At 62.8% G+C, this 50058-nt stretch carries 44 protein-coding genes and 1 tRNA gene; 21 read left to right on the top strand and 24 right to left on the bottom strand.

Annotated features, from left to right (window positions below; translation table 11 throughout):
* The first annotated feature begins 231 nt into the window (after nucleotides 1-231).
* The 12 genes from JW929_12985 to JW929_12930 all read left to right on the top strand — a co-directional run bounded on the left by JW929_12985 (nucleotide 232) and on the right by JW929_12930 (nucleotide 17049).
* Nucleotides 232-6546 carry a hypothetical protein gene (locus JW929_12985; GenBank protein ID MBN1440315.1) on the top strand — a complete coding sequence of 2105 codons (6315 nt, stop codon included), beginning with the start codon at nucleotides 232-234 and terminating at the stop codon, nucleotides 6544-6546.
* A gap of 239 nt (nucleotides 6547-6785) precedes the next feature.
* The gene (locus JW929_12980; GenBank protein MBN1440314.1) at nucleotides 6786-7535 is read left to right on the top strand and encodes a hypothetical protein; all 750 of its coding nucleotides are present in this window, start codon (nucleotides 6786-6788) and stop codon (nucleotides 7533-7535) included.
* Between the two features lie 3 nt (nucleotides 7536-7538).
* Nucleotides 7539-7820, top strand: coding sequence for a hypothetical protein (locus JW929_12975; protein ID MBN1440313.1), 282 nt, complete (start codon nucleotides 7539-7541; stop codon nucleotides 7818-7820).
* A gap of 911 nt (nucleotides 7821-8731) precedes the next feature.
* Nucleotides 8732-9052: a glycosyltransferase gene (locus JW929_12970; protein MBN1440312.1), complete on the top strand. Its 321-nt coding sequence runs from the start codon at nucleotides 8732-8734 to the stop codon at nucleotides 9050-9052.
* Nucleotides 9053-9145: 93 nt separating this feature from the next.
* The gene (locus JW929_12965) at nucleotides 9146-11698 is read left to right on the top strand and encodes a hypothetical protein (GenBank protein MBN1440311.1); all 2553 of its coding nucleotides are present in this window, start codon (nucleotides 9146-9148) and stop codon (nucleotides 11696-11698) included.
* Nucleotides 11699-11858: 160 nt separating this feature from the next.
* On the top strand, nucleotides 11859-12278 hold the full coding sequence (locus JW929_12960) for an FHA domain-containing protein (GenBank protein ID MBN1440310.1): 420 nt from the start codon (nucleotides 11859-11861) through the stop codon (nucleotides 12276-12278).
* A gap of 39 nt (nucleotides 12279-12317) precedes the next feature.
* Nucleotides 12318-12473, top strand: coding sequence for a winged helix-turn-helix domain-containing protein (locus JW929_12955; protein MBN1440309.1), 156 nt, complete (start codon nucleotides 12318-12320; stop codon nucleotides 12471-12473).
* A 243-nt stretch (nucleotides 12474-12716) separates the two neighbouring features.
* Nucleotides 12717-13358 (top strand): hypothetical protein, encoded by a 642-nt coding sequence (locus tag JW929_12950; GenBank protein MBN1440308.1) that lies wholly within the window; start codon nucleotides 12717-12719, stop codon nucleotides 13356-13358.
* 34 nt (nucleotides 13359-13392) lie between these two features.
* Nucleotides 13393-14313, top strand: a complete 921-nt coding sequence (locus tag JW929_12945) for a serine/threonine protein kinase (GenBank protein ID MBN1440307.1) — start codon at nucleotides 13393-13395, stop codon at nucleotides 14311-14313.
* 282 nt (nucleotides 14314-14595) lie between these two features.
* Nucleotides 14596-14877: a hypothetical protein gene (locus JW929_12940; GenBank protein ID MBN1440306.1), complete on the top strand. Its 282-nt coding sequence runs from the start codon at nucleotides 14596-14598 to the stop codon at nucleotides 14875-14877.
* A 23-nt stretch (nucleotides 14878-14900) separates the two neighbouring features.
* Nucleotides 14901-15695, top strand: coding sequence for a hypothetical protein (locus JW929_12935; protein ID MBN1440305.1), 795 nt, complete (start codon nucleotides 14901-14903; stop codon nucleotides 15693-15695).
* A gap of 880 nt (nucleotides 15696-16575) precedes the next feature.
* Nucleotides 16576-17049, top strand: coding sequence for a hypothetical protein (locus JW929_12930; protein MBN1440304.1), 474 nt, complete (start codon nucleotides 16576-16578; stop codon nucleotides 17047-17049).
* 251 nt (nucleotides 17050-17300) lie between these two features.
* Here the strand turns inward: JW929_12930 and JW929_12925 are convergent, their stop codons facing one another.
* Both JW929_12925 and JW929_12920 read right to left on the bottom strand, forming a co-directional pair.
* A complete protein-coding gene (locus tag JW929_12925; GenBank protein MBN1440303.1) occupies nucleotides 17301-18236 on the bottom strand; it encodes a hypothetical protein in 936 nt (311 codons plus the stop codon).
* 15 nt (nucleotides 18237-18251) lie between these two features.
* Nucleotides 18252-18677: a hypothetical protein gene (locus tag JW929_12920; protein ID MBN1440302.1), complete on the bottom strand. Its 426-nt coding sequence runs from the start codon at nucleotides 18675-18677 to the stop codon at nucleotides 18252-18254.
* A gap of 266 nt (nucleotides 18678-18943) precedes the next feature.
* Between JW929_12920 and JW929_12915 the strand changes: the two genes are divergently transcribed.
* A complete protein-coding gene (locus JW929_12915) occupies nucleotides 18944-19552 on the top strand; it encodes a TetR/AcrR family transcriptional regulator (protein ID MBN1440301.1) in 609 nt (202 codons plus the stop codon).
* 30 nt (nucleotides 19553-19582) lie between these two features.
* Here JW929_12915 and JW929_12910 read toward each other — a convergent pair whose 3' ends face one another.
* Both JW929_12910 and JW929_12905 read right to left on the bottom strand, forming a co-directional pair.
* Nucleotides 19583-20857, bottom strand: coding sequence for a DUF4147 domain-containing protein (locus tag JW929_12910; protein ID MBN1440300.1), 1275 nt, complete (start codon nucleotides 20855-20857; stop codon nucleotides 19583-19585).
* 17 nt (nucleotides 20858-20874) lie between these two features.
* On the bottom strand, nucleotides 20875-22107 hold the full coding sequence (locus JW929_12905; GenBank protein MBN1440299.1) for a hypothetical protein: 1233 nt from the start codon (nucleotides 22105-22107) through the stop codon (nucleotides 20875-20877).
* Between the two features lie 137 nt (nucleotides 22108-22244).
* Between JW929_12905 and JW929_12900 the strand changes: the two genes are divergently transcribed.
* Nucleotides 22245-22730, top strand: a complete 486-nt coding sequence (locus JW929_12900) for a hypothetical protein (protein ID MBN1440298.1) — start codon at nucleotides 22245-22247, stop codon at nucleotides 22728-22730.
* Nucleotides 22731-22746: 16 nt separating this feature from the next.
* On the opposite strand, the gene JW929_12895 is transcribed toward JW929_12900, so the two are convergent.
* The 6 genes from JW929_12895 to JW929_12870 are packed head-to-tail and all read right to left on the bottom strand — an operon-like array spanning nucleotide 22747 to nucleotide 28212.
* Nucleotides 22747-23676 (bottom strand): hypothetical protein, encoded by a 930-nt coding sequence (locus JW929_12895; GenBank protein MBN1440297.1) that lies wholly within the window; start codon nucleotides 23674-23676, stop codon nucleotides 22747-22749.
* Between the two features lie 51 nt (nucleotides 23677-23727).
* Nucleotides 23728-24660: a hypothetical protein gene (locus tag JW929_12890; protein MBN1440296.1), complete on the bottom strand. Its 933-nt coding sequence runs from the start codon at nucleotides 24658-24660 to the stop codon at nucleotides 23728-23730.
* Nucleotides 24657-25103 (bottom strand): DUF126 domain-containing protein, encoded by a 447-nt coding sequence (locus JW929_12885; GenBank protein ID MBN1440295.1) that lies wholly within the window; start codon nucleotides 25101-25103, stop codon nucleotides 24657-24659. Before JW929_12885 ends, JW929_12890 begins: the two co-directional genes overlap by 4 nt.
* Nucleotides 25100-26299 carry an aconitase X catalytic domain-containing protein gene (locus JW929_12880; GenBank protein ID MBN1440294.1) on the bottom strand — a complete coding sequence of 400 codons (1200 nt, stop codon included), beginning with the start codon at nucleotides 26297-26299 and terminating at the stop codon, nucleotides 25100-25102. Before JW929_12880 ends, JW929_12885 begins: the two co-directional genes overlap by 4 nt.
* Nucleotides 26300-26310: 11 nt before the next feature.
* Entirely contained in the window at nucleotides 26311-27621 is a 1311-nt protein-coding gene (locus tag JW929_12875; GenBank protein MBN1440293.1) for a UbiD family decarboxylase, read from the bottom strand.
* 3 nt (nucleotides 27622-27624) lie between these two features.
* The gene (locus JW929_12870) at nucleotides 27625-28212 is read right to left on the bottom strand and encodes a UbiX family flavin prenyltransferase (protein MBN1440292.1); all 588 of its coding nucleotides are present in this window, start codon (nucleotides 28210-28212) and stop codon (nucleotides 27625-27627) included.
* Nucleotides 28213-28781: 569 nt separating this feature from the next.
* On the opposite strand from JW929_12870, the gene JW929_12865 reads away from it, so the two are divergent.
* Together JW929_12865 and JW929_12860 are read left to right on the top strand one after the other, a co-directional pair.
* Nucleotides 28782-29150, top strand: coding sequence for a DUF3795 domain-containing protein (locus JW929_12865; GenBank protein ID MBN1440291.1), 369 nt, complete (start codon nucleotides 28782-28784; stop codon nucleotides 29148-29150).
* Nucleotides 29151-29265: 115 nt separating this feature from the next.
* Nucleotides 29266-29919 (top strand): GNAT family N-acetyltransferase, encoded by a 654-nt coding sequence (locus tag JW929_12860; protein MBN1440290.1) that lies wholly within the window; start codon nucleotides 29266-29268, stop codon nucleotides 29917-29919.
* Here JW929_12860 and JW929_12855 read toward each other — a convergent pair.
* The 9 genes from JW929_12855 to JW929_12815 all read right to left on the bottom strand — a co-directional run bounded on the left by JW929_12855 (nucleotide 29832) and on the right by JW929_12815 (nucleotide 39050).
* Entirely contained in the window at nucleotides 29832-30611 is a 780-nt protein-coding gene (locus tag JW929_12855; GenBank protein MBN1440289.1) for a DUF72 domain-containing protein, read from the bottom strand. The two genes, JW929_12860 and JW929_12855, sit on opposite strands and share 88 nt — an antisense overlap.
* A 147-nt stretch (nucleotides 30612-30758) precedes the next feature.
* On the bottom strand, nucleotides 30759-31757 hold the full coding sequence (locus JW929_12850; GenBank protein ID MBN1440288.1) for a zinc-dependent alcohol dehydrogenase family protein: 999 nt from the start codon (nucleotides 31755-31757) through the stop codon (nucleotides 30759-30761).
* A 56-nt stretch (nucleotides 31758-31813) separates the two neighbouring features.
* Nucleotides 31814-32608, bottom strand: a complete 795-nt coding sequence (locus JW929_12845; protein ID MBN1440287.1) for an enoyl-ACP reductase — start codon at nucleotides 32606-32608, stop codon at nucleotides 31814-31816.
* Between the two features lie 53 nt (nucleotides 32609-32661).
* Nucleotides 32662-34380, bottom strand: coding sequence for an acyl-CoA dehydrogenase family protein (locus JW929_12840; GenBank protein MBN1440286.1), 1719 nt, complete (start codon nucleotides 34378-34380; stop codon nucleotides 32662-32664).
* A gap of 14 nt (nucleotides 34381-34394) precedes the next feature.
* Nucleotides 34395-35417, bottom strand: coding sequence for an electron transfer flavoprotein subunit alpha/FixB family protein (locus JW929_12835; GenBank protein MBN1440285.1), 1023 nt, complete (start codon nucleotides 35415-35417; stop codon nucleotides 34395-34397).
* Between the two features lie 7 nt (nucleotides 35418-35424).
* Nucleotides 35425-36330, bottom strand: coding sequence for an electron transfer flavoprotein subunit beta/FixA family protein (locus tag JW929_12830; protein ID MBN1440284.1), 906 nt, complete (start codon nucleotides 36328-36330; stop codon nucleotides 35425-35427).
* On the bottom strand, nucleotides 36327-36998 hold the full coding sequence (locus tag JW929_12825) for a DNA-3-methyladenine glycosylase (protein MBN1440283.1): 672 nt from the start codon (nucleotides 36996-36998) through the stop codon (nucleotides 36327-36329). Before JW929_12825 ends, JW929_12830 begins: the two co-directional genes overlap by 4 nt.
* A gap of 139 nt (nucleotides 36999-37137) precedes the next feature.
* Nucleotides 37138-38073: an NAD-dependent epimerase/dehydratase family protein gene (locus JW929_12820; protein ID MBN1440282.1), complete on the bottom strand. Its 936-nt coding sequence runs from the start codon at nucleotides 38071-38073 to the stop codon at nucleotides 37138-37140.
* A gap of 356 nt (nucleotides 38074-38429) precedes the next feature.
* Entirely contained in the window at nucleotides 38430-39050 is a 621-nt protein-coding gene (locus tag JW929_12815) for a hypothetical protein (protein MBN1440281.1), read from the bottom strand.
* A 236-nt stretch (nucleotides 39051-39286) separates the two neighbouring features.
* Here JW929_12815 and JW929_12810 point away from each other — a divergent pair, with 236 nt between their 5' ends.
* On the top strand, nucleotides 39287-39775 hold the full coding sequence (locus tag JW929_12810; GenBank protein ID MBN1440280.1) for a CinA family protein: 489 nt from the start codon (nucleotides 39287-39289) through the stop codon (nucleotides 39773-39775).
* A 115-nt stretch (nucleotides 39776-39890) separates the two neighbouring features.
* Nucleotides 39891-41216 carry a GTPase gene (locus tag JW929_12805; GenBank protein ID MBN1440279.1) on the top strand — a complete coding sequence of 442 codons (1326 nt, stop codon included), beginning with the start codon at nucleotides 39891-39893 and terminating at the stop codon, nucleotides 41214-41216.
* 47 nt (nucleotides 41217-41263) lie between these two features.
* Here JW929_12805 and JW929_12800 read toward each other — a convergent pair whose 3' ends face one another.
* Both JW929_12800 and JW929_12795 read right to left on the bottom strand, forming a co-directional pair.
* Nucleotides 41264-41530, bottom strand: a complete 267-nt coding sequence (locus tag JW929_12800) for a hypothetical protein (GenBank protein MBN1440278.1) — start codon at nucleotides 41528-41530, stop codon at nucleotides 41264-41266.
* Nucleotides 41531-42018: 488 nt separating this feature from the next.
* Nucleotides 42019-42627, bottom strand: a complete 609-nt coding sequence (locus JW929_12795) for a hypothetical protein (GenBank protein ID MBN1440277.1) — start codon at nucleotides 42625-42627, stop codon at nucleotides 42019-42021.
* Between the two features lie 196 nt (nucleotides 42628-42823).
* On the opposite strand from JW929_12795, the gene JW929_12790 reads away from it, so the two are divergent.
* Nucleotides 42824-43153 (top strand): hypothetical protein, encoded by a 330-nt coding sequence (locus JW929_12790; protein MBN1440276.1) that lies wholly within the window; start codon nucleotides 42824-42826, stop codon nucleotides 43151-43153.
* Between the two features lie 118 nt (nucleotides 43154-43271).
* Here JW929_12790 and gcvT read toward each other — a convergent pair whose 3' ends face one another.
* Together gcvT and JW929_12780 are read right to left on the bottom strand one after the other, a co-directional pair.
* The gene (gene gcvT, locus JW929_12785; GenBank protein ID MBN1440275.1) at nucleotides 43272-46379 is read right to left on the bottom strand and encodes a glycine cleavage system aminomethyltransferase GcvT; all 3108 of its coding nucleotides are present in this window, start codon (nucleotides 46377-46379) and stop codon (nucleotides 43272-43274) included.
* Between the two features lie 131 nt (nucleotides 46380-46510).
* Nucleotides 46511-46587: transfer RNA gene (locus tag JW929_12780), tRNA-Val, on the bottom strand.
* Between the two features lie 174 nt (nucleotides 46588-46761).
* Here JW929_12780 and JW929_12775 point away from each other — a divergent pair.
* Complete coding sequence (locus JW929_12775) at nucleotides 46762-47586, top strand: MBL fold metallo-hydrolase (protein ID MBN1440274.1); 825 nt, start codon at nucleotides 46762-46764, stop codon at nucleotides 47584-47586.
* 363 nt (nucleotides 47587-47949) lie between these two features.
* Nucleotides 47950-49296, top strand: a complete 1347-nt coding sequence (locus JW929_12770; GenBank protein ID MBN1440273.1) for a hypothetical protein — start codon at nucleotides 47950-47952, stop codon at nucleotides 49294-49296.
* 87 nt (nucleotides 49297-49383) lie between these two features.
* Here JW929_12770 and JW929_12765 read toward each other — a convergent pair.
* A partial coding sequence (locus JW929_12765) for a trypsin-like peptidase domain-containing protein (GenBank protein ID MBN1440272.1) occupies nucleotides 49384-50058 on the bottom strand: 675 nt, incomplete at its 5' end.

The raw sequence follows: 50058 nt of genomic DNA, 5'->3' as shown, positions 1-50058 counted from the left end.
TTTTCCATCCTCACCCCTATCCCCTGGCCCCTTCCCCCTCTCCTGGCATAAGTCAGGAGAGGGGGAAGGGGTTGTGGGGTTGGGGGTTAGGAAAGGGCAGAGACGGGGGGCTGAGGAGATACAAAAACTGAATAATATTTAATCCAATCGGAATTTCGATAGACAAACCAGTTCAAGGCATAGTAAGCCGCCTCCTGGAAATACATGGATTTTAAAATAAAGGAATGTTATATGGACACAGCCCTGCTCAGAAACCGCCGAAACCGTTCCCGGTGGATCGCTGCCGCGGCCGCCGCGTTTGTTCCTTTGTTTGTGATCCTTTTCTTCCAACACGGTGTGACCCAAGCGCAGGAGGGCGAACAAACCGAGACGGCCACTTCGACCTATCCCGCCACCTTCACGCCGACGCTGACCGAAACGGCGACGGGGATGTATACGCCGGCGCTCGTCCAGCCTCCGTCCGCAACCGTCTCTCCGACCCACTCGCCGACCGGTACCTTGACCGAGATGCTTTCCCTAGTCCCTTCGAATACTCCGACGAGAACGCGGACCTCAACAAGAACGCCGGATTCCCTGATCATTGTCACCAATACCAACGACAGCGGACCCGGATCGTTGCGCCAGGCGATCGCCGACGTGGCCTCCGGCGGCAAGGTCGAATTCGATCCCGATCTCGCGGGGCAGACCATCACGCTTCACTCCACATTGGAGATCACCCGCAGCCTGCGGATTGACGGCTTCGACCTCAATCCGCATATCGCCCTTTCCGGCGGCGGGGGGGGGCGCATCTTCCGCATCAGCGGGGCGATTCTCGTTTCCATGAACTCGCTCATTCTGCGGGACGGGTATGTCAGCGGTTCGACCAATGATTATTCCGGCGGTGCGATGTACGTGGGCGATGGCGCTGAAGTCCAAATCGTCAACATTGCTTTCAGTCAAAATTCGGCCTATCAGGGAGGGGCAATCTACGCCGGGCCGGGAACAACTAGCTTCATTAGCCAATGCGCCTTTACCCAAAATTCCTCGGCGGCCCGCGGCGGAGCGATACGCGCAGAGAATACCAGCCGCTTCGAAGTGTATGGGAGCGGTTTTTTCCAAAATGCGGCTGCGACCTACGGCGGGGCGGTTTCCATCGACGGCGGGACAAACCGCATCCAACAGGATTCCTTCGACGGCAATCACGGCGAATTGGGGGGAGGAGCCTTGGACATCCGGGATTTCCACAGCCTGGGGTACGGCATCCGGCTGAACTGGTTCCGCATGAACACCAGCCACGGGAACGGCGGGGCGGTCCTGTTCGAGGATGTCAACCCACGGACGATAATCCTTGAAACCAATACGTTCTACTCAAACCAATCGGATGCTTTGGGCGGGGCCGTGTATTCCGCCGCACAAATTAACGCATACAACAATACGTTTTCGCGAAACCGGGCGGACGGGTCGGGGGTGGGCGGCGGTGGAAGCATGTACCTTACCGGCGAATCGGTTTCCGTCTTGTGGAACAACATTTTTACGGGCGCGGCCAACGGCGGGGAGTGCGCTGCGGAAGCCGGAGCCGCCGCTTCCGGCGGCAGCAACCTTGTGGCGGACGGATCTCCCGCCTGCGCGCCTTCGCTGACGGGCGATCCGATGATCGGGCCTCTGGCCGACAACGGCGGAAACACCCTGACGATGGAGCTGCTGTCGGGGTCGCCGGCGATCGATGCCGGAGACGACGCCCATTGCGGCTCCTCCGACCAACGCGGCGTGGTCCGCCCGCTTGGGGCGCATTGCGACCTCGGCGCATTCGAGTCCGGCGGGATGGTCGTGCCCACCCGCACCCCCACCACCACGCTCACACGGACCAATACAGCCACCATCACCCCGGCGACCCCAACGCTCACCTCCACCGATACGCCTACGCCCACGCGTACCGATACATACACTCTCACCCCGAAGACACCAACGCTCACTCCCACCGCCACGCCCACGACCAAGCAAACCGAAACATCCACTTTCACCCCGGAGACTCCTACGCTCACCCCCACCGACACGCCCACGTCCACACGGACTCCGCGGACCATGACGAATACTCCGACGGTCACCGTGAGCAGAACCAGGACCGACACGCGGACAAGGACGGACACGCCGAACGTCACATACACCGATACGCTGACGCCGACGGTAACCGGTGGCATAACGCCGATACCCCCCGAGGTTGGTTCCTGCCCGCCGATTCCTTATCCCGGGCTTCCGCCGTTGCCCGGCGGAAGAGGGTTATATCCGGGCTCGATGGCCGTGACGTATTTCAACGATGCCGGGCGGATGGATTATCTGCTGGATAATCCAATCAACTGGGACACCTTGACCGCTCCCGCCATATCCACCTGGTTCGTATCGTCCGTAGATTTCTCCTGGGACGGGCAATCGCCCGCGCCGGGCGTGAACGGCGTCTTCTGGAGCGCCTGCTTCCAGGGATATCTTCAGGTTCCGGCGGACGGAACCTACATGTTTTACCTGGACAACCTGGACGACGGCGGCATGCTATACGTCGGGGACTTGGAAACCCCGATCATTTCCTCCTGGCTTGTTCAGGGCCCGCATTTCTATCAGGCGGATGTTACCCTCAGCGAGGGGATCCTGCCGATCCGGTTGCTGTACGCCCAAGGGCCGGGGACGCAATCTTCGGCGACCCTGGCTTGGAGTTCGGCGTATTTCGAAAAAGAGGTCATTCGGGGCGCGACGGCCAAGTACGCAACGCAGACGTGGACGACAACGAAATCGCCGACGATCACCGGAACTCCCACCGATACCCCGACGATCACCGAGACTCCCCTCGGAGGACTCCCGGATTTAATCATCTCCTCCGCCCATATCAGCTCCAAGGACGGGCTGCATGGAAGTTGCCGCACGGGCGGCTACCAAGCGCAACTGGCCGTCACGATTCGAAACGTCGGCAACGCCGAGGCGAGGTCTTTTGTCGTCGACGTAAACGGAACGCAGCAGACGGTCGGAGGCTTGGCGGCGGGCGCAAGCGAGACCCTGTGGTTTTCAAAGTTCGGCAATCTGACGATCACGGCCGACTTCTACAACTCGGTGGCGGAGAGCAACGAGGGCAATAATTCCTACAGCCATTTCTTCCCGACGGTTACTCCGCCGCCTGTCTGCACCAACACCCCCACGCCCATCACGTCGACCCTGACCAGTACCAGCACCTGGACGGAGATCCCGACCGTGACCGACACGGTGCAACGTTCGCTTACGCCCACTCCCACCTCCTATCGCGAAGCCCATGTGAAGGTCGTGAACGCCAGCGGGCAGCCGCTGGAGGGCATCCCGGTGATCTACGAATATGTCAACAACGGAATGACGGGCGGCCAGCGGTACACCGACAGCTCCGGGGAGGTAATGTTCGTCTTCCAGTTCTATCCCACCGTCCGATTCATGGCCGAAAGGGAAGGGAAAGAATTCTGGAGCGGCGAATGTTTTGTCCCATCCCGGTGTTTCATCACCATCCGGACCGACGACCCGGTGGATGTGACGGTTCTGGATTCGGCCGGGGAGCCCCAGGCGGGAGTACTGGTAAAAGCCTACGATGGATTGACCTACAGCGGAATCGACGGCATCACCGACTCGCAGGGAGTGGCGACGCTCTGGCTGCCGGCGGGCAACTACCGTTTCCGCGTGGTCAAGGACGGATCGATCTTCTGGAGCGGCGTGCAGAATCATTGCGCGGTCTCAGGGTGCACCGACGCGACCGTCCGCTTTAATGATCCGGTGACGATTACGGTGCGGAATCTCAGCGGGCAGCCGCAGGCGGGCGTGCCGGTGATGGCCTTTGATGGGACGGCGTTCACGGGGTATTCCGGATACACCGATGCGCAAGGGCAGGTGAGCTTCATCATGCCGGACGGGAATTACCGGTTCCGGGCTTATCAGAACAACCGCTTCTTTTGGAGCGGCGCCTCGAATCATTGCACCGTCCCCGGCTGCGACAACATAAACATCAATGTCGACAACGTCGTGGTGGTGACGGTGCGCGATTCCGAGGGCAATCCCGAGGCGGGGTTGAACGTGCTGGTGTACGACGGGACGAGTTACGCCGGGTACGCGGCCTACACCAACGCCGCCGGAGAGGCGACCCTGGCGCTGCCGGAAGGGGACTACCGGTTCCGGGTGGCGAAGAACGGGACGGCCTACTGGAGCGGGCCGACGAACCATTGCACGGTTCCGGGATGCGGAAGCGCCGAGATCGCGATCAACCTGCCGGTGATGGTAATGGTGCGGAACCTGAGCGGGCAGGTGGAGGCCGGATTGATCGTCCAGGCCTACAACGGCGGGACGTGGGCTGGATACACAGCAACGACCGATGCGGCGGGGCAGGCGAGCTTCCCGCTTCCGGAGGGGAGCTACCGGTTCCGGGTGTACAAGAACAGCCGCTCGTTCTGGAGCGGGGAAACGAACCATTGCGACGTGCCCGGATGCACGAGCGCACTGGTGACGGTGGACGACACGGTGATGGTGACGGTGAAGGATTCGGAGGGCAATCCGGAGAGCGGGATCAAGGTGCAGGCCTATACGGGAAGCACGTATGCGGGCTATTACCTGTACACCGATGGAGAGGGGCGGGCGGCGATGACGCTGCCGGCGGGGGATTACCGGTTCCGGGTGGTGAAAGGGGGAACGGCGTTCTGGAGCGGGGCGGGGAACCACTGCACGGTGCCGGGATGCGGAAGCGCGGAGATCACGATCAACCTGTCGGTGACCGTCCGGGTGGTGAATTTGGACGGAGTGCCGGAGGCGGGGATCCAAGTAATCGCCTACGATGGCTCGACCTATGCGGGGTACTACGGGACGACGGACGCGGCGGGGGAAGTGACGTTCACGATGAAGGATGGGGAGTACCGGTTCAGGGTGACGAAGAACAACCGGTTCTTCTGGAGCGGGGAGGAGAACCACTGCGCGGTTCCCGGATGTTCGCAAGTGACGGTGGTGGTGGACAACACGGTGGTGGTCAGCGTGCACAACACATCCGGGGATCCGGAAGCGGGGTTGAACGTGCTGGCGTACAACGGCTCAGCCTACGCGGGATTCGCGGCGTACACGAATGGGCAGGGTGAGGCGACGCTTGTGCTGCCGGCGGGGGACTACCGGTTCCGGGTGGCGAAGGGCGGGACGGCGTTTTGGAGCGGGACGGGGAATCACTGCACGGTGCCGGGCTGCACCGACGCCGTGATCACCACAACGATCCCGGTGGTGGTCACGGTTCTGGATACCGACAGCAATCCCGAAACCGGGCTGACGGTGCAGGCCTTCAACGGATCCGCATATGCGGGGTATTCGGCGGTGACGAACGTGCAGGGGCAAGTCAGCTTCACCCTGCCGGAAGGCAGCTACCGTTTCCGGACGATCAAGGGCGGCCAGATTTTTTGGAGCGGCTCCGCCAACCACTGCATGGTGCCGAGCTGCGAAATTACGAACATTACCACAGGAGAAGGTGCGTTGGCCGTCTCCACGGGAATGTATTGGTCCACCTGCGCGGTTACCACACTCGGCAATCTTAAATGCTGGGGTCAGAATTACTCAGGTCAATTAGGGGATGGAACCACTGAGGATCGATTCTATCCAACGTTGGTCGTTGGGTTGGATTCAGCCGTTCAGGCTGTCTCCACTGCCTTTGGCCACACCTGCGCGATTACCGCCGGTGGGGGAGTGAAATGCTGGGGAGAAAACGGTAACGGTGCTTTAGGAGACGGCACAACGACGGGTCGGTTGACGCCCGTAGATGTTATCGGATTATCGAGCGGGGTTGTGTCGGTGGCGAGCGGATATGGTTTTACCTGTGCCCTGACGGGCGATGGCGGTGTGAAGTGCTGGGGGTTGAATAATTTAGGCCAATTGGGAGACGGAACCTGCAGCTACCAAAGCGACGTTCCGGTGGACGTGGTGGGATTATCCGAGGGGGTGGTGTCGATCTCGGAGGGGGAGGATCATGTCTGTGCGGTGCTTGCCGGCGGAGGGATTAAGTGCTGGGGAGGGAATGACAGTGGCCAGCTTGGGGACGGAACCACCGCTCAGCGATGCGCTCCCGTCGATGTAATCGGATTGGGCGGTCCGGGAACTATGGTTTCTTCCGGATATTATTTTACCTGCGCGATTTCTGCGGGCGGCGGAGTAAAATGCTGGGGAGCAAATTACGCCGGCGAACTTGGAAATGGCACCAACGAAATTTCTCTGATACCGACGGACGTGGTCGGCTTATCCAGCGGTGTCATCGCCGTCGCCGCGGGCGAAAACAACGCCTGTGCAATTTCTGCGGGCGGGGGGTTGAAATGCTGGGGTTCTAATTTCCGTCGGCAACTAGCGCTAGAGGAATTCGAAATGAGCAACGTGCCTGTCGATCGGCTTGAATTTCCCAGCAATGTCGTGAGTGTCTCGGTCGGCTCAGTGGCCATCTGTGTTATATCGACGGACAAACGGTTGGCATGTTGGGGTCAAAATTGGTATGGGGAAATCGGAGACGGAACCGATGATCTGGTCTTGTGGCCATTCAACGTCCCCTTATGAGCCATCATGTGGAAGCCGGAATTGGCCCATTAAAAAAAATGTGATCGGGACCGGATAGTTGGACCGGTCGATTTCCGCCCAGGCAAAGCTCGCAGCCCTGCAAAAATCCGGTTAGTTCTTTTCCCGCGTAAAAATTTACCGATGCTTTACGCGGGAACTTCTTTTTTTCGCATCGGCGTTTCTTCCCCCTTGACACTAGAACAAATGTTCTGCATACTGTGGGCATGGAGAATGAACGCGTGCTCGATGTCTCGCAACCGGCGCCGGCCGGCTTGGCCGCGCTCTACGGGCCGGATTCCGTCCCGCTGGCGCTCGCGCTGACCGCCCAGATCGCCCTGCGGCGGCCGGTATGGGTGATCGACGGCGGCAACCGCTTCGACGCGCTGTGGCTGGCGGAGTACGCCGCCCGGCTCGGACAGCCTCCCGAGCCGGTCCTGGACCGGATCCACATTTCGCGCGCCTTCACCTGCCACCAGATGGCCGAGCGGATTCTTTCGCTGCCTGCGGAGGCCGCGCCGCTGGTGATCCTACACCTGCTGGATACGTTCTACGACGAAAATGTGCCGATCACCGAAGCGCGCCGGCTGCTCAATGCGCTATGGCCCGTGCTGCGCCGCCGCAGCCGGGAAGTTCCGGTGGCGGTCACCCTGCGCCCGCCGCGTTCCGAACGCGTCGCGGACCGCGAAGGCTTCTATTCCGGAATCCTGCGCCGGGCCGACCGGCGCGTTGGGCCGGAGTTGGAGAATCCCGCGCCGCCGCCCCCGCCGGCGCTTCCCGGATTCGAATCCTACGGGCGGCGCTCCCGCCAAGCAGGGACAGGCGCCGGGGAGGATCGGGACTTCCGCCATCCGCTGCCGCCGATGACGGACCTCTCCTCCACACCCCCAACCCCTCTCCCCATCCCCTTAAGGGGAGGGGGAGAGGGGTGTCCTCGTCCCGGCGTTTGTCAGGGAGAAGGGCGGGGAGAGGAGGCGAGGTCAGGAGGTTGAATCATGGGACGGACCCTGGTTTCCATCACCCAACAGTTGGCGCAGGCCGAACAGCGCCTGGCGCGCTACCGCCGCGCGCTCAGCCGCGCCGACCAAAAGATCTTCGACGAGCTGTTCGCCCTGGCGCGCCGCCGGCTGGCGGCCTCTTCGATGGCCGCCGACCCGCTGCCGATGCAAGTCATCCTGCTCGGGATGCTGATCGGCGTGGCTGGCGCGTACGCCCGGCTGGCCGAGCGGGTGGACGCGCTGGAGCGCGGGAAGGACGCTGGGCCGGGCGAAGCGTAGGTTAAAATGTACCTACCGCCTCCTGTTTCTGGGGCCGTCGATTAAACGGGAAGACGGCGTTTGTAGAGGATGCCCTGCAGTCGTCTGTCCGTCATTCCCGCGTGGGTTAAGCGGGAATCCAGGAGCTCAACGACTGTATGCCCGCTGGAAACACTCCCGTTGCGCGAGCCTGCCCCGGCGTGGGTCGGGCCGGGGGAGACGGTGCGGGCATGAAGATTCAAATGCGGCATGTGGCTCTTGGTCGACAGCTCCAGGAAGAGGAGGGAGGACAGGAAGGTTGCCGGTGACGATTCCCAGTGTCCCGATTTTCGGACTCGAGTGGCACATCCGCCAAAGCCCGGCGCAGCAATTGCTGGTGGCCGACCCGTTGCGGCCTTATGTCCGCTTTGAGCCGATCGCGTGGGGCGGCGAAGCGCTGCCGGCGCTGACGGCCGCCCAGCGGCGGTCGCCTGTGCGCGTGTTCTTCCAGCTGCCGCCGCCCCCGGAGCTGGCGGCCGATCCGGCATTACGCGTCGTGTGGATCCCGATGTGGGACGAGGCCCGCGGCTACGAGGAGGATTGGTGGCGGCGCCTGCCGAAATCCTTGCGGGTGGTCGCCTTCTCGCGGGAGGTCGGCCGCCGCGCAAAGGCGGCCGGTCTGGAAACGCTCGCGGTGCGCTATTTCCCGCCGGACGATCTCCCGCCGGCGGATTGGAGCGGCGGGCGGGTTCTCTTTTACTGGAACCGGAGCGGGCTGGTGGGAATGGACTTCCTGGACCGATTTTGCCGGGCGCTCGCGGTTGACCGGCTGATAGTCTTCCGCACCGCGCAGGACCGCGTGCCGGCGGCGCTGGATTTCTCCCCCGGGGACCGGATCGGAAACACCCGGGTCGAGGTCCGCACGGCCGAGGGGTTGATCCCCCGCGGCGAGTATGCGGACGTGGCCGGCCGGGCGAACATCTTCCTCGCCCCGCGGGACCTCCGAGGGCGTGGGGCTGACCTTCCTCGAAGCGCTGGGGCGCGGCTGCGCCGTGTTCGCCTACGACGCGCCGACGATGAGCGAGTACATCGCCCACGGGGAGAACGGGTTTCTGCTGCGGCGCCGCGGCCGCAGCCTGTGGAGCCGCGCGGCCGCGGCGCTCGAACGGCGGCTGGGCTCCGTCCCGCCGCATCCCGTTTCCGGCCGGCAGGATTGGGGCGCGCTGCGGCGGCTCGACCTGCGGCGGCTGGGGGATGAGGCGCGCCGCTCCTGACGACTCTGTCTGCAGGAATGGACCCATGCGATTCCGCAATATGCCCGGTTCCTTCTGGATCGGTGATTTCCCCGCGGCGGGAGGCGCACGCCCATGACCGCCGAACGCTCCCACGCTTTTCTCCTCGACCTTTATCCCTCTTCCGAAGGCATGGTTCTGTGGCTGAAGGCCGGGGGCGGACGCGCGCGGCGCGTGATCGATCCTTTGCCGATGAGCTTCCTGGCCGCTGGGAAGAACGCCGAGCTGCGCGCGGCGTGGCAGGAAATCGCCGGGTGGAAGCCGGAACTCCGCCTGCGCCGGGAGCGCCGCTTCGAGATCCACCGCGGCGAGGAGATCGACCTGCTGTCCGTCGCCGCGCCGGGCCCGCTCGCCTACCGCGCCGCGGTGCGCGAGGCGCTCGCGCGCTGGCCCGCCCTGGCCTTCTACAACGCCGACCTCGACCCGGCGATGGTCTATTGCGTCGAGCGCGGCGTGTTCCCGCTCGCCGAGTGCGAGTTCACCCTGGAAGGGACGCGGGTGCTCTCCGTCTCCACCGCCCAGACCCGTTGGGACCTGGAGGCCGCGCCGCCGCCGTTCCGCGTACTCACCCTGCGCCAGACGGGCGAACTGCGCGATCCGTCGCGCGGCTACCGCGCGCCGCTCGAGATCGCCGCACCGGAACTCGACACCCGGACCTGCGCCTGGGACGATCCGCGCGCCCTGGTCGGGGCGGTGCGCGGCGCGCTTCTGGAATACGATCCCGACGTTCTGCTCACCGCCTGGGGCGATTCGTTCCTGCTCCCCGCACTCCTGCGCCTGGCGCACAAGTGCGGCGCGGACCTGCCGCTCAACCGCGACGTGCGCCGCGGCGTGCTGCGCAAGCCCGAGCGCTCCTACTTCTCCTACGGGAGAATCGTCCACCGCGCCGCCTCGGTCTGGCTCTTCGGCCGCCTGCACATCGACCGCCAGACCGCGTTCCTGGCCGACGAGTACGGGCTCGACGGTCTGGTCGAACTCTCCCGCACCACGCTCCAGCCGCTGCAGCAGGTGGCGCGCACCTCCTCCGGCACGGGGATCAGCGCGATGCAGACGGCCGAGGCTTACCGCCGCGGATGGCTGATTCCCTTCCGCAAGCGGATGCCGGAGGATTTCAAGACCGCCCTCGACTTGGTGCGCGGCGACAAGGGCGGGCTGACCTTCCAGCCCGAGCCGGGACTCTACGAGCACGTGCTCGAGCTGGATTTCGCCTCGATGTACCCGAGCCTGATGGTCAAATACAACCTCTCGGCCGAGACGGTCGGGCGGACGTGCCCGCAGTGTGTATCCCGAGCGCCGGAAGGCGCGCGGAATCCGCCCGCATCCCCTACCCACGACCCCTTGCCGGACGCTGACCCAACCCCCTTACCCCGCCCGACTTTCGTCGGGCACCCCTCTCCCCCTTCCGTAAGGGCGCAGCAGCGCTGCGCCCCTACGGGAAGGGGGAGAGGGGAAGGGGGAGTAGGGGTTAGGTCGGAGTCCGCGATGGGAGGGGAGACAGGGGAAGGGGGAGTAGGGGTTAGGTCGGAGCCCGCGACGGGTGGGGAGAAGGGGAATGCGAACCCGGCGATCATCCCCGAGATCGGCTACGCTGTGTGCCAATGCCGCAAGGGGATCGTCCCGCTCACGCTCGCCCCGCTGCTCGAGAAGCGCTTGGCGCTCAAACGCGCGGCGCGCGTACTGCCCGAGGGGCCCGAGCGCGAGGTGCTGAGACGGCGGCAGGTGGCGCTTAAATGGCTGCTGGTGACCTGCTTCGGGTACCTCGGCTACAAGAACGCGCGTTTCGGGCGGATCGAGGCCCATGAATCCACCACCGCCTGCGGGCGGGATACGCTTCTGCGCGCCAAGGAGATCGCCGAGGAGCGCGGCTATCTCTTCCTGCACGCGCTGACCGATGCGCTGTGGGTCCACAAGCCGGGCTCGTCCGACGCCGACCATCAGGCGCTGGTGGAGGAGATCGGGCGCGAAACCGGCGTGCGGATCGACATCGAAGGGCTCTACCGCTGGCTGGTGTTCCTGCCCTCGCGCCAATATGCGGCCAACCCGGTGGCCAACCGCTACTTCGGCGCGTTCGAGGACGGCAAGATCAAAATGCGCGGGATCGAAGCCCGCCGCCACGACACCATCCGCTGGATCCGCGAGGCGCAGGCCGAGATGCTCGAAATCCTGGCCCGCGCGCAGAACGCGTCCGAATACCGCGCGCGCCTGGCGGAGGTGTTTGCGGTCGCGCGCAGGAAGCTGGCCGAACTGCGGCGCGGCGAGGTTCCGCCGCACCAGCTCGCCGTCCTGCACCGCATCTCGCACCCGCCGGAGGAATACCGCGCGAATTTGCCGGTGGCGCTGGCGGCGCGCGAGCTGGCGGCGAGCGGGGTGCACCTTTCGCCGGGCGAGGCGGTCGAGTTCGTGCTCACGCGCGGGGGCAGCGCACGGCCCTACGACCTCTGGCGCGAAACCGACGCGCCGGATCCCGTCCGCTACCGCGAGCTGTTCCTGCGCATGCTCGAGAGCCTGGCCGTCCCGGCCGGCTGCGACCGCGCCGCGATCCTCGCCGAGCTCGACGGGATTCGCCAGGATCCCCTGCCGGGGATGGAGTGGGTCGCCGCCGGCGGATTGCTGCCGGCGGCGGCGTGAGGCGGGGATGAGGATGATCCCGGAGTCATTCGGAAGGGCTGCAGGCGCCGAGGAATCGACGGGTCATGGAAGATTCCTCGGGCTCTTCGAGCCCTCGGCTTGACATCCAAAGGATCGTTCCGGGCTGAGAGCGAGGGATCGGTTAAAATTGCCGAAACCTATGGCCGCAGCAAGCAACCTCCCCTGCCTGACCGACCCCACCGGGCGCGAGCACCCGCTCGCCGGGTCGGTGACTTCCATTGGACGCGTTTTGGAAAACGACGACGACGTCGTCATCACCAGCAAGCGCGTTTCGCGCGAACACGCCCGGCTGCTTCGCTGGGATCGAAAAACCATATTGGAGGATGCCGGAAGCACCAACGGCACCCTCCTCAACGATGAGCAGGTCCGCGAGAGGAAGGAACCGGCCGACGGGGACCGGATCACCGTCGGCGACGTCACCTTCATCTTCCTCGATCCGGAAACCACTCTGCGCGATTCCTCCGCCGTCGAGCTGGAAATCGACCGTCCGTCGGGGATCGTACGCATCAACCGCAAGGTGATCGCGCTTTCCCCCAAGGAATTCCTCCTGCTCGCCTAACTTTACGACCACCGCGGACAGGTCTGCGCCAAGGATGACATCGGCCGGGCGGTCTGGCCCGAGTGCCGCGAGGGCGTTTTCGATTATCAGATCGAAAACCTCGTCCGCCGCCTGCGCAACCGGCTGGAACCGGATCCGAAAAACGTCCGCCTGCTCCTGAATTTGAGCGGGCAGGGTTACAAATTGGTCGTTTAAGCCGGTAGAAAAAACCCACGGAGGACACGGAGGATTATCCAATGTGTTTAACTGTGCTTCTCCGTGCCCTCCGTGGACATAGGGTCGCTTTCATCCTTCCCGGTTCGACTCCCTGCTTTCATTATTCCGAACCATCTCCTTCTTTTCCCCCAATTGGGCAGCCGGCGGTTGGCGAATTGTTAGCTTGCGGATAGGCTTCGCACCGCGTCGCCGGGGTATCCTTTCTTCCAAGGAAGGTGACCGATGACGAATCCGTCCTACCAAAACCCACGATCGTCCGTTTCCCGGATCGTTCCCACAGCCATGGGATTGATGTTCCTGCTGTCCGGAGCGCTGCTCAGCGTCCTGACTCTGGCTTCGCTGACCAACTGGTGGTCGCTGTTTATCCTCTTCCCGGGTTTGATCTTTCTTGGCACCGGTGCGATCCTGGCCTTCACCCTGGGTGGACGCAATCCCGCGGCGCTTTGGTTTACCGGCGCCGGCCTGGTGGTGAGCACGGTGGCGGTGATGTTCCTGCTCGGGACGGCCGAAGTCGGCCGGCCGGCTTTGCGTCCTTGGGTCCGCATGCGCCTGTGGCTGGGGGCCGATGTCATGATTCTGGGCTCAGTGTTTCTTGTTAATAACTTCAGCGGGAATGCGGTTTTGGACTCCTGGCACCCTTTCCGCTGGAGGGGGATGTTCATCCGTCTGTCCGGCCTGGGAGCGTTCAATAATGCGGCCAACGCAGGGCGATCGGGATTCAGCGGACGGCACTTGGTTGTGCGTTCGCTGGCGGCTTTCGGCCTCGCCGCCTGTGCGGTGACTCTCGCCACTTTTCTGAACGCCGAATGGGCGCTTCAGGTCGCCGCCGGGCTGGCTTCCGCCGGACTCCTTTTCATCCTTTGATCGTGCCCGAATCTCGCTGCGGGAGCGGACAGCCATGAGCGACAGATCCTTGGAAGGCAAGACGTTGGGAAAATACCGGGTGCTGCAATCCCTCGGTCAGGGCGGGATGGCGCGGGTTTACCGCGCCTACCACCCTCAGCTGGAGCGCTACGCGGCGGTCAAGGTCCTGCGGCAGGATGTGGACGGCGAAGCGGAAATGACCGCCCGCTTCAAGCGCGAAGCCAAGGCCGTCGACGCTTTGCGCTATCAGCATATCGTCCAGGTCTTCGATTTCGACATCCAGGACGACCTGTGTTACATGGTGATGGAGCTGGTCGAGGGCGACTCGCTCAAGACCCGGCTGACCGATTACCGGACCCGGGGCTGCCGCCTCTCCGAAGGCGAAGCGGTGCGTATCGTGCTCGATGCATTGGACGGGCTGGAGGATGCCCACCGCGCCGGAATCGTGCACCGCGACATCAAACCGGCCAACATCCTGCTCACCGGCGACGGCGCGGCCGTGCTGTCCGATTTCGGCACCGCCCAGGTGGCGGGCGGAACCCATTACACCTCGAGCGGCGCGATGATGGGAACCCTGCAATACATGGCTCCGGAGCAGGGGATGGCCCGCGCCGACGCACGCAGCGACATTTACTCCATGGGAATCGTGCTGTATGAGATGCTGGTCGGCCAGCCGCCGTTCGACGCGGATACGCCCCTGGCCATCCTGCTCAAGCATATGAACGACCCGCTTCCCATCCCCCGCGTAATGAATCCGGAAATTCCGGAGTCGCTCGAGCGGGTTCTACTGAAAGCCCTCGCCAAACAGCCGGAGGATCGCTACGCCTCCGCGAAGGAAATGGCGCGGGCGCTTGCGGACGCGGCCGCCGGCGCCGGGCTTGCCGTCCCGGAGAAGGGGTCGCCTCCGTTCACGTTCACACCCGCCGCCCCCGACGCCGATACGGTCGCGATCTAAACCGCGGCGGACCGTGCCAGACTGGCGGACGCCGAATTTTCCAAGGACCGGACGGACTCGAATCTGAAGCGGGCTTTTGCGCGCTGAGCCCCGCCCCGGGAAGACCCCCGCCGCACGATCCGAATTCTGCGGACGGTTTTCGTTTCCCTCTCGCTCATTCTGCTGTACCTGACGTTCAGCCTGACGGCGGCCGCCGTCCTGAACCGGGAAGAGATCCTGTCCGACTCTTGGCCGGTAATGATCCTGTTGCCGGTTTTTCTCCTGGGAGGCCTCGGGGAGGACTTGGACAACCCGTGGGTGTTCGTTCCCATGCCGCTGCTCTTGCTAACCGCCGTTCTGCTGGGGTTTTATGTGGGCACAGGGCGGTGGGATCTGTGGCCCGGGTGGCTGCTCGAGCCGATTGCACTCTTCCTGGGCATAGCCGTTTGCGTGAGGGAGGCGGCCGACCCGCGGCGCAATGATTTTCGGCTGGCCCGGCTGTCCCGCCGGATAGTCACGGCCGTCGGATTGATCTTTTTCATCGCTTGGCCGACTGTCATTTTCGTTAGGATCCTCGCCCAATAAGCGGGGAAAAAAAGGAGGCAACAATGAATCAAAAGGTTTCCACAATGATCGGCACGATATTGATTCTGCTGGGAGGGCTGTTCCTGCTGGTCAACGCGGCCTTCCAGGCCGCCGGATTCTGGATCTGGCGGACGTGGCCGCTGTTCATCGTCGGGGGCGGGGCGATGTTCATGCTCGTTCCCTTGTTCTACCGGGCGCAGACATGGACGGGCGTGTTCTTCATCCCCGGGACGTTGATCCTCGCCGCCGGACTCCTGCTCTTGTTTTCGAGCATCGGCCGTCAGTGGGATATCTGGAGCTGGGGCTGGTCGCTGATCGTCGTCGCCCTCGCGGCCGGGTTGGTCCTGGCGGCCCGGACGACCCGGATTCTGTGGATGGGCGTGCCGGCGATTCTGCTCGGGGCGACGGGGTTGATCCTCTTGTACTGCGCCGTCACCGGCAACTGGAGCGACTGGGTCTGGCTGTGGGGCTTCGAGGTGGCGGCCGTGGGCGGCATGATCCTTGCCATCGGCTGTCTCGCGAAAAACCTGATCGTGCGTACGGTAGGATGGGCTTTTGTCGGTTTCGGCGCCTTCGCCGCCACCGCGATGATGGCGCTTACCGGCCGGAATTCGCAGACGATGTATTTCCTCTCCGCGGCGGTCCTGATTGTCGGCGGAATCGCCTTGATCGCCGGCGGGTTGTTATCCGGGAAAAAACGCCTGCCGAATCCGGCCCCATCGGCGCCAACCAGTAAGAACTTCTACTCCGGTCATCAGGGAGCGCCCGCCGGGATTGTATCCGGAAGGCGTTCTTTTTGCTGTCATGGGAGTGCGTGAAAAAAACGGCAGGGCAAGCCCCAATCCTTTCCGATCCGGCCGAATCGGCGGTCCGACTGACGCATGGCAATCCCTTCATCCAAAATCAATTAAAAAGGTATTTGGATCGTACCTGCTCAGATTGTCTATTTCCGTGTAAAAATCTCAAAATGGAGTTGCCGGCGTTCTTGATTTAATTTGTCATCCCAGCCTGATTCCCCCGTGCCCGACCTCGCACTCGCCCTAGCGCAGTGGGCGAAGCGGGGGAAGAGGGGTTCGAAGCCGGGATCCAGTGATTTTTGATATTTCAATGGATGCCGGCAAAAATCAATCCCCGGCGAAGAACGCGCCGAGGGCGGTCGCCGGCATGCTGGGCAGGCACTTTGGATTAATCAAGGTTTTATCCGATGCAAAATTCCATCCGACCCGTTCGAAGGCCGATCCGATTGCGGATTCTGCGGGTTGGCGGTCTGCGGCATAACCGTGGCCGCCGTCAATCGCAACGGCGCGCTTGGACGCCGCGGGGCTTAAGGCCTCTTTCTAACCAAAACCGCGGCGGCTGGCGCGGCGAGCCTGTGGAATTGAAAAATAATCTGGATCGAAAATGAAAAAGATCATAAACAGAAGCTTTCCGGATTTCATCAAGAAGCATCCGCTCTTTATCGGAATAAAGAACCGGATTTACGGGCAGGGTGCGGCTCGGCGCAAAAACCGGCGCCTATGGCGTCTTCTGCAGAGTCGGTACGGCCCGATGTGCTGGCAGAAACGGCAATTCTAAAATTATTACAAAATCGCAGAGGAGTTCGCCGCAAAATACGAACCGGCCGCCGGCCAGGTGATTGACGTCGGTTCGAACAGGGCCGAGGTGGTGAACCGACTGACGTGGATACCCCGAAAAGTCGTGCTGGATATCCTCGAGATCCCGCCGAGACCGGGTGTGGAAATTATCTGCGCGGATTTCTTTTCCTATGTCCCGAACGCCAACTATGATTTAGTGTTATGCCTCGAGGTGCTGGAGCATCAGCAGGATCCGGCCGGGTTCGCTGGAAAACTCATGGAATTGGGACGGACGCTTATTCTTTCGGTTCCCTATTGCTGGCCCTCCGGACTAGTCCTCCGCCATATCCAAGATCCCGGGGATGAGGCAAAAATAAAATCTTGGATGGGTTACGAACCCGTCGAAAGCGTGATCGTCGAGGACGCAAACCGGTTCAGGATGGTGGCCGTATACAAGCGGGAGCAAGAAGCATGGCGATGTTCGCTTCTAGGATTGCCCGGTCCCCCCATCAAAAAGAACGGCAATGGATTCCTCGTGTGGCGGCGATGGAGGACCGAGTCGCCGGATAGGGATCTGCGGATCAGCGGTCAAAAATAAACCTGTCCCATGTTACCGCCATACGAATTGCGGGGGAATTACCAAGCGCACCCCTGGTGTTTCAGCGGCAAGTCGTCACCCCGGCGCACTCGTAGGCGGGGTTCGGTGTTTTTGGAAAATATCGGATACGGGCGAGAATCGCGCCGGCAAGACGACCGCAAGTAAGCGGATACGCTTCGAATTGCCATCGTTTTCCAAAGAATTTAACGGCCTTCAGTGGAACCGAAATTCCTGAATGTATCCGGCGCCGTCTATCGAACCATGCTCCAATATTGGGAGACCAGGTTCAGCGCCATCAGCGCATGCAGGACGTTGATCCAAGGCATCCAGCGGGGCGACAATCGGAGAATTACGCCGATAAGGGCCAGCAGTGGAAACATGGCCGATGCCTGCAAAAGTATGTAGGCCGGATCGAAAACCGGCGGCAGAAGAGAAACCTGCAACAGGAACACCGCCAGCGCGATCAGCCACGCCCCGACGGCGGCCGGACGCTTATTCGGCCTTCCGGAGGGAGATAGGGCATTCTCCGCGCCCGGCATGATAAACCCGAAAAACCACGGAAACTCGATCAACCCTTGCGACAGGGGGAGCAGCGCCGTGAGTACGATCAATGCCGAAGTCGGCAGTTCGCCGGCCATCGGAACAGCCTGAAGAACCGGGTTGGCGCTGCGCATCCATTCTTGGAATACGAAGGCCGGAACGCCGAACAGTAAAAGCGCCGCCAGAAACAATCCGCCTTCCACTGCCAGGCGGACGATCCCGAGGCGGGGAAATCGGCGGCGGAGAAATGGCAGGATCCGGCCGGAAATGCCCGGCTCTGGAAACGGCTGGCGTTGAATGCGCCAAAAAGGCACTCCATTCAAACGCGTCCATCGGATCATGATCCCCAGGCAGCAAAGGTTTGCGAAGACGATTGAAAACGGCCACCAGGGTATCGCCGCCTGCCAGGATTGGAATAGCCCGGCCGTGCAAATCTGAGCGGCGAGCAGGAAAACAATCCGCACCAGCGCCAGTGCGGTCCATCCGAATGGATGGATGCCCGAACCGTGGGGCGGCGGGTTAGGGTTGGCCGCGTTTCCTTCAGGCAGACCGCCGCCTCGCAAGGTTGCGTTCGGGAAAGAAGGTGTTTCCGCGGATTTCGGTTTCCGCCGGACTTCACAGCCCCATCGCTTTTTGGATTTAAACAACGGCGTACTCCCTTCTTATGTGTGGACGGTTTTTCCCGTCCGCCGCTCAGACTCTCCGTGGGGGCGTGATCCGAAAAAGGCGGCGAGAAACAACGCCGCAACCGAGATTTGTATAATAGCCATCGGCAGAATCCGTCCCGCCGCCAGCAGGCCGCTGGCGGCGGCGTAGACGCTTGCCCCGATCATCCCGCTCAGGACCGGGAAAACCGTCAACAAGATAACGCCCCGCCGTTCGACCGGTTTGCGGTCCGCCCACACAAGCAGGGCCGTCCACCCGGCCATCAACGATGCACCCACATACATCGCGTAGCGGTATTCGGGTCCGGGGTGGAAATATGGAATGCCGAACAACGCGGCGCCTATCGCGGGAAACAACATCGGCGGAAGCATTACGGCGTCGAGGATCGCGCCGGTCCAGCAGGCGAATCGCAGAAGCAACATGGATCGAGTGCGTATGTTTTTTCCTTCTTTCTTTGCAGTCCCTCCGTCGGCCGTATGCCGCCGGGCGTGGAATGCTCCTGGTTTTTTTCCGCCGTCCCTGCAAGAATCCGTTGGATGCACCGGACCATGCCGAGGGAGGTTCGCAAAGGAAGAACGGCGGAGGTTCCGGCTTTACACGAAGAAGAATGCCGTGTACTATTCCGAACACAATGTTCGGATTAATCTTAGCCGCTTTTCCACGCTTGTCTACAACCGGGAGGCCGGGAATGTCCGATAACGAACAAAAAAAGAAAATTGGCCGGAAACCCTCAACCGCGGACGACCGGCGCACGACTCGCACCCGCCGGGCGCTTAAGCAATCCGCCGCGGACCTGATCCATTCCATGCGCTATGAGGACATCACCGTCCAAAACATCCTCGACCGGGCCGATGTCGGCCGTTCGACCTTTTACGCCCATTTCACCGACAAGGACGACCTGGTCCGGCAGATGTTCGAGGAGATGCTGGAATCCATCACCAGCGGCGTCGAGCCGGGGAAAGGCGGCGCGCCGGCGTTTCCGCTGGCCGGCTTGTTCCGCCGCCTGAAGGACCAACTCGCCGCCCGCGGAGTATGGCAAAGCGACCGCGGGCGGGAGTATCTGTTTTCAATCGGGCAGGCCTATTGGGCGGGGCGGATCGAGCGCGAGTTGACGCGGCGCCGCGGAAAACGGGGAGCGCCCGACGTTCCCATTCCGCTGATCGCGTTGATGGCAACCAGCGCGGCGACCGCGCTGCTGACTTGGTGGATTAAAAATAAAATGCCGTATTCCCCCGAGGAGATGGAGGCCATGTTCGACCGGGTGATGACGCCGGGAATTAAGGCGGTTTGCGGATGAGAACGGGCGGTCACAAAGGCCGCCTCGGGCTTATTGGTACACCAGCCCGGTCCACAAATCCATGACGTTCGTCCCCGTCAGGCCGGTGCGGACGATATCCCCCAGGGCATCGAAAAACGGGTAGGAGTCGTTCTCCTCCAAATATCGATGCGGATCCATCCCCAGCCGGCGGGCGCGGGCAATCGTCCGGCCGTCGACAGAGGCGCCGGCGGCATCGGTCGGACCGTCCACGCCGTCGGTCGCCAGAGTCGCCAGCACAGTCTCCGGCTGACCGTCGAGGACGGTCGCGGCGGCCAGCGCCGCCTCCAGATTCCGACCGCCTTTCCCCTTTCCGTATACGGTCACCGTCGTCTCGCCGCCGGCGATGCAGCACGCCGGCCCGCGACCGCGCAAGCGGATCAGCATTTCGGCGAACCGCCGTCCGGCGTCCCGCGCTTCGCCCCGCCAATCGTCGGCCAGGAAATCCATACGGAATCCCAAACGCAAGGCGGCGGCCGCGGCCGCCTCTCCGGCCGACCGGTTGGAGGCGATGATCCTGTTCTCCACGCGCGAATCCAAAGGCGCCGGCTCGGGCGGATGCGCAATGAATTGGTCCAGGCTCGCCAGAATTGCCGAGGGGAGGGATTCCCGGAGGCGGAATTTTTCCAGGATGGCACAAATCTCCGCCGGCGGCGTCTCCCGGTAGACCGTCGGCCCGGAGGCGATCGTCTGCGGCGGATCTCCGATGACGTCCGAAACGATCAGAGTCAATACACGGGCGGGATGGGCCAGCCGCGCCAGGCCCCCTCCTTTAAGAAGCGATAGCGCCATGCGCAGAAGGTTGATCTCGTGGATCGCCGCGCCGGATTTCAACAATACGCCCGTCAGCGCTTGTAAATCCCCCAAACGGATTCCCGGACGCGGCAGTTCCATCAGCGCGGATCCGCCTCCGGAAAGCAGAACCAGCACCAAATCTTCCTTGGTCGTTCCCTCCAGCAGTTCGGCCGCGGCTTTCCCCGCCGAGAGGCTGCCCTCGGTGGGGACGGGATGTCCGCCGAGGATGAATTTTACGCGGCGTTCCGCCTGGGGAGGAAGGGCGGGCACGCTCATCACGCCGGCCGCGATCCTCCCGCCCAACATCTCCTCCGCCGCCAATGCCATCGCGGCGCCGGCCTTCCCCGCCCCGACGACGAACATCCGTCCCCGGCATTCGAGGTCGGCGCCCGCCAGTCCGCGGCGCACCGCCGCCGCGGGATCCGCCGCGCGCAGGGCTTCTTCCCGAAGGATCTTGAGATGGAGGGGGTATTCCTTGAAAGCCGGCGTCAAGACGTTTTGCCCAGCGGCTAGAGCAAGCCGAGAAACCAGGCCGTTCCCCAAGCGTTGACCAGGATGCTGGCTAGGACAAACCAGGGAAACAGGCGGGGCATGCGTTCCCCGACGGCGAATGCCAACAGGACCATCAGCGGAATGATGAAATCCAAACTGAAGCGGTAGCCGAATTGATACCATCCGGTGTTGAAGTAGGTAAGCAACGGGATCAACAGCAATCCCAGCGATGCCCAGGCGCCGATCAGGATGGGGGATTTGCGGATCGGTTTGAACATGAACAGGAATGCGGGCGTCGTGAGGAACAAGCTTAACCCTTCCCCGCTCGGTGTGATTTTACCCTGGGCTTCGTTCCACATCGGCAGGGAAAACAGCATCACCTTGATGTTCCGCCACACGTAGGCCGGGCTGAATTGCCCATGGGTGTGCAAATCCGCGGCGACCCGCGGGTCCACTTGCGCCGCCATGTATCCGAAATCCAGCGGATTTCCGAAGCGCAGTTGGTTGTAGAGCAGAAGCAGGCCGCCCGCGACGAAAACCGGGATTGCGGAGAGAATCGCCCAGCGCAAGAGGTACCTTCGCTTGTCGGCGATTCCGCTTTCCTGCGCGTGTTGAACGGCGATTCCAAAAAGCAGGGGGTAGGTCAGAAATAAGTTCGGGCGGCCGAGCATCGCCAGCCCGAGTGCGATCCCCGCCGGGAGGGGCGCGTTGAAGTAAACCGCCAGAAACACCGCCAGCGCGATGAAAGTGACCGTGCACAAATGCGCCACGAACCACACCGATCCCTGGGTGGAGATGTACCAATGCACCGTGCCGAAGGCGAACAACGCGGTCAGCCAAAAGGCGTTCTTTTGGGGGAGGGAGATCCACTGCTGGGCGGCGAAGCCCTGCAGCATGAGGAATACCAGCGCCGCGTTGAGCGCGCCCATCAGCCCGGCGAACAGCACGGTCTCCACATCGCCGAGCGCCGCCGCCCAGGGGATCATCAGGATCGCGGAGAGGGGCGGGAAGGGCACGTACCATTTGCCGTCGTGGGGAGTCAGGTCGACCGGCGGCATGGGCGGGTTGGCCAGGTCGAGCCGGCCGTGAAGGAAGGATTGCGCCAGCTGGTTGAAATAGGCCCAGGGGGGCGTTTCCGTTCCCCCGGCCAGCACCGGAGGAAGGCGGTAGAGCAGGAAGGCGACCCCGAAAACGGCAAGCAGGATCAGGCACAGGATCAAGGTGCGTCGATTCTGGCTTTGTGCGCTCATGGATTTCCCTGGGAGGATTTGGATTTGGCGAAAAGCGCTCCGCCGTTACGATTGTATCATCGCCGGGGAAAATGCTTCTCCCTTCACGCCTTCATGATAGAATCGCGACAGCGCTTTCCAGGGGCATCAAGCGAAAGATGACGGTCGATCCGAAGTTCTCCGCGGTCCTGCGCATTCTATATCCGCCTTTACAAAAGAAGCCGGTTCCGATTTGGGCGATTACCGGGAGCCTGGGATTCGCCCTGCAAGGCATGCAGGTCGAAGTCCACGACGTCGACCTGCAAACCGACCGAGCCGGTGCGTATGAAATCGAGCGGCGTTTCTCCTCATACGTCGTCCGCCCCGCCGCCTTTTCCGGAACCGAACGAATCCGCTCCCATTTCGGCGCGTTGGAGATCAACGGGATAAAGGTCGAAATCATGGGGGATCTGCAGAAACGTCTGCCCGACGGCCACTGGGAGGATCCGGTGGATGTGCGGCGGCATCTGCGCCGAATCCTCTGGGGGGGAATGAATCTGCCGGTCCTGTCCATGGAATACGAATATCAAGCGTACCGAATGTTGGGCAGGGAAGAGCAGGCGGAAAGGTTGCGGAAGTGGATGGACCGGCGCAACGCCGGCTGAATGTGGCTCGCCGGCATTATTCCGGCGGCTTTTTCTTCCCCTCGGCCGAGTCCCTCCGCTCCGCTTCATACAACTGAAATCCATTGTAGAGGTTGTGGTACAAGACATAAAAGGTCGGCCCAAGCGCGATCAAGGGGTGAAGGTACGCCAGCGCGACCCAAACGGTGAAAGAATTGTTCTTTTGGCCGAGCGCCTGGCTGGCCTCGCGCCGAAAGGAGCGGCCGCCGATCCACGCCCCCGCCACGAAATTGAGGATGCAGGTCGCCAGGGAAATCAGGGCGATCCATAGCAGCAGCCAGGGCGACACTCCGGTGTTGGCCCGCAGGAAGGCGGACGCTTTGGAAGTGACGATGAACAGCATCATCAGCCAGATCGCAAAGGTCAGCGGCTTCCCGCGCAGCAGCCACCGCTGTCCGGCGGGGAGGAACCGGCGCAGCAGGAACGCCAGAAGGAGCGGGATGAACATCACTTCCAGGACCGAGGGGAGGACCTCCGCGGTCGTGATGGAAACGGTTTCCCCCGCCGTCCAGGGCAGGAGGAAGGGCAGGATGACGGCGATGCCGATGTTGGTAAGCAAGACCGCGGGGACGACGTAATCCACCCTTCCGCGCAGGTACCCGACGATCACCGGAGTGGCCGTGGCGGTGGGGGCGATCGCCGTGAGGAAGCCCACCAACGCCAGGTCCGGGTCGACGCCGCGCAACAGGAAAAACGCGGTCAGCGGAACGGCCAGGTTGGCGAGGAGAATTCCGGCGATGCTGGGATGAAACGAATCGCGCGTGATCCTGAGGTCGAGGAAGGCGAAAAACAGCATGCCGATGAGCAGGAAGGGAAGGATCCCGGCAGCCGCCTCCGCTTGGGGGCACGCGGCGCCGGCCGCGATGGCCAGGAACAAGGCCAGAGTCCGGCCGTACAGCCGCCAAAACCTTTGCCAACGGGCTGGCAAGGGTCCGGCGCAACTTCGGATGGGATTCTGCATGCGGATGGCGGCCACTCCCTATTGGATTCGGTCGGCGGGATGGGCGTCGGACTCCCTTGCGCGCCGGAACGCCTCGACCAAGTCATGCCCGTCGCCGCCGTGAAAGCTGATCAGGTAAAACAAATCCGAGCCTCGAAGCAGGACCTTCGTTCCAAAAACGCTCCGCGCCGTCGAGATGTGGACGGCCGGGCGCGGAATGTTCCCGGACCGCCAGGCAAACACTTCGCGGTATTCCCGAAGTGCAAGTTCGATGTTGGGGCCGACGACATGGTGTAAAAACTCGCTTGTTTCGACGTATGTCATGGTCCGCACTTCTTCCAGTTCGTCGAACCCGACGAAAAACTTTCTGGGCCCGCGCGGTCCGAGTTCGAGAGCGTAGTTCAGATCGACCTCGACCCCCTCGGCGGCCAGGCGGTATTTGGCCAGGCCGAGGCTGTACCGGCGGGCGGCTTTGCTCCCCCAATGGCGCCAAAAAATCCAAACGGCCGTGCGAAGGAACGCATAGGCAGACAGGATCGCCCCCATGATGACGACGGGCCGGATCATCATTTCCGGATCCCGAAGCATGAGCATGATGAACACGGCGGTTTCGACGAGCAGGAGCAACGCGGCAGCCACAATCAGCGTTGCGGAAAGCAGGATTTCCAAAGGCAGCAGCCATTTTGCGATCCGGGTCCAGATATTCGCCGTCGGATATCCCCCTTCGATGTCGTGCAACGTCCGAAGTTTCCGGATCCAGAAAAAACCGCATTCGGTCCAGAGGATCGGCAAGACAATCGCCCAAGCGGCCAACGCAAACTCCGTTTTCCAACTTGCCCCGGATTCAGCCCCGAGGGCCTCGAACAGCATATCGGAAAGGGGCAGGCCGAGCATAATCCCCAGGCAACAACTCGAACCGAGAAGCAGAAGGGCGGCTCCCCCGAGAAATAAATTAAGTCTTATGGCTTTCATGGTTCTCCTGACTTCTCAGCCGTTGAACGGATTTGATCCACGCGGCCTCCCTCGCCATCCACGCGCAGGCGGTCGCCCGAGGCGATCCGTTCGAGCGGCAGACGGTCGAGGCAGGGGATCTCGGCCAGAATGCACCCGACCGCGGTGATCGCTTCGCAATCGGAGTTGAGCACGGCGGCCGGGGCGGTGCCCTGCTTCTTCATCCGGTACAGCGTGTAAGAGCCGACCGTTGACCCTTTCCCGGTGGGGAATACCAGCACCTTGCCGGTCACGCACTTCCCCTCCAGGTCGTGCCCTTTTTCGACGACGATCCCGCTGTCGGGATCCACGCCGCCGAAGAAGGAAATCCCCATCCGGCTGACCAGCGCTTCGCCCTCGGCCGATCCCGGATGAATCGTGCGGCCCCGGAGCGGATATCCTGCGAAGGGCTGTTGGCCGCTCACGGCTTCACCGCCGCGGCGACGACCGCGTCGAAATCCAGAAACCGCGTTTGGAATCCGTTCTTCGACGCGGCGTAATAGCAGGCCTTGGCGCTGTCGGTGGCCATGGCGCGGAACCGCCCGCGGATCGGAGCCACCACGCAACAGGTATCCACCGCGAACTTCGCCCCGCTGCGCAGGATGGTCTGCGAATACCCCAACCGGTCCGCCTCGAGTTTGACCGGCCGCGAGGTGGTGATCCAGAATTCGCGCGTCACCCGCTTTTCGCGGAGGAGTTCGGCGATGCGCGCGACCTCCTCCAGGGTGAGATGCGGGCACCCGAGCGAAAGGAAATCGACATCCCGGATTTCGTCGTTGAGCGAACGCCGGGCGGCCTGCAGGTCCTCCGCCGTCACGACGAAGGATTCCCGGGGCGGGGCGTGCCGGCCCGCTTCCGGGGTGACGTCCGGGATGTGGAACATCGCCAGTCCGCCGTAGGTGGCGATGCTGGCGCAGAGGGATTTCAGCTCTTCGAGGGACGGCCGGCCGACTCCGGTGATCCAGGGGATCGCTTTGTGTCCGAGCGTTTCCAGCCGAATGCCGATCGCTTTGCCGAGGGCGCCGAAATCCGCGCTCCCCTCCAGGCGGGCCGAGACGGCGAAGGCGATCCGCGGGCGGCGGTTTTCATCCAGATGCATCCCGTACTCGGGAGTCCGGCCGGTCAGCGCGGCCGCCAGCGCGCTCGGACCGCCTTCGCGGTTGGTCCGCGCGCCGAGGACGGCGTTGGCGTAGCAGACGGCGCTGCTCTCCGCCCAGGCGATCGTCTCGCCCGCATCCGGCCGGTTTCCCGCCAGATACGGCGTGCAAGTGCAGGTCGGGGTGACGCCCATGCGGACGAAGGAGTCGATGACCCGCAGCTGTTTGGCGGCGAAATCCTCCGGGATGCCGAGCGCGCGCCAATCTTCCAGGTCCATGCCGGCCGGATTGAGCGTGGTCGGGACGCGCACGTTCCCCCCGCCGTCGGCCATCTCCGTCAGCCACTCAAGCCCGGCCTCGCCCAGGTTGTCGTAGCTCACGCCGGCGACCTGCACCGAACGCACCGGGAGCATGCGCCGCGCGCCGTAGATTTTCCCCAATGCGGAAAGGATCCGCATCGCCGTTTGCGCGGCGCGGCCGCGCCCGCCGTCGAGCATGGCTTGTTCTTCGGGTGTGAGATTCATGGCCGGCGAGCTCAGGAAATTCCGAACTTCTTCAAATCCACATCCGGAAACGGATGCTTTTCGAATTTCTTACCCTTGGCTTCCAGAGATTTGGTGAGGTCGAACCCGACCCGGCAGGTGTTGTGCGTTCCGGGTTCGCTCGAAGGATCGAGCGAGGAGCCGGGCGCGCGGGGCATCACCACCAAATCCTCATCGCCCTGAAAGCGGGTAGCCAGCGCCCACTCCACCGCCAGCGGATCGTAAATGTCGATGTCGGGATCGACGACGAACACATGCTTGCACGAGCGGTGCCCGGCGAACGCCGCCGCGATCGCCTTCTTCCCGTCGTCCGCGTTGCGCTTTTCGATCTGGACGATCGCGTGCAGCCACGAGCAGCCGCCCGGGTTGACGTGCACGTCGAGGCACTTCACCGCGCGGTTCACCTCGCGGAAGATGGTCGGTTCGCGCGGCATGCCCATCAGCAGCTTGTGTTCGAGCGCGCCGGGGAGAAGGGCTTGCCAGATTGCGTCGCGCCGGTGGGTGACGGCTTTCACTTCGAACACCGGCTCCTCGCGGACCACATCCTGAGTCTCGGTCAGGTCCACAAACGGGCCTTCGGCGTGGCGCCGGCCGGAATGCACCGTGCCCTCGAGGACGAACTCCGCCTCGGCCGGGACGAGCGCGTCGACGGTCTTTGCCGGTGCGACGGCGAAGGGTTCGAGCGCATTCGCGATCGTCAGTTCGTCGAATCCGAGCGCCACCGAGGTGGCCGCCGCGGCCAGGATATTCGGCGGCAGGCCGACGCATACCGCCACGTCGAGCGATCGGCGTTCTTTAAGGAACAGGTCGAAGTGGCGGCCCGCAACCACCCGCACGGCCATTTCGGTTTTGGAAATTTGCATCGCCCGATGGAAATCCGCGTTCTGTCCGTGCTCTGGGTGGCGGGCGAGGAAAACCCCCGCGCTGATGTAGTTGCCGCCGTCGCCCTCGCAATGAAAGAGGATCGGCAGGCGGCCGAGATCGGGCGTGAGGTCCACCACCTCCTGGCAAGGTGGGGTTCCGCCTTTCCATTGCAAAGGCGCGGAAGGATGATCGATGGCTCCCGACAGCCTGCCAAGGATATCCTCCGGCAGAGTGTGGAAATACTCCGCAAAGGGCCGCTTCCCGCACACCAGGTTTCCGGCCACGCGGAAATCCGACCCTTTGACATGTTCAAACAGCACGGGGCGCGGTTCCAGCTTTTTAAGGATTCCGGCCATCTCGAGGTCTTTGGAGACCGGTCCGCGAATGACGGCCAGGTCTCCGTTCCGGCGTAGGATTTCGAGGCGTTCCCGCAGGGTCATGGCTTAGTCGGCGGAGGAATCCTCCCGCCCGATTCCTTTCCACAACGGATAGTGTTTGTTTTCGATTCCGAGGCGCGCCAGCGCCCGGCCGACCGAGGAATCCACAAGGTCGGCGACGGATTGCGGCCGGCCGTAGAAGATCGGGATCGGCGGGCAGATGACCGCACCCGCCTCGGCGGCCTGGGCCATCAGCCGCAGGTGACCGAGGTGCAGCGGGGATTCGCGCACCATCAGAACCAGCGGGCAGCCCTCCTTGAGGCACACGTCCGCCGCACGCGCGATCAGGTCCGCGGAGAAGGAGTTGGCGACCGCCGAAAGCGTTTTGATCGAACAGGGGGCGATGATCATCCCGTCGATTGCGAAGGAGCCGGACGCGATCGGGGCCTGGATGTCGGTCGGGTGGTAGGCCTTCGAAGCCAAGCCGCGCACGGTTTCCGCGGTGAGGCCGGTCTCATCCGCCAGCATCCCGCGGGCGGCGTCGCTGAGAACCAAGTGCGTCTCGACCGAGAGGGAGCGGAGGATTTCCAAAGTCCGGATGCCGTAAACGGCGCCCGAAGCGCCGGTGACGGCGATGATGATGCGGCGGGTCATGGACCGATTGTAACGTCTCGGCCGCGAGTTGTCACGCCGGAGTTGCAGGCGTTCCCCCGCATAAGAAAAGATGTAAGGATCCGCGCAGGGCATGAAACCAAGCCGGAGGACAAAAAGAAAAATCGCATTTGCCCAAGCCAATTCAAGTAGTGGAAAAATCGACGATTAGCGCGTCCCGCTATTCTCCCCTCATCCCATCCTCCCGTCACTGTCCCGCGCTTCGCGCGGGACAGTGACGGGATACATTCTCCCAGCCCATCCTTCAAGCGAGATGGCTGTGGACGAATGCGTATCATCACCCGCTGATTTGGGGCTGGGAAGCCGGTCCCGGCGCAATTCCGGGAAAGGAGCCCGAACCTGTCCCGGAGCGCCTGTTCCGAGCACAGCGAGGGAAAGCGACGGGAGGGCGGATAAGGGAGAGGCTGAGGAAACGCGAAGGATCATTTTTCCCACCGACCGCCGAGCGGTGGAAGAACGGAAGGGATGGCCGGACGGATCTCCTTGAAGGGGGAAATCCCCCTGGTCGGATCAGGCGGAATCGGAGAAAATTATTGGCACAGGGAGGCGGAATGCCGATGATTGCCTATTGCGGCTTGGATTGTTCGAAATGTCCGACGCTCCTCGCCACAAAGACCAACGACCGGACCCTGCAGGAAAAAACCGCCCGCGAGTGGTCGCTCCAGTTCGCGCAGTTCACGGGACGGAACGATCTGCGAGCGGAGGAGATGGTCTGCGACGGCTGCACCGCCGATGACAAGGCGCGGGTATTCCTCGGCTGTCGGGTGTGTCCGATGCGCCGCTGCGCACGGGATCATAAATTCGAGACCTGCGCGGAATGCGCCGAGTTTGAAAATTGCGGGCAGTTGAACGGTTTCTTCACGCAAGCGCAAGACGCAAAGGAACGACTGACGGCGCTGCGGAAGAATAACCGCAGGTGAGGGACGGGCTTGGTGCTTCAGGCCTTCTTGGCTTAGGAATATCGAAAGCCCGAACGATTCCCATTTTGCCTATGCGGGGCGGGCTGAGGGGAGGTCCAGGCAGAAGGCGCGAGCGATGCAGACATCGTTTGAACCCTTAACCGAATCCGATATTCCAAAGTTGACCGGGGTGATGACCCGCGCCTTCGACGACGATTCGCGCAAGCACCTCGGCGTTGAAAAGGGCGGCCCGGACGGATACGACAACGGGGATTTCTTCCGCAAATGGCTTTTCGGGCATAAGGAAACCGACGGGTATAAAGTGATCGCCGACGGGAAAGCCGTCGGCGGAATCATCGTCTGGATATTTCCGCACGGCGACAACATCCTCGGAATTATTTTCATCGATCCGGAGTATCAGGACCGCGGCATCGGAAGCGCGGCGTGGAAGTTCATCGAACGGCGGTATCCGCAAACGAAAAGCTGGCGCCTGGCGACGCCGGCATTTGCGATGAAAAACCACTTTTTCTACGAGGCCATGTGCGGTTTCACGCGGTTTCCCGGGGGACCGGCCGAAGAGTATCAGTATCGAAAAATATGGCGCCGCGAAAAGCATAACCACGGAGTTCACGGAAAAAAAGACCATCGGTTATGGATACCGAAGCCGCAAGCTCCGGGGGTGAAGATCGTCCGTCCCGGCGGTTACTCTTCTTTGCGCTGGATGTTGAGGAGTCTTCCGAGGACTTTCGCGCCGGCCACGCCGTGGCCGTGTGGATGGTTGTTGAAGTAGACGTAGGTCTCTTCAGCGTCCTTTTCCACTTTGCGGATTTTGGGAATCCATTCCTCCAGTTCCTTCTCCGAATAGCGGTAATCATACCGTTCGGCCGGGTCCTTATGTTCGTACCAGTGCGCCGCGTTGCGTCCGTGGAAGCGGATGTAGCCCACCGGTGAAGTGGATACCGCCGCCGGCGGCATCAGACCGCGCAATTGCGGCTCGTCGACGCAGCAGTACCCCATCCCAAGGCCGCGCAGCATCTCGAATGTTTCCGGTTTGGCCCAGGCGGTGTGGCGGAACTCCGCCACCAGCGGGAGGTCGGGCAATTCCGAGCACATCCGCTTGAGATACTCCTTGTTTTCGGGGACGGGGTGAAAGGAATTTGGAAACTGGGCCAGCACGCAGCCGAGCTTGCCCGCCTCGGCGAGGGGCCGGATGGAGCCGGTGAAAGCGGCGAAATCCGGATTCTCCCGTTCGTGGGTCAATCCGCGGAAGGCTTTGACCGTGAAGAGGAAATCGTCGGGCGTCTTGCGCAGCCAGGCCTCGATGTTGACCCTGGACGGCAGGCGGTAGAAGGTGACGTTCAACTCGACCGTCGAGAATTGGGCGGCGTAGAAGGCGAGCCAATCCTTGGCGGGCATTTTTTCCGGATAGACCGGCCCGACCCAATCCTTATAGGAAAAACCGGACGTGCCGATGCGGATCATGCCTTCCTCGAGGGAGGACCCTAAGGGTTCTCCGAACCCTTAGGGTCCGGTTAACCGCCAGTGTATGACGGATTCGCCGCCCCGCGAAGGGTGATTCCCCCACCGCCGAGTTCTCGCAGGCGGCAACGACCGTGATGATGCGGGGTCCTATTCCGGAATCAGCACCGCGGCGCCGTCGAGTTTCGATTCCTTGAGCAGCTGCAGAACGCGATTTGCCTCCGTGAGACCGAAGGAGCGGACCGTGACCCGGATCGGGATTGCTGCCGCGAGTTCCAAAAATTCCCTCGCGTCCCGGCGGGTGGCGTTGGCGACGCTGCGCACGGTCCGTTCGCCGTACAGCGAAGCGTAGCGCAGCGCGGGGAGGTCGGTCATGTAGACCGCATTGATCGCCAACGTTCCGCCCGGGCGGATTTGTTCCAAGGCGGCGGGGACGAGCGCACCGGACGGGGCGAAGATCACCGCGCGGTCCAGAAACGCGGGAGGCCGGTCGGCGGCTCCGCCGGCCCACGCGGCGCCAAGATCCCGCGCGTGGGTGCGGTGCGTCTCGCTGCGGGTGAAGACGAACACGCGGCAGCCCCAGTGCTTAGCCGTCTGCAGCGCCAGATGCGCGCTGGCGCCGAAGCCGAACAGCCCGACGGTCTCCCCGGGCTGAACCTCCGCTTTACGCAGGGATCGGTACCCGATGATCCCGGCGCATAGCAGCGGTGCGGCGTGTTCGTTGTCGAACAGATCCGGGATCCGCACGGCGAATTCCGCCTCCGCCAACATAACCTCGGCGTAACCGCCGTTTCGGTGGAAGCCGGTGAACTCCGCGTCCGGGCAAAGGTTTTCCTCCCCGCGCAGGCAGAATCCGCACTTGCCGCAGGCGCGGGAAAGCCAGAACACGCCGGCGCGTTCGCCGAGCGACCAGCCGCGGACGTCTTGCCCAAGGGCGCAGACCCGGCCGACGGCCTGATGTCCGGGGATAATCGGCAGCTGCGGCGCGCCCAGCTCGCCTTCGACGATGTGCAGGTCGGTCCGGCAAACGCCGCAGACGGAGACGCGGATCGCGATCTGCCCGGGGCTGGGGTGCGGTTCGGGGAGGTCGGACCATTCGAGCGGGGATTCCTCGACGGGTGAGGGGCGGCGTAGCAGTTGGGCGCGCATCGGATCAAACGATCGTTACGGGTGCGGCGGTACGGTGTTCAAGAAAAGGGTGCGATTCATCCATCCGCCGATTCCTCGGGAGAAGGAACGCCGAGAATGTTGAAGCCGGAGTCGACGTACAACACTTCGCCGGTGATAGCCCCGGCCGAATCGGAGCACAGAAATGCGGCGGCGTTGCCGACGTCCTCGATCGTCACATGGCGGCGCAGCGGTGCGATCCCGCGGAAATGAGAGCGCATTTCCTTGAAGCCGCTGATCCCCGCCGCGGCCAAAGTCCGGATCGGCCCGGCGCTGATCGCGTTCACCCGAATCCGGCGCGGACCCAGGTCGCTGGCCAGGTAGCGGACGGAGGATTCCAGGGCGGCCTTGGCGACGCCCATTACGTTGTAGTGGGCGGCCACCTTCTCGGATCCGTAATAGGTGAGCGTGAGCAGCGCACCGCCGGGATTCAGGATGGGAATCGCGGCGCGGGCGAGTGCGGTGAAGGAATAGACGCTGATGTCCATTGCCAGGTGGAAACCCTCGCGGGTGGTGTTGTAATACGGCCCCGTGAGTTCCTCCTTACGCGCAAATCCGATGGAGTGGATGAGGATGTCGATCGCGCCGAAGGTCTCCCCGGCCTTTTTCATCGCCGCCGCGATCTGCATGTCGCTGGCGACGTCGCATGGCTCGACGAATGGCGAGCGCAGGGAGGCTGCCAGCGGGCGCACGCGTTTTTCCAGCGCGGGAGAGGCGTAGGTGAACCCCAGCCGCGCCCCCTCGCGGGCGAACGCCTGGGCGATCCCCCAGGCGATGCTGTGGTCGTTGGCCACCCCAAAGATGAGTGCGGTTTTCCCGGACAGCAAACCCATTGTCCTCTCCCTTCCGGGAAAGAAATCCCGCAGGGAAACCCTGCGGGATCGGCTCAGGCTAAAAGCGATTGTTTCGTCTGCAGGATCGTGGTGCTGCTTTTCAAGACGACCTCGCCTGCAACCCTAAGTTTGGGAAGCACATCGGCCAGGTAGGCGCGGTAGAGGTCCGCCTTGTGCGGCCGCAGCCCGGCATCGCGCAAGAGCAGCCAAGAGCAGACCGTCCAGGCGGCCATGTCGACCAGGTCGCCGGCGTAGAAATCGATGACCGCCCGGTCCTGCCCCTTCAGGTGATCGACCGCCTTCTGGAACAAGGCGGTGGATTCTTCCAGCGCGGTCCGTTCCTCGGCCAATTCGGAGTCGGCGGCGAAATCCATCCACTCGTGGAGCAGCGGATCCAGCGCGTGGCCCAGGAGCTTCCCGGTCGCCGCCACCACCTGAAGCTGGCTGGTTCCTTCGTAGATGTTGGTCACGCGCTGGTCGCGCATCAGGCGTTCGACCTTGAACTCGCGCATGTACCCCACGCCGCCGTGGATCTGGACCGCCTGGAAGCACACCCGGTTGCCCATTTCGGTGGCGTAATATTTGACGATCGGGGTGAGGGTTTCGGCCAGGGCGGAGGCGCGCTTCAGCCGCTCGCGCGCCGCGCCGGCGTCCTTCACCGTCCCCTCGGCGGAGGCGCGCTCGTAGGCCTTGAGCAGATCCACCCAGCGGCCGGTCTCGGCCAGCAAGGCCCGCGCGGCCTCGATCTCGCCCCGCATCGAAATCAGCATCCGCGCCACCGGCTGCAGTTCGCGGATCGGCTTTCCGAATTGGCACCGTTCTCCGGCGTATTTCCGCCCTTCGCGGTAGGCGGCCTCGGCAATACCCAGCGCCTGGGCGGCGACCGCCAGCCGCGCGCCGTTCATCAGCGCCATGGCGTGGCGCAGCAGGCCGAAGCGCCGCTTGCCGATCAGTTCTGCGGGCGTGTTGTTGTATTGCAGCTCGCAGGTGGGGGAGGCGTGCAAGCCCATTTTGTTTTCGATCCGCCTGATCTTGACCGTGTCGTCGCGCTCGACCAGGAACAGCGAGAGGCCGCGCCCGTCGCGCGACCCCTCCTCGCTGCGCGCCAGGACCAGCGCCACGTCCGCGTTGCCGTTGGTGATGAAGCGCTTAACCCCGGTCAACCGCCAGACCTTGGCCGCCTCGTCCCACACGGCGCGGGTCTGCACCGAACCCAGGTCCGAGCCGGCGTCGGCCTCGGTGAGAATCATCGCCCCCGAAACCTCCCCGCGCGAGAATTTGGGCAGCACCCGCTGTTTGGCTTCCTCGCTGCCGAATTCCTCGATCGAGGCGGCGATCTCCTGCAGGCCGAAGATCGTCATCAGGCCGCTTTCGGCGCGCGAGACGATTTCGACCATCATTTGGTAGATCGATTCCGGCAGGTTCATCCCGCCGTACTTGCGCGAGAGCATGCAGCCGAACAGTTCGGCCTGGCGCAGAGCTTGAATAGCATCCTGGGTGGCTTTGGCGTATTCGACCTTTCCGTCGGAAAAGTGCACCCCCTCCTCGTCGGCTTCGGCCGCGCGCGGAGCCACCCGCGTGGCGCAGATCTCACCCAGGACCTCGAGGACCGTCCGGTAGTTGTCCATCGCATCGGCGTAATTCCGCGGCGCGCCGGGGTATTCGGCGGCCTCGCTGTAGCCTTTTTCTTTGAGGTCGAGCACTTCGCGCAGGTCCAACTGTTCGAGCCGGAACTGCAGGTCGGGGTTATCCAGGAAGAAATTATCAGTCATCGGACGGCTCCCAGTCACTTTGCCTTTTCCCGTAGGGATTGAATGATCAGCGGCAGCACTTCGGCCAGATCGCCGACGATCTTATAATGCGCGACCTGGAAGATCGGCGCGCCGGGATCGGTGTTGATGGCGATGATCTTCGAGGATTGGTCCATCCCGGCGCGGTGCTGGATGGCGCCGGAAATCCCCGCGGCGATGTAGAGCCGCGGGCGGACGGTGGTTCCCGTCTGGCCGACCTGGTGCTCGGCGGAGATCAGGCCGGCGTCGACCGCCGCGCGCGAAGCCCCCACCTCGCCGCCCAGCAGGTTGGCCAGGTCCCGCAACAGTTGGAAATCCGCGGCTTCGTCGGCGCCGGCTCCGCCCGCCACCACCACGGGCGCTTCTTTTAATTTAACCGTGGACGGCCGCATGGAGCGGCTGAGGATCTTCAACGCCAGATCGCCCTGCTCGAGGTCCGGCTGGATCTCCTCAATCGCGCCTCGGCGCGAGGGCTGGGGGACGGGTTTGTGCATCACGCCCTCGCGCACGGTGGCCATCTGCGGCCGCGTATGCGGATTGACGATGGTCGCGATCAGATTGCCGCCGAACGCAGGGCGGATCTGAAACAGCAGGTTGGCATAGGTCTTGTTTTCTTTCTTATTGGTGTAGTCGCCGATCTGCAAATCGGTGCAATCGGCGGTCAGTCCGCAACGCAGGGCGCTGGCGATCCGCGGCGCCAAGTCGCGCCCGTTGGGTGTCGCCCCGATCAGGAATATCTCCGGCTTTCGGCTGCGCGCCAGTCGCGACGCAACCCGCGCGTAGGGCAGGGTTCGGTACAGCTCCATTTCGGGATGATCGACCAGGAACACGCGGTCTGCGCCGCACTGGATCACCGCCGGAGCCAATTCCTTGATCTTGTGGCCGAACAACAAGCCGGCGACCTCGTGGCCCAGGGCGTCCGCCAGCTCGCGCGCCTTGCCCAGCAGTTCCAAACTGACGTCGGCCAGGTGGCCTTCGTTTTGTTCGATGAAAACCCAGACGCTTTGTTTTTCCGCCATGATCTCCTCACCCCACGATGTATTCTTTAACCAACTCATCGATCATCGCCGTGACGCCCTCCCGGGTGGGGGCGATCTCCTTGCTTTCGGCCGAGTCGAGAACCACCGCGTTCACCTTGTGAACCTGGGTGGGAGATCCGGCCAGGCCGATCTTCCCCTGCTCGGCGCCGATATCCTCGGCGGTCCAGACGGGGATGATCAGCTTGCGGGCCGCGAGGAACGCTTTCAAGCTTTCTTCGTCGGGAAATTCGGGCCAGGCTTTCAACAAGGCCGAGAACTCGAGCGGGGTGGCGGCGAGTTTTCGCTCGATCCGCTTCCGCGCCGACGGCGGCCGCGGCGTATTGGCCGAAGCCGTCACGGTGATCAGGCAAGGCAGGGAGCAGCGGACAATCTCGGTTCCCGAGCCGAGGGCGCGCTGTACGGTCACTTCGCGGCCCTTCAGCTCGAGGATCGATTCGGCGTAGGTGATTTGCGGGATGCCGAGCTTTTCGGCGGTCTGTGGTCCGACCTGGGCGGTGTCGCCGTCGATCGCCTGCCGACCGCAGAAGATAAAATCGTACGGGCCGCTTTTTTCCACCGCGCACTTCAGCGCATAGGAGGTGGCCAGCGTATCGGCCCCGGCAAATTTGCGGTCGGTCAGCAGGATCACGCGGTCCGCCCCGCGGTACAGGCAATCGCGCAGAACATCGGCCGCTTTGGGCGGCCCCATGGTGATCGCCGTCACGGTGCCGCCGTGCCGTTCGCGCAGCTGCAGCGCCATTTCCAATGCGTTAAGGTCCTCCGGATTGAAGACCGCCGGAAGGGCACCGCGGTTCATGGTGCCGTCCGGGGTCATCATCTCGGCGGAGACGTGGCGGGTATCGGGGACCTGTTTCACCAGGACGATCGATCGATAGGTTTCGACTTCCGTCATTCACTCCTCCTGCCATGCGCCCGGCCGGCGCCGGACGGGGATTCGGCCAATTGTCGACTCAAGATCTCCACGGCCGCGGGCGATGCCCGGAATCTCCATGGGATGCTTTTCCACGGTTCCGGCACCGTATATAACCCCACTCGGGGGCCTTTGGTCACGGAGTCGTTGGAAATCGAAAAGGCCCGTTCCAGGTAAAGCCGCGAGGATCGCTTGCACAGGTCGTGACCGTTCCAGCGTTTATCGATCCCCAGGGCCATGCAAAGCATCGCCGGACCGCCCGCGAGCGGCTCGCGCCCGGCGCGGCGGCGGCGCATCGCCTCCCGGCCTTCGTCGGGAATCATAGCACGAACGAGGACGGCCGCGGGAATTCCCTCGTCCTCGGTGACCACGTTGAGCAGCCAGTGCATGCCGTAGGTGAAATAAACGTAGGCGCGGCCCGGCAGGCCGAACATCGCTTCGTTGCGCGGCGTGCGGCCGCCGCGGCTGGCATGGCACCCGAGATCCTGGCGGCCGATGTAGGCTTCGGTTTCCACGATGATCCCCGAGAGCCTTCGGCCGCGATCGAGCCTGACCAAGCGGGTTCCCAAGAGGGCGCGGGCGGTTTGCAGGGTCGGTTGTCGGAAAAACGCTCGCGGCAGTCGCGCGGATCGGTTGCGGGAAATTCTCATGGAAAAATCCGACCGGCCGTACCGGGATGGAATCCGGGAGCATTATAAAGGAAGCCGCCGCCCGACGGAATCTCCGGGAATTCCGGCGGAACCGGGAAACACCTTTTTTTAGTTGGGGAAGAGGGAACGGAGATCCGGCTTAAGCGACCGGTACGAGTTGGAACCGCGGATCGCGCTCGTAGGTGAGGCGCAAGCCCTCGGCCAGGGAATACTTGGGGCGGAATCCCAACAGGTCACGCGCCAGGGTGAGGTCGGCGCACATCCGCGACAGACCGCCTTCTTCATACGGCGTCTTCAGCACTTCGCCCTGCCGGACCAGATGGATGATTTGATCCGCCAGGGAAAGGACCGAGGTCTCAACCCCGCTGCCGACGTTGACGATTTTGCGGTCGACACCCGGAGCGGTCGCAGCGGCGGCCATGCAATCCACCGCATCGTCGAGGTAGATGTAATCGCGCGTTTGGTGACCGCCGTTGTGGACCACCAGCGAGCCTCCGCCGGAGGCCTGGCGCAGAAAGCGGGCGACAACCGGCGCGTGCGCGGCTGGAAGCGGCTGGCCCGGCCCGTAGGCGTTGAACACCCGCAGGATGACGGTCTCGATCTCCCACAGTGCGCCGATCGTGCGGACGTAGTATTCCGCCGCGAGTTTCGAGACCGCGTACGGAGACCCCGGGTTGGGGGTGGCGGTTTCCTTCACCGGCTGGGTCTGTTGTTCGCCGTACACGGCGCCGGAGGAGATGAAGACCACCCGCCGCACCCCCACATCGCGCATGGCTTCCATCAGACTCACGGTCCCGGCGACGTTCGAGGCGTTGTATTCGCGCGGGTAGAGAATCGATTCCTGGACCGATACACGCGCCGCCAGGTGGTAGACGCATTCCACGTCTTGCAGGAGGGTCCACAGCTTGGGACGGTCCTGCACGTCGCCGCGGGTGAAGAGAACCGAAGGGTTAAGGCGCGAAGGATCCCCGGTCGAAAGGTCATCCAATCCGCGGACTTGATGGCCGGCCTTGACCAGGGTGTTGGCGAGTGAGGATCCGAGAAATCCGGCGGCGCCCGTAACGAGGATGTTCAAAATCGACTCCAGAACAAAAGTGCGGGTGAAAATGATGCTCCCCGCACTTATCAGACCAGGATTATAGCACGGCGGGTATCTTCTTCCCTGACGGTTACCATACGAAAGGATGACGGCGAAGAAGGCGGGATTCGCCTGTTTTAATGGGAATTCGCAATTATCAGGATATCTCAACGGCTGCTGCATTCGTGGCGCCGCGTTTTTTTTGGCTTTTTAACGGACGTGAATTCGCACGACGAAAGCAAGGGTTCCATGTCCGGATTATGCAAGACGGCAACCCTTGGGAACCCATAGAAACCCTTAGGGTTCCCAAAGGTTAGGGGAAATCGCCTTATGATTGCTTCACCGTAAAAAACCTAGAAATAATCGTTGGCGATTAATTGCCGGTAGCGGCTGTGGTCAATACGCCTCGAACGGCGGCGGGGGGTGCGGCTCTCGCGCGGTATCGGGGAGAGATCGATGGATCCATCCAATTGCCCATTGTCTGACGATGATAAGGAATGATAGGAAGAGAAAGGCCACTCCCGGAAATCTTTGACGAACCCATGATGCTGCGGATTCTGATGGATGTATTTGATTAATTGCTCGTAATACCGATCGGTTGTTACCGGAACCCGGCCAAACGGGTGCTGAAAAAGGCTTCCCGTACGATGATAGTTGAAATTGATGGTCTTCGCGTAAGCGTTCAGGAGGTTCCCGATGCATTGTCCGGGGGCGGGATATGACGGGGCATCTTGGATCCCCTCGTGCGTCAATGCTTGGCGGATCTCCGCGTCGGTCCTAATTCGCAAGAAAAGATGGAAATGGTTGCGAAGAAGGCAGTAGGCGTAGGTTTCCGCAATCGGAGCAACATGAAAGCAAAAGAGTTCCATAAACCGGAAATAATTCCACTCGTCGAGAAAAATGTTCTCCCGATTTATGCCGCGGGTAAAGATGTGATACGGCAAGCCGGATTCCAAACTTGTTGGACTGGTCATCACTCCCCCTTTAAAGCAAGTCATTCTGCTTATATGATGCTATAAAACCGCCGAATCCGCAAGCCGGGAGGAACCCTCGGGAACCCTTCGGAACCCTTCGCAACCCTAAGGGTTGGAATTAATCGAAAGGAACCCTTCGGAACCCTTAGGGTCGGGATTTATCCCGCGGCCAGCCGCGCGGGAATTCGTTGTCGAATTTCTGCTTTTCCCCTATACTGAGGCCCAAGGAAGGAAAGATGACTCCCCCGGCGGAAGCCCGCATCGGCAAGAAATTGGAGGCATTGGGATTGACGGTCGCGGTTGCCGAGTCGGTCACCGGCGGCCTGATCGGCTCGCGGTTGACCGACATCCCGGGATCTTCGATCTACTTCCTCGGAGGCGTGGTGGCCTATTCCAACGACGCCAAAGTCAAGCTGCTCGGCGTGCATCGCGAAACCCTCGCCCAGTTCGGCGCCGTCAGCGAACGCACCGCCAGGGAAATGGCCGAAGGGGTCCGCCGCTACTTCGGCACCGATATCGGCGCAGCTGTCAGCGGAATCGCCGGACCGGGCGGCGCAACCAGGGACAAACCGGTGGGATTGATGTGGCTGGCCTTGGCCGCCGAAGGCCAAACCCGGGCGCAGTCCATCCGCCTGACGGGCGACCGCCTTCGGAACAAAGCCGGAGCCGCCGACCACGTGCTGCAGCTGCTGGAAGAATACCTCGATTCCCTCCGGCCGGAATAATCCCGAGGAATCCAAAAACGATTATCATATGCCCGCCATCCCCATCCGGAAGGCCGCCCGCCGTCCGCGGGAAGCCCGCGGGGAAAGGATCCGTGGAAAAAAAGGAGCATCGCGCATGCCGATACGCACGGTCATCATGGGCGCCGCCGGTCGCGATTTTCATAATTTCAACGTATTCTTCCGCGATAATCCGGAGTACGACGTGGTGGCCTTCACCGCCACCCAGATACCCGACATCGAAAATCGCATTTATCCGGCAGCCTTGGCGGGAAAACGTTATCCCGATGGGGTGCCGATCCATCCGGAAAGCGACCTGCTCCGGCTGATCGCCGATGGAAAAATCGATCAGGTGGTTTTCGCCTACAGCGACGTGACTCACGAATACGTGATGCACAAAGCGTCGATGGTGATGGCCGCCGGCGCGGACTTCCGCCTGATGGGCGGAAAATCCACACAAATAAAATCGTGCAAGCCGGTTGTTTCGGTATGCGCGGTGCGGACCGGGGCCGGCAAGAGCCAGACTACCCGGCGGGTGGCTGCGGTCCTGCGCGGGATGGGATACACCCTGGCGGCCATCCGGCACCCGATGCCCTACGGCGACCTGGCCCAGCAGGCGGTGCAACGCTTCGCCGGCTATGCCGACCTCGACAAGCACGAATGCACGATCGAAGAACGCGAGGAATATGAGCCGCACCTTGATGCCGGCGTGATCGTCTATGCCGGCGTGGATTATGAGAGGATCCTGCGCCAGGCCGAGCGGGAAGCGGATATCGTCTTGTGGGACGGCGGCAACAACGATTTCCCGTTCTACGTTTCAGATCTCCAGATCGTCGTCGCCGACCCGCACCGCCCCGGGCACGAATCCCTTTATCATCCCGGCGAAGTCAACGCCCGCGCCGCCGATGTGGTCGTCATTAACAAGGTCGATACGGCCGACCCGCAGGCGGTCGCCCGGGTGGTCGAAAACATCCGCGGCTTGAATCCTTCCGCGACGATCATCGAAGCGGAGTCGCCCCTTTTCGTCGACGACCCCGAATCGATCCGCGGCAAACGGGTGTTGGTGATCGAGGACGGCCCGACCCTGACCCACGGCGAGATGGCGTTCGGGGCGGGCTACGTCGCCGCCCGGCGCTTCGGCGCCGCGGAAATCGTCGATCCGCGCCGGTTCGCAGTCGGATCCATCGCGGCGACGTTCGCAAAATATCCAAAGACCGGACCGGTCCTGCCGGCGATGGGCTACGGCGCCGCGCAAGTGCGCGACCTCGAAGCCACGATCGACAAAGCCGATGCAGAACTGGTGATCATCGGAACGCCGGTCGACCTGACCCGCGTGATGAAGATCCGCAAGCCTTACCAGCGCGTGCGCTATGAATTGCGGGAGAGGGGGGCGCCGACCCTGGAAGATGTTCTGGTGACGAAGTTCGGCAAGCGCCAGGAATAACCGACCGCAAAACCGTGCGTTACTCGAGATGAAATCCACCGCTATCTTCATCTCCGCGATAGCCCTCCGTATCCTCCGTTTTTTTTCGACGGCGCCTGCAACATCCGGAATACCCCGGAACCCGTTGCCGGAAGGATGATGCTCCCCAAACGGACCGTCGCGCGGAGCGCGGTCCAAACCCCATCCACCCAGAGATAGCACAATTCCGGCAAGCATGCGCCCACAAGGATCCCCGCCGACCGCAGGTCCATCGCGTCGATGATCTTTTCCAATCCGACGTTCGTCTGGCTGGGTGCGATCTTCCCACGAAGCATGCCGGGCGGCCTTTTCCGCTGCCGATGCAGACGGAAACCAGGATCCTCTCACCCGGGAGGGGGAAAAGGCCCATTGCGCAAGGGGGGCGGCCGGCGGCATCGGAAGGTGAGATCGGATATCAGAAGTGCGGTTGTGGAGGCGGTCGAGGAGAAGATGGACGAAAAAACCACCGGCCTGGGGTGTAGGTTGCGGGGGTAGCGGGGAAAAAGGACCCTAACAGGGTGTTGAAAACGCCTAGCGACGTCATTGCGAGCCCTGCCCCGGCTTCGCCGTGGCGAGGCCGGGGGAGCGAAGCGACCCCGGCCAACCCCGCGCCGGGGCGGGCGAAGCAATCTCCCTCTTTTTCCAGTGAAGGAGATTGCTTCGCTCCCTGCTGTCGCTCGCAATGACACCCTTTACGGGCTTTTTCAGCACCCTGCTAAGGATTCCGAAGGGTGTTGCGCGGAATGGATGCGGCGATCACCGGTTACGCAGGGCGGGAAGACTGTCAGGAGACTCCGGTGGAAAAATGATATTCCAGCAATACCATTTGAGAGGAGATCGCTACCGGACAGATTTTTCCTTCGTAGGATACTTCGGCCGAATGGAAAGCTTGTTGGACCAACCCGACCTCCGGTTGAAACCATAGCAGGGACCCAAGCTCAAGCACAGCCGGAATTGTTTGTATTCCGTAGAGGGTCAGGAGTTTCAACTTCAATTGAAACGTGGCCGTTGCGGATATCTCCAGAATCTGGTGAAAGGTCCCGGCGGGCGTGGTGATGGATTCGAAAATTTGACTTTCAGCGTCCGACGTTTCCCAGAGGATCTGCGCCGGGGCATCCTCGAAAATCAGATCCACAACGCCGAGGGATGGGTCGTTCAGGGGGATTATCCCGGAGACGGTTAATCCGGTGCTCCAGGAGTGGCGCCAGGCGTTTTCTTCGAAATCACGCCGGGACGGAGCCAGGAGGCCGGAGGTGCTTCTCGCCTCGATCGAAGCGCCGGAGGCAAAGAACAGGAGGCCGATTTCCGCGCTGGAAAAACCGGAAAGTGCCCCCTCCGCGCAACTCACGAGAACGACGGAATGGCTTCCGGCCGATTCGTCAAACAGATCCACCGTCGCGGAATTTCCCGAGACTTCGCTTACGGATATGGCGGCGTTTTTTTCCGTCCCCTGTTGTACCAAGCTGTACCTCCAGCGGTGTCCATCCGCCAACGGGAAGAGGATGTTTATACAGGAGTCCGGCGCAGCATGCAGCGCATCGGATGGGATGGCGACGGTCTGTTCTGGGAGGGAGGCAGTGGGTACGTGTGTGTCCGTCGGGGTGGGCGAGGCGGTGACGGTAGCGGTGGAGGTGGGGGTTGGCGTGCGGACTGATGGAGAAGAGGGGGAAGCCGTCCATGCCGAAGTCGCCGCGGCGGTGGAAAGAAGCGGCGCCGGCGACGGCGAGAACCCCGCCAGACCGGCGCCCCCATTACAGGCAGTGAGCGCAAGGGCGCAGAAAAAAAGCGACGGCGCGCGGCATACGTTTTTTCCAGTGGCGTTCGAACGGTCCATTTTTTTATACCTGCTCAAGCCGTCTATTTCCGTGCAAAAATCTCAAAAAGAGTTGCCGTTTTTTTTTCATCCCGGCGTGCTTTAAGCCGGGATCCAGTGATTTTTGATAATTCAATGGATGCCGGCTAAAACCACCCCCGGCGAAGAATGCGCCGGGGGCGGGCGCCGGCATGACGAACACTGGCTGAGCATTTACGTTTTTTTTACTTTTTGGCCTTCTTTGGAAACCGGCTGAGCACGGTTGCCGGCTCTTTCGCCGCTTCGCCGCTTTCCCGTCCGCCCACCCGCACAATAATGGGGCGGCCTTCTTTGGTGAAGTCGTTCTCCAGGTAGGCTTGGCCGAGCAGAAACCGCTCGCCGTCGATCGCGCAGGAGGTGACTTTGCCGATCGCGACATCCGCCTCGTCCGTCACCACGTCGCCCGGATGGGCCATGCGTACGCCCTTGCGGTTGAATCGGAAGCGCACCACCTCGCTTTTCCGGTTGCGTTCCTGTTCCAGAAACGCTTGCCGTCCGATGAACCACGGTTTGTGCGGTTTGACGTAGGATTCGAAGCCGCCGTCGCCCACGCCCAGGTTCAGCGGACCCGCAAATTCGTGCCCGTAGAGCGGCAGGCCGGCTTCGGTGCGCAGGCTGTCGCGCGCGCCCAAGCCCGCCGGTTTCAATCCTAACGGCGCTCCGGCCTTGATCAGCGAGCTCCAAAGATCCGCCGCGCGGTCGGGATGAACAAACAATTCATACGCCGCCGATTCGCCGGTGTATCCGGTGCGGGCCACGATCAGATCGAATCCTCCGAGGACCGCGTCGCAGAGCTCCGTCCGCGCCAGGCGCGAGATCCACCGTTTGGTCTCCGCGTCGCCGCCGAGCGCCTGCAGGATCTCGAGCGATTTCGGCCCCTGGAGGGCGATGTCCACGCGCCTGTCCGCGTCGCTGGCGGGATCGCGCAAATTCCGCAGGACGGCCCCCTTGCGCCCGGGCGCCTCCGATCCCGGTCGATCGCGGTCGATGCGCACCTTTCCTTCGCGGACGGCGTTCACCCAGGCCCAGTCCTTCTCGTCGTTCGCGGCGTTGACCACGATCAGGTAGGCTCCGTTCCCGCGGCGGTAGATCATCAAATCGTCGATGACCTTGCCGTCCGGGTCGAGGAGATGGGTGTAGAGCGATTGGCCGGGCGCGAGTGCGGCGACCTCGTTGGCGCACACCGCGTCGAGGAAGGCGCAGGCGCTATCCCCGCTCGCCTCCCACACGCCCATGTGCGCGACGTCGAACAAGCCGGCCGCCTTTCGAACCGCCAAATGCTCCTCGACCACGCTGTCGTACCACACCGGCATCTCCCACCCGGCGAAGGGGACCATTTTTGCGCCGAGGGCCAGATGGGCCGCGTGCAGGGGAGTGAACCGCAGGGGCGGATCGGCGGGTTCCTTCCATGCGAATTCAGGAAGCGGGCCGGGCGCGGGCGCCGAGAACGGCGCGAGGCAGTAGGGGCGGGTGGCGTCCGCCGAGGGCCCGGCGGCCTTGGGCATCAGCGCAGACCCGCCGGCGAGGTCGATTCTCACCGGCCCCGGAATCTTGCGGACCAAATCGTCGTCGAAGCGCACGTATCCGTCGGACAGCGCCCGCAGCCATGCCAGGGCGAGGTTGGCGCGGGCGGAGGGCACGGTAAGGAGGAATTCGTCCGCGCCAGCCCGTTCCAGCACGGCCTCGGTTATTCCCCCGTGAAGCGGCAGCTTGGTCGGCTGTCTTTTGCCGGTTTTCAACGCGTACACGTCGTTGACCGTCGCCCAGTAGAGGAAATCCTCGGCCCGTGGTCCTGCCACCGCAATGCCGGTGAACTTTTTCTTCGGCAGGGGGTCGTCGAGGTAGTAGAAATGCGGATACCCGTGCTCGTCGGGTTTGAAGTCGATCCCGGCTTTTTCGGCCAGCGACCGGACCCGGATGCGCGCGTCCTCCATCGCTGTGAAGTCGATCCGCGCCCGCAGCAGCGATCCTTTCCGTCCGCTGTATTGGAACGGATGGCACGCCTGCAGGACCTGGGTGATGACCTCGGCCAGCGCGTCCATGTCCGCTTCGCGCAACCCGCGCTGGGTGGCCCAGGGCGTGCCCATGCGCACGCCGGTCGCCTTGCCGGCCGAGGGATCACCGGGGATGGTGTTGCGGTTGGCGACGATCCCGGCCAGGTCGAGCACGCGGGCGGCGATGTCTCCCGAGAGCGGCGTGCCGTCCGGCGCTCGGATGCTTTTGCAGTCCACGTTCAAGAGGTGGGTGTCGGTGCCGCCGTAGGCGATTTTCAAGCCCCGCGCCTCGAGCGAATCCGAGAGCCGCTTGGCGTTGCGGACGATCTGGTGCTGGAGTTCGCGGAATTTTTCGGTGCGGGCGATCTTGAACATCACCGCCAGCGCGGCGAAGACGTTGACGTGCGGGCCGCCCTGCTCGCCGGGAAAAACGCCGCGGTCGATCTTGCGCGCGAGGGCCGGATCGGTGGTGAGGATGCAGGCGCCGCGCGGGCCGCACAGGGTTTTGTGGGTGGTGAAGGTGACCGCATGCGCGTGTCCGACGGGGGTGGGATAGGCGCCGGCGACGACCATCCCGGCGACGTGGGCGATGTCGGCCACGAGGTACGCCCCGACGGCGTCGGCGATCCGTCGGAAGCGTTTCCAATCCGCCGCCCAGGGATAGGAGGTGTAGCCGGCGATGATCATCTTCGGCTTGTGTTCGCAGGCGAGGGCTTCGATGGCGTCGTAATCGAGCTTCTCGGTCGCCGGGTCGATGGTGTAGGCGACGATTTTGTACCACCGGCCGGAGCGGTTGACGGGCGACCCGTGGGTCAGGTGGCCGCCGTGCAGGAGGTTCAACCCCATCACCGTGTCGCCCGGGTTGACCAGCGCGTCGTAGACCGCGGTGTTGGCCGGGGCGCCGGAAAGCGCCTGAACGTTGACGTAGATGCCGTCGGCCGCGATCTCCTCCGTGGCGAACGCCTCGGCGCACCGGCGGCGGGCCAGGGCTTCGAGGATGTCGGCGTACTCCACACCCTTGTAGTAGCGCGGATCGGAGTAGCGGCGGAAATGGCCCAAGCGCGCGGGAAAATCGAGGATTTCCTCCTCGCTCATCCGGCGGGTCTCCTCGTCCGGATACCCCTCGGCATACAGGTTCTGCAACCGGCTGCCGAGCGCCTCGAGGACTGCTCGCGGGGCTGTGCTCTCCGACGGGATCAGGATCAGCTTCCGGTATTGCCGCTCGGATTCGAGCCGGATCAATTCCTCGACGGCCGGATCGACTTTTGCGAGGGTGCCGCGCACCAGGAAATCGCCCATGGGTTGCTCCTGTTCGTTTGTGGATGTGCCGCTTGCCGAAAAAGGGGAAGCCGCGCGGTCGGCCGGAGCCGTTCGGTGTGGGGACCGTCTGCTCCGGTTTACAGGCTCCAACCGCCCGCGGTCGGACCGGGTGGTGGGCGGAACAGGGTTCGAACCTGCGGCCTCATCTGTGTAAGAGATGCGCTCTGACCAGCTGAGCTATCCGCCCGTTGGCGCCCATTATACCAGCGCAGTCCGTCATTCCGAGGGGCCTTCAGGCCCCGAGGAATCGGCAGCGCATGGGTTCGAAACGGCGTAATGAAGATTGGCGATCCGACCCCCGTCAGCGATCCCTCGCCTTCGGCCCGGGATGACGTCCGGCGTGCGGTGTACAATCCAATCCATGACGGAGGGACTGCGTTTCCGTTGGCTGGGGACGGCCGGCATCGAGTTTGAATCGGGTGGAGAACGGATCCTGGTCGATCCTTATCTCTCGCGGCTCCCGATGCGGTATTTGGTTTTCGGGAGGCCGTCTCCAAATCGGGAAGCGATCGCCCGGCATCTGCTGCCCTCGCGGGCCGTGCTGGTCTCGCATTCGCATTTCGATCACCTGTTTGATGTTCCCGAAATCTGCCGTGAATTCGGAGCGGCTGCATTCGGCTCGCCCAACAGCGCCGCCATCCTCCGCACGCATGGAATCCCGCCGGACCGTATCCATCCGATCGCGGCGGGCGATTCGTTCAGAGCGGGACCCTTCGACGTCCGGGTATTTGCCGGACGGCACGGACGCATGCTCGGGCTCCTGCCGTACCGGGGCAAGCTTCCGGCGCGTCTCGCTCCGCCGCTGCGCCTTGCTGAGTACCGGATGGACACGATGCTCTCCTTCCGCATCCATGCGCCCGGGGCGGCGGCTCTGGTGTGGAACGGCCCCCCGGCGGCGGATGTGCCGCAAGCGGAGGCGCTGTTTTATTGTCCGCTGTGGGGCGCGCGAATGTGCGCGGAGGTCGCCGCGGCGGCCCGTGCGCGGGTGATTATCCCCGTTCACTGGGACGATTTTTTCTTGCCGTTGGAAAACCCCCTGCGTCCGCTGATTTCTCCGCCGGGATGGAATTCGCCGTGGATCCGGCGCATGGATCCGCGCCGGTTCGCCGGCAGGATGAAGAAAATTCTCCCTGATGTGCCGGTGCTCGTCCCCGCACGCATGCAATCCGCCGAAATTCCAGCCTAAACCGGAACCGGCCGCATTCCGCGCGGTCCCGGACCCGCCGGGTTGCTTAAGGCGCGATGAGCGCCGGCCTACCCGATCGCAACGGACTTCCTACGCTTCTCCTCTGACCGGCCGACTCCTATTGCATCCGCCGCGCGGCGGTCCTATGATGTCGGTTAATCCGGGCGGGCGTATCTGAAAGGAGACACCCGTCAGAGAGGAGGCGATGCGGGGGCACCCTAACGGGGTGAAATACGTGGGGCGGCCGCAGCTGCGGCCGCCCCTTCTTGTTCCACCGGGTTGGCGGTGGAATTTCCAAGGAGAGGATGCAAGCTGGATCGGATAGCGGGTTGGTTCACGATCGACCCCGGAGTATCCGCGCTGATGGCTGTCGCGGGGCTGGCGATTTTGCTTTCGCCGCTGGCGCGCAAGCCCTCCGCGGACGGATGGTGGAGGTGGATTCTGCGGCTCGGCGAAGGCGCGGCCGGGGCGGCCGTGTTTCTCGGGATGCTATGGGGGTTTCGCGGAATCCTGAACAGCAACACCCAAACGTTCTTCTCCACCCACGGCAGCCAGAGCGAGATCAGCCGCGAAAGCGCCTACACCATTTGGGGGCGGCCGCATGTCCAGGGCGAGTTATCCGTCAAACACTACATCACCGTTGAGGAGGAGGAGCTGATCCCGCAGAAGGATCCCGAAGCTGCCCCGCAGTATCGCACGGTCGAGAAGATCGTGGAGGTTCCGCAGGCCAGCATCCGTTCCTTCCGCGGCGAGGCCGGCATGACTCTGAGCGAACGCGAGAAGGGCTACGCCTACTACAGCGGGTACCTGCTGCACGCGGAGTACCATTACCGCATCCGCAACGAATCCGACCTGCGCACCGACGCCCACTTCGAGTTCGCGCTCTCCCGGGGCCAGCCGCTGTTCCAGGATTTCGCCGTTTCCGTCGACGGAACGGACATCGGCCGGAGTCTGCAGTTTTCCGGAAACGTCCTGTTTTGGCGGCGGAACATGGCGCCCGGGGAGGAAATCGCCGTCGACATCTCCTACGACTCGCGCGGGATGGATTATTTTTACTACAGTGTGCTCGACAACCGTTTCGTCGATGATTTTGAATTCACCCTGACGATCGATCGGTTGCCTACGACCCTGCTAAACTATCCGGACGGGGTGTTGACCCCCACGGAAGTGCGGCCGACCGAGGACGGGAACGGATCGGTCCTGACTTGGCGGCTCAACCATGCAATCACCAATGCCGGCATGGGGGTTTCCCTCATCCGTCCCGAGCAGCCGGGGGAGAAGGTCCTGCGGCTGCTGGTCAACAGCCCGATCGCGATCACGATCCTCGGATCGTTGCTGGCGCTGATGATCGTGCTCCTCGGCGCCGTCCCGAACTTGATGGATCTGGTGCTGGTCTCGGCGGTCTACTGCGTGGAATACCTGATGATGGCCGGGATCAGCGATTCCTTCCTGGGTTTTTGGGGGGCGCTGGGGGTCGGCGCGGCGCTGACGTTTTTCCTGGCGTTCCTGCTCTTCCGCAGGTCCTCCTCGCGGCTGCGGAAAACGCTGGTGCTGGTTCTGGTGGCGTTTTTCGCCTTAGCCTATCCGCTCTCGGGGCTGATCGATCAGATCGCCGTCCTGAACTCCTTCAACGCCCTCCTGCTGGCGGGGATCATTCTCTACCTGTTCGCGCTGACGCTGTATTCCCGCCAGCGCGCGGCGCGGGATTGAACGGCGGGAGGATCCCCGAACGAAACAGCCTCCGGAGTAATCCGGAGGCTGTGCCAAGTCCTGTGCGGGAGGATCCTGCCGGCGGCCTTACGGAATCGCGTCGGTCACCACATGCGCCAGATTGATCGGCCGGATGCCGCTGATTTTTCCGGATCCTTCCGGATCGACATAGGCCATGCTGGGAACGCCGATCAACTCGCCTTTGACATTGATCGCTATCCCGCCGGAATTTCCGTGGTTCACTTCGGCATCCGTTTTAATCCATCCCCGCGATTCGTCGATGGACTCGTCGGGCAGAAAGCCGGCGACGGTGCCGCGGGTGAAGGTCGGAGTCTCTTGGCCGAGCCCCGGATATCCGAGGACCGCGACCGGATCGCCGATCTTCATCAGGTCGGAATCGCCGAGGGGCAGGGTGGGGAACTGCAGGTCCGCGGGAAGAGGATCTCCGTTGGCCATGGCGACGATGTGCAGCAGCGCGAGATCGTAATCCGGATCCCCCTTCACGATTTCGCAGAGATAAAATGTTTCCGGAGCCTCCGTCGGATTTTCCCAGTTTAATCCGATTGTTATCTTCTCGTCATCTTCGTACAATTCACCGCTATCCACGTCTCCGATGACATGGAAATTGGTCAATATGTACCCCCGGGAATCCAGAATGCTTCCCGAGCCGGACATCCATCCGTTGGACACCTTGTTTTTAACAAACACCAATGCCCGCAGGGCGGTTTCCTCACCCAAGGCCTGTTGCGTTGCGGCCAACCC

Source organism: Anaerolineales bacterium (assembly GCA_016928575.1).
Lineage (GTDB): Bacteria > Chloroflexota > Anaerolineae > Anaerolineales > RBG-16-64-43 > JAFGKK01.
Note: the sequence above shows the minus strand (reverse complement) of the source record. Positions and strands in the feature narration are given on the sequence as shown.

What these genes read in the sequence shown, in the direction of transcription:
- JW929_12985 (MBN1440315.1), top strand. Translation starts at nt 232, where the DNA reads ATGGACACAGCCCTGCTCAGAAACCGCCGAAACCGTTCCCGGTGGATC.
- JW929_12975 (MBN1440313.1), top strand. Translation starts at nt 7,539, where the DNA reads ATGGGACGGACCCTGGTTTCCATCACCCAACAGTTGGCGCAGGCCGAA.
- JW929_12970 (MBN1440312.1), top strand. Translation starts at nt 8,732, where the DNA reads ATGCGGACGTGGCCGGCCGGGCGAACATCTTCCTCGCCCCGCGGGACC.
- JW929_12965 (MBN1440311.1), top strand. Translation starts at nt 9,146, where the DNA reads ATGACCGCCGAACGCTCCCACGCTTTTCTCCTCGACCTTTATCCCTCT.
- JW929_12960 (MBN1440310.1), top strand. Translation starts at nt 11,859, where the DNA reads ATGGCCGCAGCAAGCAACCTCCCCTGCCTGACCGACCCCACCGGGCGC.
- JW929_12950 (MBN1440308.1), top strand. Translation starts at nt 12,717, where the DNA reads ATGACGAATCCGTCCTACCAAAACCCACGATCGTCCGTTTCCCGGATC.
- JW929_12945 (MBN1440307.1), top strand. Translation starts at nt 13,393, where the DNA reads ATGAGCGACAGATCCTTGGAAGGCAAGACGTTGGGAAAATACCGGGTG.
- JW929_12935 (MBN1440305.1), top strand. Translation starts at nt 14,901, where the DNA reads ATGAATCAAAAGGTTTCCACAATGATCGGCACGATATTGATTCTGCTG.
- JW929_12920 (MBN1440302.1), bottom strand. Translation starts at nt 18,677, where the DNA reads ATGTTGCTTCTGCGATTCGCCTGCTGGACCGGCGCGATCCTCGACGCC.
- JW929_12915 (MBN1440301.1), top strand. Translation starts at nt 18,944, where the DNA reads ATGTCCGATAACGAACAAAAAAAGAAAATTGGCCGGAAACCCTCAACC.
- JW929_12905 (MBN1440299.1), bottom strand. Translation starts at nt 22,107, where the DNA reads ATGAGCGCACAAAGCCAGAATCGACGCACCTTGATCCTGTGCCTGATC.
- JW929_12900 (MBN1440298.1), top strand. Translation starts at nt 22,245, where the DNA reads ATGACGGTCGATCCGAAGTTCTCCGCGGTCCTGCGCATTCTATATCCG.
- JW929_12890 (MBN1440296.1), bottom strand. Translation starts at nt 24,660, where the DNA reads ATGAAAGCCATAAGACTTAATTTATTTCTCGGGGGAGCCGCCCTTCTG.
- JW929_12880 (MBN1440294.1), bottom strand. Translation starts at nt 26,299, where the DNA reads ATGAATCTCACACCCGAAGAACAAGCCATGCTCGACGGCGGGCGCGGC.
- JW929_12875 (MBN1440293.1), bottom strand. Translation starts at nt 27,621, where the DNA reads ATGACCCTGCGGGAACGCCTCGAAATCCTACGCCGGAACGGAGACCTG.
- JW929_12870 (MBN1440292.1), bottom strand. Translation starts at nt 28,212, where the DNA reads ATGACCCGCCGCATCATCATCGCCGTCACCGGCGCTTCGGGCGCCGTT.
- JW929_12865 (MBN1440291.1), top strand. Translation starts at nt 28,782, where the DNA reads ATGCCGATGATTGCCTATTGCGGCTTGGATTGTTCGAAATGTCCGACG.
- JW929_12860 (MBN1440290.1), top strand. Translation starts at nt 29,266, where the DNA reads ATGCAGACATCGTTTGAACCCTTAACCGAATCCGATATTCCAAAGTTG.
- JW929_12855 (MBN1440289.1), bottom strand. Translation starts at nt 30,611, where the DNA reads ATGATCCGCATCGGCACGTCCGGTTTTTCCTATAAGGATTGGGTCGGG.
- JW929_12850 (MBN1440288.1), bottom strand. Translation starts at nt 31,757, where the DNA reads ATGCGCGCCCAACTGCTACGCCGCCCCTCACCCGTCGAGGAATCCCCG.
- JW929_12845 (MBN1440287.1), bottom strand. Translation starts at nt 32,608, where the DNA reads ATGGGTTTGCTGTCCGGGAAAACCGCACTCATCTTTGGGGTGGCCAAC.
- JW929_12840 (MBN1440286.1), bottom strand. Translation starts at nt 34,380, where the DNA reads ATGACTGATAATTTCTTCCTGGATAACCCCGACCTGCAGTTCCGGCTC.
- JW929_12835 (MBN1440285.1), bottom strand. Translation starts at nt 35,417, where the DNA reads ATGGCGGAAAAACAAAGCGTCTGGGTTTTCATCGAACAAAACGAAGGC.
- JW929_12830 (MBN1440284.1), bottom strand. Translation starts at nt 36,330, where the DNA reads ATGACGGAAGTCGAAACCTATCGATCGATCGTCCTGGTGAAACAGGTC.
- JW929_12825 (MBN1440283.1), bottom strand. Translation starts at nt 36,998, where the DNA reads ATGAGAATTTCCCGCAACCGATCCGCGCGACTGCCGCGAGCGTTTTTC.
- JW929_12815 (MBN1440281.1), bottom strand. Translation starts at nt 39,050, where the DNA reads ATGACCAGTCCAACAAGTTTGGAATCCGGCTTGCCGTATCACATCTTT.
- JW929_12810 (MBN1440280.1), top strand. Translation starts at nt 39,287, where the DNA reads ATGACTCCCCCGGCGGAAGCCCGCATCGGCAAGAAATTGGAGGCATTG.
- JW929_12805 (MBN1440279.1), top strand. Translation starts at nt 39,891, where the DNA reads ATGCCGATACGCACGGTCATCATGGGCGCCGCCGGTCGCGATTTTCAT.
- JW929_12800 (MBN1440278.1), bottom strand. Translation starts at nt 41,530, where the DNA reads ATGCTTCGTGGGAAGATCGCACCCAGCCAGACGAACGTCGGATTGGAA.
- gcvT (MBN1440275.1), bottom strand. Translation starts at nt 46,379, where the DNA reads ATGGGCGATTTCCTGGTGCGCGGCACCCTCGCAAAAGTCGATCCGGCC.
- JW929_12775 (MBN1440274.1), top strand. Translation starts at nt 46,762, where the DNA reads ATGACGGAGGGACTGCGTTTCCGTTGGCTGGGGACGGCCGGCATCGAG.
- JW929_12770 (MBN1440273.1), top strand. Translation starts at nt 47,950, where the DNA reads ATGGCTGTCGCGGGGCTGGCGATTTTGCTTTCGCCGCTGGCGCGCAAG.